The organism is Saccharopolyspora sp. SCSIO 74807, assembly GCF_037023755.1.
In the GTDB taxonomy this organism is placed as follows: domain Bacteria; phylum Actinomycetota; class Actinomycetes; order Mycobacteriales; family Pseudonocardiaceae; genus Saccharopolyspora_C; species Saccharopolyspora_C galaxeae.
This window is the reverse complement of record NZ_CP146100.1, coordinates 1,076,991-1,132,976: the sequence shown is the minus strand read 5'-3', so window position 1 is coordinate 1,132,976 and position 55,986 is coordinate 1,076,991. Positions and strand designations below refer to the sequence as shown.

Here is a 55,986-nt window from a genome sequence, read left to right as displayed (position 1 = left end):
GAACAGCGCGTCGGCGGCCACGTTGTCGCTGATCGCCATGCTCAGGTAGAGCAGGTCGTCGATCGCGATCCGCGCGGGGTGGCGGAACCTGGTCAGCCCGGTCGGGCCCGGGGTGCTGATCCGGCCCGGCTGCACCCGCAGTTCTTGCGCGCCGTCGAGTTCGCCGAGCCGGATGCGTTCCAGGGTGGCGGCGGCCAGCGGCACTTTGATCAGTGAGGCGACCGGGTAGGCGAGGTCGGGCTCGATGCCGATCTCGTGCCCGGAGTGCAGGTCGCGCACCAGGAACGAGCCGCGCAGCCCGCCTTCTTCGAGTTCGGCGACGAGTTCGCTGATCAGCTTTTCGGCGTGCATCCCTGCTCCTGCTCGTCCGCCCCGAGGCAGCGCGCGACGCCCGACCACAGCAGCGTCCGCAGTTTTTCCGCGTCGTCACCGACTTCTGCGGCGATCTCGAAGCCGCGCGCGAGCTGCACCTCGGCGATCGGCCGCCACCGCAGCCCGAATTCCGCGGCTTGGGCCGCCGAGCACAGCAGCAGGTCCGCCGACCCGAAGACTTCTGCGACGGCCGAGGTCAGCGACTCGGCGACGGTCACTTGCGCGGGTCGCAACCCCACGGAGTTGCGGACCCGAAACAGCCGGTCCCGGATGTGCGGCACGTCGTCCTCCGGCTGGATCCACACCCGGCGCCGCGGCGTCCGCCCGGAACGCCCGACGCGCAGCGTCTCCAGGTGCACGGCTCCGGACGGCAGGTCGACCGCGCTGCCCACCCCGAGCAATACCGTCCAGCTCGCCTCGTCGGGCGGTACTGCGGTGAGCGCGGCGCGCACGTCCTGCGTGCGCAGCAGGTCGACTCGCTCACCGGGGGCGGCGAGCCGGAATTCGAGGAACAGCTCGCTGGCGCGGGCTTCCGCGTCGAGTTCGGCGAGTTCCCGGTTTCCGCAGGTCGCGGGCATCGCCACCGGAAGTTCGCGGAGCCGCGCACGTTCCGCGGCCTGTTCCATCGCGTCGGCGAGCCGCATCAGCCGCCGCGCCCACGGCAGCATGTCGCGGCCGAACGGGGTGAGGTGTGCGCGCCGGGAGCTGCGGTCGAAAAGCCGCTCGCCGAGGTGTCGTTCCAGCGCGGCGACCCGGCGGCTGGCCACCGGCTGCGGGATGCCGGCCGCGGCGGATCCGCGGGTGAAGCTGCCGAGTTCGCTCACGCTCACGAACGCTTTGCAGCCGCCGACCAGGTCCACTGCAGCAGTCTATGCCGGTTCCGCATGGAAGTGTTCATTCCCGTCTTGGACGGCATGAGCGGGTGCGCAGCAGACTGGCCGCATGAAAGGAATTTCCGTGCACATACGACACTTCCGGCAGTCCGCGGTCGCCTTGTCGGCGCTGTTCGCGCTCGTCGGCTGCGCGGGCGTCGAGGCTCCGGCGCCGGGAACGGGGGCGCCGGGAACGGGGGCGCCGAACGTCGGGGCTCCGAACGCGGCGGCCCAGAACGCGGGAGCCCAGAACGCTCCTGCGGCCCGCCCGGACACTTCCACCGATGAGGATTTCGCGCGGCTGGAGCAGCAGTTCGGCGCCCGCCTCGGCGTGTACGCGGTGGACACGGCCACCGGCGAGGAGATCGCCCACCGCGCCGACGACCGCTTCGCCTACGCCTCCACGCACAAGGCGTTCTCCGGCGCAGCGGTGTTGCAGCGCAACGAGGTCGGCGAGCTGAACCGGCGGATCACCTACTCCGAGGCCGACTTGCTGCCGCATTCCCCGGTCACGGAAAAGCACGTCGGCACCGGCTTGCCGCTGCGCGAGGTGATCGGCGCCGCGATCCGCCACAGCGACAACACAGCCGCGAACCTGCTGTTCCGCGAGCTCGGCGGTCCGCCCGAGTTGCAGCGGGCGATGCGCGCCATCGGCGACGCGACCATCCACGTCGATCGGACGGAGCCGGACCTGAACCGGACCAGCCCGGGCGACATCCGCGACACGAGCACTCCGCGCGCCATGGCCGAAACGCTGCGCAAGCTCACCGTCGGCAACGTCCTGCCGCAGGACAAGCGCGGCATCCTCAACGAGATGCTGCGCACCGCCCAGCTCACCGACGACCTGATCCGCGCGGGCGTGCCCGCGGACTGGGAGGTCGGCGACAAATCCGGCGCCGCCGACTACGCGACGCGCAACGACATCGCCGTGATCCGCCCGCCCGGCCGCGCGCCGATCATGCTCGCGGTCATGTCGGACAAGGCGGACAAGGATGCGGACTACGACAACGCCCTGATCGCCCAGGCGGCCCGCGTGGTCGCCGACGACCTGCGTTGATTCAGGCTGCGGGGTCGATGCCGGACCAGGAGATGAGCCGGTCCGCGACTTCCGCGACGCTCGGCCTCGCCGTCGGATCGGCGAGGAGGCAGGCGTCCACGGTGCGCGACAGTCGCGCGGGCAGGCGACGCTTGGTCCGCAGCGGCGGCGGGGCCTCGTCCAGCTGCGGGTAGTACCGCGAGCCGTCCGCGCGGTGTTGCCGGTGCGGCACGTCCGACCACGGCGGAGCTCCGGAAAGCGCCTCGTGCAGGGTGATTCCGAGTCCCCAGACGTCGGTGGCCGCGGTCATCTCGCCGCCGCGGGCCTGCTCGGGCGAGAGGTAGTCGAAGGTGCCCGCGGTGCTGCGCTCGCCGATCCGGCAGGCCAGGCTCAGGTCCAGCAGCACCGCGCGGCCGCCCGCGGAGACCACATTGGACGGTTTGACGTCGAGGTGCGCCCAGCCCTGCCGGTGCAAGTAACCCAGCACCGAGCAGAGCTGGACGCCGAGGATCGCCGCGTCCACCGGCCGCAGCCGTCCGTGCTGCTCGACGAGGTAGCTCAGCGTCGCGCCCGGCAGCGTTTCGCTGATCACCACGGGCCGCACCGGTTCGTTGCTGAGCACGGTTTCGTAGCCGCGCACCAGGTGCGGATGCGCGAGCGAGGTCAGCAGCATTCCCTCGTTGCGCAGCCACCCGGCCGCCGTGTCGTCCTCGGCGCGTTCCGGGCGGAGAGTTTTGCCGACGCACCGGCACTGCCGCTGCTCGCTCCACAGGTCGTAGACGTCGAGCCGATTTCCCCGCCGCAGCAGGGAAATCACCCGATACCCGGGCGCCGGTGCATCGCCGGGTTCCAGCGGAGGACCGGGAGGTCCCCAATCGTCGTCTTCGCCGTAGTAGGAGCTGACCGCGCTCACCGCGCGCCGCCTGCTGTCACGCCGGATCCGCTCAGCTGCGGCTGCGGCGCCTGCCGGAGCCGCTGTGGGAGCGGTGCCGACGGCGGTGGTCGGAGCCGCTGCCGGAGCGGTGGCGCCGCCGGTGGTCCGAGCCGGAGCCGCTGCCGGAGCGGCGCCGCCGGTGCCCGTCGCTGCCGTGCGACTTGTGGCTGTGCTTGGCTGGCGAGAGCGAGTGGAACAGCTTGCCCAGGTCCATCGTCTTCTCCTCCTCGACGGGTCGGCCGCCGAGTCTGCCACGGCGCGCACGCCCGAGATCATCTACCGCCCGCCAGACTACGCGAAAGATCGGACATACCGGACGGTTTCTTCGTTCGAACCTCCGGGGTGAAGGACTCGTTCGCCCGGCCTGTCGGGGCGAAGGTGCCCATCACTCCAAGATCGACGCTTGGTTGACGGTCGTCTGCGCGCGCGTCAGGCTGCCGCTCGCACGGGCTGGAGGCGCCGGTCGCGTACGCAATCGATGGGCAGTGGAGTCATGGCTGAGCTGGGCGGACTGCTGGGCCTCGCGTTCGGATTGCTGTTGTTGTCCGGGATGGTCCACTACGTGAGCCATGCGGCGGCCACCGGCGCGATCGGCCGGAACGCGATGATCGGGATCAGGACGAGGCACACGCGGGCTTCGGATCGCGCCTGGCTGGTGGCGCACCGGGCGGCTGCTCCGTGCCTCGCGACCGGCGCGTGGATCGGCTACTCCGCTGCCGCATTGATCGTGCTCGTAGGCGGCTCGCTGCTGGCGACGGGGATCGGGCCTGTCGCGGGCCTGGCGATCGGATTCCTCGGATACGCCGGAGTGATCGTGCTCAGCGCGATCGGCGGCAGCAAAGCCAATAGGGCGGCCGAACAAGCCGAAAACAGCTGAACCGGCGGATCTCCGGCCTCGCCGGTCGAATGCTCATCGAAGCTCGCCGCGGCCATCCGGGTGATGGGTAGAACTACGCTCCACCTGGGCAAAAGCGTCCGATACCGTGCGGCCGACGTGGTCGACCAGGGGAGGACGATCGTGGCCGGGTACGAAGTGTCACCGGAGCTGCTCGAGCGGACGCGCGACACCCTTGATGGTGGCGTGAAAGGACTGGAAGGCATCGCCGACGCACCGGCACCCGGCATCGACGCCGGGGAATCCACGCCCACCGTCGTTGAAACGCTGGGTGCGCTGCTTGAGGCCAGTGCCGGGGTGCTGGCGGGTGTGCAGGAGATGGCAGGCGATGTGCAGGCCACCCGCGACCGGTACTTGAGCGATGACGATGCCGCGGCGGAGTTGTTCGGCCGCCCGGGGCAGTGAGGCGCTGATGACGGCGATCAACACGCAGATCCTCGCCGACGCTCCTTCGGCGCGGGAGGGCGCGAAGTATCTGAAGCGGTTGGCAGAGGCGAACCGGGATGCGGCGACCGCGGTCCGCCGCGGTCGTTCGGAATCCGAGGAATGGACGGGCAAAGCCGCCGACGCCTTCCGCGGCCTGGCTGAACGCACCGGTCGCGACACCGACGAACTGGCTCGCATCACCGACAAGGTCGCGCGTGCCTTGGACAGCTTCGCCGACAACATCGGCACCTGTGTGTCCAGAATGGACGATGCTCGGCAAGCGGCCGCGGAAGGCGGGTTGTCCGTGCGGGGCTGGTGGATCGAGAAGCCACCTGGCGATCCCGTGCAGTCGGCGCCGGAGGGAGCGGGCAGTCCATCCTTGCCCGGGCTGGACCCGGCCTATCACCGGCGGAAAGAGGCCGAGGCCAAGCTGGACGCATGGGAAGAGGTCGGCGGCCTGGTCAGCTGGGCGAGGCGCCTCGAACGAACCGCGCACGAGGAACTCAACTCCGCGTTGACCGACGCCAACGACCTGGTCAAGTCGCTGGTCAAGCTGTCGACGTTGTTCGCGAACGCCGTCGCGGGGGTGGGGGCGTTGCACGGTGCGGCGACGAAGCTGAAAGACATGGCCGTCGAGCGGCGGGCGTTCGTGGAGAATTTCAAGAAGTGGTCGGCGGATTCAACGTTGTCCGCGTCCGCCCGCCAAGCTCATCTCGACAACCTCTACAGGAGCATCGGGCTCACCGAGCGGCAGGCAGCCTCCAACGCCGAAGTGCTCGGCAACCTCGGCAACACCAGGGGCGGAAAGCTGATCTTCGACCCGCTGGCCAAGACCTTCGGTGGTTCGAAGCCGGGTGTCGCGCGAGGTATCGGCCGGATGGGTTCCGTGCCCGGCGCCATCCTGACCGGCGTCGAGGCGGGCAGGCAGATCATTTTCGAGGGCAAGCCTGTCGGGAAGACGCTGAGTGCGAATTTCCAGAGTTGGGGAGTAGGCGCTCTAGCCGGTGGTGGTATGGCCGCCGCCGCAAGCACAGCCGGTTTGGCGGGTGGCCCTGTAACGGTCGTCGGTGTTGGTTTCGGAGCGGCAGTGAGTTGGGCATACAGCTACTCGCAGAACAACACGTGGGCCGACTTCCAGCATGACTCGAAGGAAGCAGCCAAGGAAGGTTTGACCAAGCACGCCGAGGCGCAGAAGCAGATATACGAGATCGAACAGAAGAGCCCCGGGTCCATCCCGCTGTCGAAATGGTGAGTAATGCCCAAATGGTTGCGTTACCTGATCGTAGCGCTTTTTGGTGTGGTCGGTTTCGTCCTGCTTCTGGGGCCAGTTGGTCTCGCTGAGTCGTATGGGTTGGAGCGATCGACCGGGTCGAGTATCGGAGCTTTCAGTGCGATGGCTTGGTTCGGTGCGGGCTGGTGGATCAGCTCGCGGATCAACCGCCGTCAGGAGCGGCGGCGGCTGGAGCGCGAGTTCGGTCCGATCCTGGCGCAGTACCGGAACGACGACCGCAAGGACGAGGGATGAAGCAGCCCTCACGGGGCCGGAGCCTGCTGATCGGCTCGTTGGTGTTCATGCCGCTGATCCCGTTGGCGCTGGCTCCTCCGCTGGCTGCGGCGTTCGGCGCGGACCCGCACGCTGCGAAGATCGGCGGTGGCATTTTCACGTTGATGTTGTTCTTCGGGATGGTCTGCGTACTTTCCGAACTCATGCATCGTGTTGACGACGACGCCGATGGTTACGACGACGATCGTGACGACGCCGAGCGGCGCGGGGATTGAGTTGATGAGCGAACGCGACATTTTCGCCGCGGACGATGAAGGTGTGGCTCCTGCGGTCTTCGGCGTCGAGCAGTTGGACGAGGACGAGGACGAGCCGGTGGCGCCGACGCCGCCGGAGCCGGGGGAAGTCTTCGTCCTCCCCTCGGAACCGGTGACCGCGCCGCAGAGCGAGGTCACCGTGCAGTTGGGGCGAACCGAAGACGGTGAGCTGGTGCTGCTGGCGTTCAGCTCACCGGAGCGGCTGGCCTCTTGCCTCGGCGACGAGCAGCCGTGGGTGGCGGTCCCGAAGCCGGAACTCGAACAGGTCCGGCGAAACTGCGAAGCCGAAATCCTGGAGATCGACCCCGTGCGCCCCGCCGAAGTTTCCGAGTGAACGGACCGTTTGACCGATCTATTGGGACGAACGGTCCGTTCGCTCGGGGAGTGGTGGCCGGGCGCGGGGATTCGGGGAGGTGAGCGCCCGGCCACCGACCGGTCCGGCGTTGTCGGGGGAAATTGCCACCGGACCGGGGTTTGTCGGCGGTGCGGTCAGAAGTCCCAGGTGATCGAGAGATAAGCCTGGGCGGCGACGATTTCGGAGCACGGGGTGCAGCGGATCGCGATCGACTCGGAACGCGGCCTGCGCGGAGCCGGAGTGTCGAACGGGACGCGGATCCACGTGCCGCACAACGTGGGAGTCCACTCGCCTCCCGGCAGCGCACCGGGCCGTGATTCCGTCGCGTGCCGCAGATGCAGCGAGAGCCCCACGATCCAATAAGCGACCGGCGAAGTGCACCGGTATGGATGCGGCAACCCCATGATCGTCCTTCTTTCGGTTTAACCGCCGGATGAATTGCTGACGGGAAAGAAGGTAGATCGCTACCGTCGTGGTCAGCGAATTTGTGACAACCCAGGTCACGTGCTTGCCACAGCGGGCCGTGGCACAGCTTCTGCCCCTGTCTGGCGAGGAAAGAAGGAGGTCACCGAAATGCGGCAGTCCGAGGCGCTGCATCAATTGGGTCTGGGCGTGCACCTGCGTTCGTTGCGGGAGAAATCAGGAATGACCACCCGATCGGTGGCATCCTCGTTAGGAGTTTCCCGGTCGTCGGTCAGCCGGACCGAACGCGGGCTGCGAGCGCCCGATCGCGAGGAGGTGAGCGCGCTGTGTGCGTTGTTCGGCGTTGTCGGGGACGAGCGGGAGGAGTTGCTGAACAGGGTCGGCGACAATGCGGACGCATCCGCATGGCTGGCACTGGCTGACATGTCGGACCAGTTGGCCAGCATCCTGGTGCTGGAACGTGAGTCTGCCGTGATCACGAATGTCGAGCTAGCGCTGATCCCGGGACTCTTGCAGACCGCCGACTACTCGCGCCTGGTCATGGCAGCGTCCGTGCGGCCTGTTCCGGACCTGGAGAAGCGGGTCGCCAATCGGCTGGGGCGGCAAGCGATCTTGTCGCGGCCTAACGCAGCGATGGTCCGTTGCTTCGTCGACGAGGCGGCGTTGCGGAGGACCCTGGGTGACTCCGCGGTAATGCACGAACAGCTCCTTCACTTGCTGACAGTGCAGCGCCGATCGAACGTCGTGCTCCGGGTTCTTCCGCTGAGCGCCCAGGCGAACACTTCCCTCGACGGTTCGTTCGCGCTGTACGAGTTGCCCGGAGGCCAGCCGTACGTCTACGTGGAGGCACAGAACTTCGGAGTCTTGCTCACTGAAGCTGTTGACGTGCATCCGTTTGTGGAAACGTGCAGCCAGCTTGGGGATCATGCGTTGCAGGAGCGCGAGTCAGCTGAGTTGATCAACCAGATCGCGGAAGGGCTTGTCCATGAACGAGCGGGTATGGCGCAAGAGCAGTAGGAGCGGCACGTCGGTCAACTGTGTGGAGGTCGCGTTATCGCCGGACACGGCAGGCGTCCGCGACTCGAAGAACCGCGCGGCCGGGCACTTAACCGTCCCCGCCGCGACGTGGAGTTTCTTCTTGCAGGGCTTGAAGTCCGGCCGCTTCGACCGGTCCCGCTGATGGAGGGATCGGCCGTAGGGACTCCAGGCGAAGGCGTGCACAACAGCGCGTCGGACGGCCAAAACGTCGTCCAGGCGCAGCACATCCATGGCGACGTGCACATCCACGGTTCGGCGGCGCGCGAAGGCGCCTCGGCGGCGCCACCTCGTCAGCTTCCGGCGACGGCGCGGCATTTCATCAACCGCACGGTCGAACAGGACGCGTTGACCACGCTGCTCAACGGTTCCGGTGCGCAACACACCCTGCTGGTCTCGACGATCTCTGGGCTGGCCGGGGTCGGGAAGTCGACGCTGGTGGTGGAGTGGGCGCACAAGGTGCGCGACCAGTTCCCCGACGGCGAGTTGTACGTGAACCTGCGCGGGTTCGATCCGGCAGCCGAGCCGGTGATTGCCGCGGAGGCATTGGCGGGTTTCCTGACGGCGCTCGGGATGGAACCGGATGCGATCCCGGCGTCCGAGCAAGCGCGGGCGGCGCAGTACCGCACTCTGGCGCATGGGCGGCGAATGCTGCTGGTGCTGGATAACGCCAGAGATGCCGAGCAGGTGCTGCCGTTGTTGCCCGGGGCGGCAGGATGTCTGGTGGTGGTCACCAGCCGCCAGCGGCTGGACGGACTGGTGACGCACCACGGGGCGCAGCGACTCGCCCTCGACACCCTCACTCCCGAAGAAGGGCACCAACTGCTCGCGCGGCACCTCGGCGGCGAGCGGCTGGACGCGGAGCCGGACGCGGCCGCGACTCTGCTGGAGTTCTGCGCCGGGTTACCACTGGCGTTAACGCTGGTCTCGGTACAGGCCGCGGCCGAACCGGATGTGCCGCTGGGCGATCTGGTCGCCGATCTCGCCAACGAGCACGATCGGCTCGACGCCCTCGATGCGGGCGGCATAACCGGAATCCGGGCGGTGTTCTCCTGGTCCTACCGCACGCTCTCACCTCCGGCCGCGCGGTTGTTCCGGCTGCTGGGGCTGCCGATTTCGCCGGACGTCAGCCTCGCCGCTGCTGCCGCGCTCGCGGGCGTCGATCACCGGTCGGCGCGGAAACTCCTCGGTGAGCTGGGCCGGGCGCATCTGGTGACTCGCCGGGCGGGCGACCGCTACGTCTTCCACGACCTGCTGCGCGCCTACGCGCGCGAACGCGCGCACGCCGACGACACCGAATCCGACCGCACGGCAACATTGCAGCGGCTGCTCGACCACCACCTCTACGCCACCTACGCCGCGAACCGGCAGTTGGCGCCCGCTCGTGACCTGGTCGAGCTCGAATACGTCGACGAGCAGCTGAACTGCTCGTTCGCGGACTACGACGAGGCATTGGCGTGGTGGGACGCCGAACACGCGGGTGTTCTCGCCACCATCCGGCAAACGACCGCACTCGGAATGCCGCGAGCCGGGTGGCTCGCGAACGCCGCCACCTATCCGATGCGGCTTCGCGGACTGATCAGCGAACTGAAGACCAGCAGCACCGCCGGAATCGAAGCGGCCCGGCAGAACGACGATCGGCCCGCACTGGCCCGGTTGCACGCCGACCTCAGCGAAGCCTGCTGGCGCCTGCGGGAACTGGACCGGGCGAGCGAGAACGCGCGGATCGCCGCCGGCCTGTTCGAAGCGCTGGGCGAGCGGATGTGGACCGCGATCACCAGCTGCGGATCGGCGCTGATGTGCCTCGATGCGCAGCAATACGCGGACGCGGTGACTTCCGCGCGCCACGCGAAAAGAATCTTGGACGAGCTGGGCGGCACCGGCGAAGCAGTTCCGGAATCGCTCGCGACCCAGCAGCTCACGACCGACTCGCTGCTGGGCGTGGCATTGGCGCACTGCGGCGAATTCGACGAAGCGTTCCCGCTGCTGCGTCGTGCCCTCGAACTCGACTGGGACGAATTCGGCCGCGGCTACGTCCTGCACCGGCTCGCGACCGCGCACCTGCTCGCCGGAAACATCGCCGACGCCGTCGAAACCTGCGGCCGAGCCGTCGAGCACCGGCGGCGCATCGGCCACTCGGCGGGCGAAGCCGAAAGCCTCACCGAACTCGGAAAAGCCCAGCGCGCCAACGGCGATACGGAAGCCGCCCGGCACACCTGGCAACAAGCACTCGCCATCCTCGACCCGCTCGGCCACCACAACGCCGAAGTGATCCGCGGCCACCTCAACGCGCTCGCCGGGCAGTAGTCCGGAAAGTCGGCCATGGCAACAGAATTCGGCGACCGGTCCGGCCGATGTGGATCTTGCTCGCTATTGCATACACGTGGACGGTCTACGTGGCGCGAGCCAACGCGCGACCTGATCCCGGTGGAGCACGGCGTGCGGGCGGCGAACCAGCGGGCGGACCGGAACTGCTGAAGGACAGTCTCCGGGCACAAAAAACCGGTGGGCGGTCCACCCGGCGCGTGGACCGACCACCGGTCTACTCAGAACAACGACCTCACGGAGCCGCGGTTGCGGCCGCCGCGTCCACGATCCCGTGGCCGTACTGCAGGTCGAACTTCCCGGTCTCGTTGCTACCGGGGGCGTGCGCGGTGTCCATTAGCGCCTTCTCGACCTGGTCGGCCGAACGGCCCTGCGCGGTCAGCAACGCCGCCAGCCCGGACACGTGCGGCGCGGCCATCGAAGTGCCCGCCAGCGCGTCGTAATCCGGCTGCCCGCACTTCGGCGTGCCCATGCCGCGCGGCACCGTGGCGATGATGTCGTCCGCGCAGACCTTGTTGCCCGCGCCGCCCGGAGCGGTCACGGCCTTCATGTCCAGCTTCAAGCCGAAGTTGGAGTAGTTCGCCCGCTGCTCACCGCGGTCGCTGGCCGCGACGCACATCGCGCCCTGCTCCCAAGACGGGGTGTCGCACAGCGGCGCGGTCTCGTTGCCCGCGGAAGCGACCACGACGACGCCCTTCTCGCGGGCGTAGGCCACCGCGTCCTTCGCGTCGGCGTTGAGGCCGAGCAGCGTCAGCAGCTGCGAGCCGGGCGGCGCGCCCAAGCTCAGGTTGATCACGTTGGCGCCGTTGTCGGCGGCGTAGCGGATGCCCGCACCGATGTCGGCGAACGAGCCGGAACCGTTCTCCAGCACCTTCACCGGCATGATCTTCGCGTCGGGGGCGACGCCCGCACCGCCGACACCGTTGTTCGCCGCCGCGGCCGCGATGCCGGAGACGTGCGTGCCGTGGATATCGGTCTCCTGACCGACACCGTCCGGCCCGCGCCAGTCGCCGTTGCCGCACGGCGCGGGCCCGCCGCCGCAGGCGAACGTCGCGCCCGGCACCAGCTGCGACTGCAGGTCCGGGTGTCCCATGTCGACACCGGTGTCGACCACGGCGATCGTCTGGCCCGCGCCGGTGCTGTTGTTCCAGGCATCCGCGGCGTGGATCTGGTCGAGTCCCCACTGCTGGCTTGCGAGGGGGTCGGTGGTGTCGGCGGCCGAGGCGGTCGGCGCTGCCAACGCGGTCACTCCGGCGACCGTTGCTACGAGGGCTCGCAAGCGCATGGGCTGCTCCCGAGATTGGTGAAACTTTTCAAGGCAACAACGACAGCCTGACTTCGATCGTTGCGTCCTGTCACCGTCCGATCGCAGAATGCGCTGACCAGCGCAGTCCTACTAGGACAAATGGAGCAGCGTGAACACGATAAAACGGACCCGGTGTCCGCTGTGGACGCCGGGTCCGCTCCCTCCCTTGCCCCATCCGGTTGCCTCGCAAGGAGATCGCGCGCCATCGGAGTGGGACTGATCGGAACTCTAGCCCGCGCCACCTTCGGATTGAACGGTTTGCGCAGGCCACGATCGGGTGTATTCCGCGCGCGGCCGCTCAGTGCGGGAGTCCGGTCGCGCGGGAGTCGGTCAAGTTCGGGAGTCGGTCAAGTTCGGGAGTCCGGGCTCAGCACCGGATTCAAGCCGTTCCACGAGAGCCCGCCCACGTGGAGCCCGCGATCGCCGGGCGGTGCGGGCAGATCACCGTGGAACGCGATTCGGTCGCCGTCGTCGAAAACGTCCTGGCCGCCGGGATTGCGGACCGAGCCGCCCAAGGCTTCCTTGCTCAGCAACGTGCCGGGAGCCTTGGTGAACGGGCCGGTCGGGCTCGGCGCGGTGGCGTAGTTGGTGAAGTAATCCCCGCTGTCGAAGGTGTTTCCGGAGTAGAACAGCACGTAACCCTCCGGGCGGCGCACCAGCGTCGGAGCCTCCACGACACCGTTCTCCTCCGGGCGGTCCGCGCTCAGCAACGACACGTCCGCGCCCGCGGGGGTGAGTCCGTCCGCGGCGACCGGTCGCAAGTGGATGGTCGACGGGCCGCTGCGCGCCCGCGCGCCACGGGAATCCTTGTAGAGCAGATACCGCTTTCCGTCGTCGTCGACGAAACTCGCCGGGTCGATCACGTCGCCCTGGCCCGGTGCGCAGATCAGCGGTTCCGGACTCGTCGGCTCGAACGGGCCGAGCGGGGAATCCGCGACCGCGGCACCGATGCATTGCCTGCCGGAAGGCGCGTGATTCGCGGTGTAGTAGAGCAGGTAGGTGCCGTCGTCGCGGGCGCTGACATCGGGCGCCCAGATGTTCAGGCTGCCCGACTCGGAAGGGCCGATCCACGGCGGGAGTTTCGGGAGCACGTCGGGGCGTTGCTGCCACGGACCGGCCGGATCCGACGCGGTCGCCAATTGCACGTGATATCCGCCGGTGTTGGTGGCGTAGGCGTAGTAGGTGTCGTCCTCGGTGAAGACGTCGGGATCGGGGAAATTGCGGTTGATGACCTGCTGTGCCAACTCGGGCCCCCTGGTCGGTTCGCGCGCTTGCGCGTTCGGCGACAAGATCAGCAGGAGAATGGCGGCGAGCAGGCTGACGCTGGAGCGCTTTCGCGGCACGGTCCCTCCTTCGGTGTCCGTGCCAGTTCAGTCGCGCCCCACCGACCTCGCCCGTCACGTTCACCTCACGAGTGACACCCGTCCGAGCGAGCGGACATGAGTGAACGGACCGCTCGACCGACCAGATCGGTCGAACGGTCCGTTCACTCGGAAAGATCGGGGGAGTGGATCACCTGATTGTGCGCAGAATGCGGGCGGAGATCACGGGGAGTGCGTCATTTCTCGGCTGCGGTGGCGTATTCGACCGCGTCCGCTTCGGGCGCGGATTCGCGCGTGGCGCGGGTGTGCGGCAGCGCGGAGTTCGACACCCCGGAGGCCAGCTCGTGCACGCTGCGGTCCTGCGGATTCCGCCGCACCACCACCGCGTACACCACGAGCCCGATGTGGATGAACACGACGGGCACCGCCAACACCAGGCAACGCACCAGCGTGCGGCCATCGAACGTGTCGAAGACCTGCTGCTGCACGTACGCCGGGTTCTGCTGGATCTGCGCGACGATCCCTCGCCACACGTCCGCTTCGGACACGAGGTTGACCAGCAGGACCAGCGCCCCTCCGCCGTACATCGCCATGGGCGGCACGACCGGAAGCGCCATCAGCAAGGCGCGCAACAGCAACTTCCCGGCCGTGGGCCGCTTTCCGTCCGCAGTGGTCAGTCGCAGCAGCAGGAGCCACTTGCCCGGTGTGGTCCCGGTCAGCCTCGGCAGTCCCACGAACCACGCCAGGAAGACCACCGCTGCCGCGCCCGACATCAGGCGAAAGTCGACGGACATCCAGTACGCGGGGAACGCCGCGACCACCGCGCACGCCAAGCAGCCCGTCCAGTCCAGCAGCAGTGCCACCACGCGCCGCCCGAAGGGGACGGGATGCCGCGCCAGCACCCGATCGTCGAAGTGCCGCGGGTGCGAAAGCCGCCGCACGATCGGACCGGCCAGCAGCCAGCCGATCACCGCACCGGAGGTGTTCACGATCAAATCGTCCACATCGGCCAGCCGGTACGGGCAGGGATAGATCCCGAACAACCCGGTGTACTGGGAGATCTCGAACAGCAGCGAAGTGCCCAGACCCGCCAGCGTCGTGGGTAGCAGGCCCCAGCGCAGCAGGTAGCGCAGGAACATGCCGAGCGGGACGATCAGCGCGATGTTGAAGACGGTCTTGTAGACCGCGGGATTGGTGAGGATCAGCGCGCTCAGCGTGAACTGGTGGTCCGCTTCCTTCCACACGTCGCCGAACGTGGAACCCGGGATCAGCTGCGGCTCGCGCATCTTCGCGTACTTGGTGCACACGTCCACCGACCCGCTCGGCAGCGGCATGATGACGAGGCAGCACGTCGCGATCCCGTAATACGCGAACGTGTAGAAGGACAATGCCGACCAGCGCATCACGCCGTGGCGGCGGTACAGCACGACCGCGACCGGGACGAGCATCACGAACGCCAGCGCCGGGAAGATCAATGCGGATGCGCGGATCGGCAGCAGATAGGTCTCGAGCACGGGCCGTCAGTATTCCGCACCGCCGCGGACGGTTCCGGGAACGATCCGGTGGGATTCCGCGAACCTTCGGGATAACCCTTGTCGGCTTTTTCGGGTTCGCGGACCGGTCCCTGCGCTAGGAGGCCTCGGCCGCTGCCTTTCTGCGGGAGAACAGCAGGTTCAGCACGAGAGCGGCGAGGCAGCCGGTGCTGATCCCGGAATCCAGGACCGTGCGAAGGGCGGCCGGGGCGTGCTCGTAGAACTCCGGCTGCACGACCGGGATCAGTCCGATGCCCAGCGATGCGGCCACGATCAGCTGCTGGAACGGATCGCCGAGGTCGGCGCGGCCCAGCGTGCGGATCCCGCTGGCCGCCACCGAACCGAACAGCACCAGCGCGGCGCCGCCCAGAACCGGTTGCGGCACGAGGGAAACCATCGCGCCCGCGATCGGGAACAACCCGAGCAGCACCAGAATCCCGCCCGCTGCTGCGACGACGAAGCGGCTGCGCACCCTGGTGAGCGCGACCAGCCCGATGTTCTGCGCGAACGCGCTGCAGGTGAAACCGCCGAACAGCGCGCTGACCGCGCTTCCCGCGCCATCGGCCCGCAACCCGGCCGCGATGGTGCTCTCATCGGCGGGGCGGTCCACGATCTCGCCGAGCGCGATCATGTCCGCGGTGCTCTCCATCATCGCCACCAGCATCACCACGCACATCGACAGCGTGGCGCTGACGCTGAACGACGGCGTGCCCAGCTCGAACGGCATCGGCAGGTGGAACACCGGTGCCTGCTCGAACGTCGAGGTGTCCACCAGCCCGAACGGCCACGCCAGCAAGGTGCCGATCAGCAGGCCGATCAGCAGCGCGATGCGGTTCCAGAAGCCCTTCAGGAACCGGTTGAGCAGCAGCACCAGCACCAGCGTCACCGCGCCCAGCACGATCCGCGCGGGTGAGCCGTAGTCCGGTGCGGACTGGTTCTGCCCGGCGATCCACTTGATGCCCACCGGCATCAGCGACAGCCCGATCAGCGTGATCACGGTGCCGTTCACGACCGGCGGGAAGAACCGCACCAGGCGCGAGAAGAACGGCGCGGCCAGGAACGCCAGCACCCCGGCGATCAGCACCGCGCCGTAGACGACCGACAGCGGGTTGCCGCTCACCGGTTGCGCCACGATCGCCAGAATCGGTGCCACTGAGCCGAAAGTGACGCCGTTGACGAACGGCAGCCGCGCCCCGATCCGCCAGATCCCCAGCGACTGCAGCAGAGTCGCCAGCCCGGCGGTGAACAGGCTCGCGCCGATCAGCAACGTCCGCTGCACCGCGGACAGCCCCAAGGACTCACCGATGATCAGCGGCGGCGCCACCACGCCCGCGTACATCGCGGCGACGTGCTGCAACCCGAACGCGGCCATCTTGGGCGGCGGGGGGATCTTGTCCACCGGATGCACGGCGGCTGCTTCTTCGAGGGCCATCGCGGACTCCTAGGCCGGGAGGGATTTCGGCTCGAGTGCTACCCGGGAGGAGCCCTCGCCGGGTTTTCCGTCGGATCAACGCTGATCGCCCGTTCCAGGGCGCGCGGAATCGCGAGTGGTGAAAAGTTGAGAAAACTGCCGGCGGAATTCGCCGGTTGCCTCAGAACTCCGGGAGGCTGTACCAGGCGGCCTTGGCGGGTTCGACGTCGTCGCGGGTCACGGTGCCCTCGATCAGGCCGTACGGGCGGTCCGCGGCGAAGAAGACCTCGTTCTCGTTGGAGAGCCCGAACGGGGTCATGTCGACCAGGAAGTTGTGCTTGTTCGGCAGCGACAACCGGACTTCGGCGACCTCCGGGTGCTTTTCCAGCACCGAGCGGCCCATTTCGTACAGCGTCTGCTGCAAGGCGTAGCTGTGCGTCGTGGCGAACGCCTCGAGCATGGTGGCGCGGATTTCGCCGAAGCTCTTGTCCCAATCCACGTCGGTGCCGAGGTAGCGCCAGCGCGCGGTCACCGCGGTGGACAAGATCCGGTCGGTGGTCTCCTGCAGCGTGGTGTACTCGTCCTTCGGGTAGCCCCAGAACTCCGAGCCGGTCGACTTCAGCACCACCAGGTTCTTCAGGCCCGCGACGACGTGCGACACCGAGCCGTCCAAGGTGACCGCGACCGTCCTGGCCTCGTCGCCGTCGCGGTGGAAGGCGTGGTCGTGGCCCTCGCCGCCGACCGGAATGCGCGCCCACGGGTGTTCCTCGACCAGCACGCGCGCGCCGTGCACGGGTTCTTGCGTGTCGATGAAGTGCCTGCCCAGCCGCAGGGCGAAGTCCTCGATCGCGCCGATCGGGGCCTGCTTGGCGAAGGCGTAGGCGGTGTTCTTCTGCGTGTCGGTCGGCAGCACGTTGGTGTTGTCGCCGGTGTAGTGCGCCTCGTCGAACTTCCCGCGCAGCGCGGTGCTCACGGTCAGATCGCGGAGGCCGTGCCTGCTGGTGGCGCGATCCACCGCCACCAAGCGGACTTCGGCCTTCCCGTACTGATTCGGTCCCATGACGATGCCCATTGAGGATCAGCTCCCTCGGTAGGTGGAGAACGCGAACGGGCTCAGCAGCAGCGGAACGTGGTAGTGCTGGGCGGGATCGGTGATCCGGAACGGGATCCGGACCCGCGGGTAGAAGGTTTCGGTGCCCTGGCGGGCGAAGTAGTCGCCGGTCTCGAAGATCACCTCGTAGTCGCCCGCTGCCAGCGAATCCGGGCCGAACTCCGGGATCCGGCCGTCGCCGTCGGTGACGCCTTCGGCCAACGTCGACTCCGCGCCGGCCAGGCGGACGGTGACGCCGGTCGCCGGGCGGCCCAGCGCGGCGTCCAGCACGTGCGTCGTCACAGCGCTCATTCGAGGACCTTCTCCAATCGCAGCAGCGCGATCTTGCGCAGTTCGTCGGCCACCACGCCCAGCTCGGTGCGCGGGTCGTTGTGCAGCCGGGAGCGCAGCACCTCCAGCAATTCGGCACCGCTGCGGCCGCTGGCGCAAACCAGGTAGACGTGGCCGAAGCGGTCCTCGTACTCCGCGTTCGCCGTCCGCAGCGCGCTCGCCAGCTCCGCGTCCCGGAAGTCCACACCGGACTGCTCCGATTTCGAGTGCGCGGCTTCCGCGCCCTGCCCCGAAGGGCGTTCACCGATCCGCGGGTGCGCGGACAGCGCGGCGTGCACTTCGTCGTCGGTGAGGTCGCGGGCGGCTTGGTCGGCCCGGTCGCGGAGCTCCCGCGACGAGTCGTACGGCCGGGCGTCGGCGACCACTGCGGCCCAGCGCGGCACGTCCAGGCACGCCCGCAGCTCGGCGAGCAGCGCGGGCCGATCCGCGGTGTTGAACCGGTCGGGTGCGGACATCGGGCTCCCCTCCATTTCGTTGGGAAAGGAAGCTACGACCACCGCCGAACGGTGTCAACACTTTGTTGAAGTTGCTGGTGGGGAGGGTTATTCGCGGTTGAGATAGTTGTAGACGGTGAATCGGCTGACGCCCAGCGCCTTGGCCACCGACTCCACCGACTTGCGCAACGTGAACGCGCCGCGCTCCTCCAGCAGCCGGACCGCCCGCTGCTTCTCGGCCCGTTCCAGCTCGGGCAGGCGCGCGCCCAGCTCCGCCTCCACCTCGGCGATCAGCCGGTCCAGCGCGCTCGTCAGCTCCGCGCCCGGCAGGCGCACCGCCAGCGCGGGCTCGCCTTCCCAGTACAGCAGCACGTCGCCGGCTTCCCGCTGCTCGACCGGAACTGCGGTGGCGTCGAGCCGCGTCAGCAGCGGCTCGATCGCGGAAGCCAACTCATGCACGCGAACAGCCTAATAAGGAGTGCGCCGCGGACGGAGCGCGCAGCGGGTGGGGCAGCGCCCGGCGCGGATCAGGGGCGTCGATCAGGGCTCGTCGGTGGTGATCTGCAGCGTGATCCGGTTCGCCCCGGCCGCCAACGCGGTGTCGAAGACGCCGGACAGCGCGCCGAGCACGGTCTCGCGCGGGCCGGTGACCGAGGTGCCGAGCGGGCCGAAGTCCGGCTCCAGCCCGGCCGCCCGCAGCCGGTCCCGCGCGGCCACCGCGTGCTGCGGCGGTTCCCCCTCGCCGCGGAACGGCTCGGTGGTGAACTCGGCCGTCACTGGTGATTGGGCCGTGACCTGCGATTCGGTCGGGTGCATGGGGCCTCCGTCGAGTGCGGGGCGGGCCGGATTCCGCCCAGCCTACGACGCCGGACGAGGGCGACCGGGCCGGTCCGGAGCTGCCGGTGAGCAGATCCACGAGCGAGCCGGCCTGCTCCGCAAGGTGAGAAGTGATCAAGCGGGCTTCCGCTGATCGGGCGAGTCGGGTGGAATGTGCGGGTAACCAGTCGTCAGTGAGGAGAGCACCGTGCCCGGTCCCGTCCTGATCGCGCCGGACAAGTTCAAGGGGTCGTTGACCGCCCCGGGTGTCGCGGACGCGCTGGCCGCAGGGATGCCCGGGATCGAGGTGCGGCGGACGCCGGTCGCCGACGGCGGCGACGGAACCGTGCAGGCCGCGCTCGCCGCCGGTTACAAATCGGTGCCGGTGCGGGTGACCGGGCCGGTCGGCACCCCGATCGGCACCGAGATCGCGGTGCAGGGGGACACCGCCGTGATCGAACTCGCCGGGGCCTCCGGTCTGGCGCTGCTGCCGCAGCGCGAGCTCGCGCCGATGACCGCCTCCAGCTTCGGCACCGGTGAGCTGGTCCGCGCGGCGCTGGACGCGGGCGCTCGCAAGATCGTGATCGGGGTCGGCGGCAGCGCCTGCACCGACGGCGGCGCGGGCATGATCGCCGCGCTCGGCGCCCGGCTGCTGGCCGACGCGGGCAAACCGCTGCCGCCCGGCGGCGGGGGACTGGTGGAACTGGCCTCGGTCGACCTCGGCGGGCTGGACCCGCGGGTGGCCGAAGCCGAGATCACCCTGGCGTCCGATGTGGACAATCCGCTGCTCGGGGAGCACGGTGCCGCGCACGTGTACGGGCCGCAGAAGGGTGCCGATCCCACCCAGGTCCGGCTGCTGGATTCCGCGCTGAAGAGCTGGTCGCGAGCGGTGACCCGCGCGGGCGGGGAAGACGTGGCCCAGCAGGAAGGCGCCGGTGCGGCAGGCGGCGTCGGCTACGCGGCGATGGCGGTGCTCGGTGCGCGGCAGCGTTCCGGCGCGGACCTGGTGCTCGAGCTCGTCGGATTCGACTCGGCGCTGCCGGGATCCGCGCTGGTCATCACGGGTGAGGGCGCGCTGGACGAGCAGACGCTGCACGGCAAGGCGCCGTCGGTGGTGGCAGGCCGGGCCGCCGCGGCAGGCGTGCCGGTGGTCGCGGTCGCGGGCCGGTGCGTGCTGACGCCGGAGCGGCTGCGTGAAGCCGGGTTCGCCGACGTGCACGCGCTCACCGACATCGAACCGGACCCGCAGCGCTGCATCCGCGACGCCGCATCGCTGCTGCCCGAACTGGCCCGCCGCATCGCCGCGAACTGGCTCGGCTGAGAATCCCGGTCGCGCTGGCCGCTGCGAAGAGATCGCGGACCGCGGCGAACGCCGGAGCGAGCACCCTAGGCTGGGGGCGATGGGGAGGAGTGCGCGGTGACCGAGGCGGCGAAGGTTCCGTTGCGGGACCAGGTCCGGCGGGCGTTGCAGGACCGGATCAGCGAAGGCGCGCTGCGGCCCGGCGACCGCCTCTACGAGCAGGAGATCGCCGCCGAGTTCGGCATTTCCCGGGTTCCGGTGCGCGAGGCCATTCGCATGTTGCAGAGCGAAGGGCTCGTCGAGGTGCAGCCGAACCGGCGCGGGGTGTTCGTGCGCAGCCTGGACCGCAGGCAGGTCGAGGAGCTGTTCGACGTGCGCGAGGCGCTGGAGGGGTTGGCGGCGCGGCTGGCCGCGAACCGCGCTTCGCAGGCCGAGGTGCAGCGGCTCGGCGAGCTGGCCGGGCGGTCGCGGCAGGCGTGGCAGGACTCCGACACCGATGCGATGTCGGCGGCGAACACCGAGTTCCACGACCGGCTGGTCGCGCTGTCCGGGAACGAACTGCTGGCCTCCATGTTGGAGCCGCTGCACGGCAGGCTCGCGTGGCTGTTCCGGCTGAACCTGGAGCCGCAGCGGGTGTGCGGGGAGCACGCCGAGCTGCACGCGGCGATCGCCGCCGGGGACGCCGATCGCGCCGCGGAGCTGGCGCTCGGCCATGTGCGCGCCAGCCGCGCCATGGTCCTGGAGCGAATGCTGTTCTGAACCGGCCGCCCGCGAGCCGGATGTAGGACCTCTTCGCCCCATCTGTCCGGTCGACGGACCCCTCGTGCTCTGCGCGGGACGGGTGTCGCGTCGGTGTGTCGGCGGTGCGCGGGGTTCGGGAGTGAAGGGGTCGTTCGTTCCATTCGGCCGAAGGGGACCTTCGCTCCGGACGGGCGGCGGTTGACCCGGAGGGAACGGCGCTCTAGCTTCGTATACCAAAACGTATACGTCGCGGCGCGGGCCGGCCGGAAGGGCCGCGCAAGCCGTCGCGGGCTTGACCAAGAGCAACACCTTGTTGCGACCATCCCGACGGTGAGGAGGCCGGTGTGACCGAGCAGTTCGACGTGGTCTTCCGGGCGCGGCGGATGATCGGCCCGCGTGGGGAAGCACCGGGCAGCCTCGCCGTTCGCGACGGCCGGATCGCCGCCGTCGAAGCCTTCGACGCGGCACTGCCCGCCGAGCGCACCGTGGAACTCGCTGAGGACGAAGCGCTGCTGCCCGGCCTCGTCGACACCCACGTGCACGTCAACGACCCCGGCCGCACCGAGTGGGAAGGCTTCGCCACCGCCACCCGGGCCGCCGCGGAAGGCGGCATCACCACGCTCGTCGACATGCCGCTGAACAGCCTCCCGCCCACCGTCGACACCGAATCCCTCGACGTGAAGCGGAAAACCGCCCGCGATCAGGTGCACATCGACGTCGGTTTCTGGGGCGGCGCGATCCCCGGCAACCGCGAGCGGCTGCACGGTCTGCACGAGGCCGGGGTGTTCGGCTTCAAGTGCTTCCTGCTGCATTCCGGGGTGGACGAGTTCCCGCCGCTGAACTCCGAAGAACTCGTCGAAGCGCTGACCGAGCTGGCCACCGACGACGCGCTGATGATCGTGCACGCGGAGAACTCCGAGGCCATCGACCACGCCCCGAGCGCGCACGGCGAGCACTACGGCGACTTCCTGGCCTCCCGGCCGCGCAGCGCGGAGAACGCCGCCATCGCGCAGGTCCTGGATCTCGCGCGGCGCATCGGCGGCCGGGTGCACATCCTGCACCTGTCCTCTTCGGACGCACTGCCGATGATCGCTTCGGCGAAGGCGGACGGAGTCCGGGTGACCGTCGAGACCTGCCCGCACTACCTGTGCTTCACCTCCGAGGAGATCCCGGACGGCGCGACCCAGTTCAAGTGCTGCCCGCCGATCCGCGAAGCGCAGAACCGGGAAGCGCTCTGGCGCGGGCTCGCCGACGGAACGATCGACTGCATCGTCAGCGACCACTCGCCGTGCACCCCGGAGCTGAAACGGCTCGACATCGGGGACTTCGGCGTCGCGTGGGGCGGGGTTTCCAGCCTCCAGCTCGGGCTCTCCGCGATCTGGACGCAGGCGCGGTTGCGCGGGCACGGGCTCAGCGACGTCGTGCGGTGGATGGCCGGTCGCACCTCGGAGATCGCCGGATTGAACCGGAAGGGCTCGCTGGCGGTCGGCGCGGACGCGGACCTGTGCGTGTTCGCGCCGGACGACGCCTTCGTGGTCGACGCCGCCGCGTTGCAGCACCGCAACCCGGTCTCCGCTTATCACGACCGCGCGCTCGCCGGACGGGTGCGCCAAACCTGGTTGCGCGGCAACCGGATCGACGTCACCGGACCGCCGCGGGGAACGCTGCTGAGCCGTGGAGAGGCGTGACCGGTGCGGCGGCGCTGTTCGGCACGGAACAGGCTGAGCAGCTGCTGGCTGCACGCCCGCTGGCCGGTGCGTTTTCCGCGGAGATCGAAGGTTTGCTGGACTGGCTTCGCGCGACGCGCGTCCGCTAGCGCAGCCGACCCACGACAGGGTGGCTCAATCGAGCGCTATCCAGTTGGCCGGTATTTCAGGGTAGGTACTGCACCGAACGGTTGAAAAAGATCTTGAGCCTCGTGACAGAAGCGGCGAAGGGGGTCAGTCTCGCTCGAACGGGCGCTGCCGAGGACGGCGTCGGTTTGGTGATCAAAGCGTTGGGGGCCGGCAATGGCGACGCAGCTCCAGATCCGCTGGATACGTATCCGGACCGAGCAGGGCTGGCAGGCCCCCTACGATCTCGATTCCCGCGTCGTGGCCATCGTCGGTGTGGCCGACACCGGCAAGTCATCGTTGCTGGAATGCATCTGCTTCGCTCTTGGTGGGGACATCAGGGAGTTCCGGGGCGCGGTGGACCGGCACCTGCTCGAGGTCGAGATCGGCATCCGGTTGCCCACCGGTTCCTACCAGCTCCGGCGTTCCCGCAAGGACATATCGCGGGTGTGCTTATCGGACGAGTCCGGCACGCCGGTACGGCCCCTCCCGGTCCGACCGAAGGGCTCGACGCCCACCATCTCGGAGTGGCTGTTGGAACAGTTGGGACTGCTCGAGAAGTTCAGCTCGGTGCGGGTGGAGCGCGTGGGTCCGCTGGACTTCCCCACTGATCTGCTCCCGTACCTGCACCTCAACCAGAGCGACATCGACCGGCACATCATCAGGTCCCAACGGCACGACCGTCCGCGGTTGGTCACGCTGAAATTGCTGCTCAACCTCACGACCTCCGAACACGAGCGGTTGACCGGCGAGATCGAGGAGATCGGCAAGGAGATCAGCAAACTGTTCGAACGGGCCGAAACGGTCCGCGAATTCCTGGCCGAATCGGCGAGCACCGACCGAGCGGCCGTTGAAGAAGAACTGGCCGCAGTGCGTGCTGCGCGGTGCCGCGCGCTCGACGAACTCGCAGCGGCGAAGGAGACGGCGCGAACCGCAACCGGTGATTCGGAACAGCTGCGCGCGCGTCGCCTGGCGGCGCAGCGGGAGGTCGCTGCGTCGGACCGCGAACTCGATGAGATCCACCGGGAGCACGCCGCGTGCGTGGCGGAGTTGGAGCGGGTCGAGGACGCGTTGGCCCACCTGGATGGACTTGCAGCGACTGATCCGCAGGACCGTGCGACGTTGCCGCTGATCGAGTCCAACTGTCCTGCGTGCCGTACGGATCTCACAGATCGAGTGCCCGACCCCGGTCGGTGCTACCTGTGCACCAGCCTGTTGCCGGGCGAGGAATATCCGGCGCAGCGGCGGCCCCTGATCAGGTCGCAGGAGCGCCTGCTGGCCAGGCGTGCCGAGTTGGAGAACTCCGCGGCGGAGGCCGAAACAGCGGCTGGGCGTGTGCGCGAGAACCTCCGTCAAGTGGACGAGACGCTCGAGTGGGAAGCCGCGAGCGGACTCGCGCCTTTCGTTGACCGGCTCGCCGCGCTATCGGCCGAGGCGGCGCGGTTGCAGGCGGCAGAGGAGGCGCTGAAGCGGACGTTGGCTGCGCACGACAGGCTTGCTGACCGCTACCGGAAGATCGAGGAGCAGCAGACGCTGCTGGGCAAGCGCAAACAACAGCGTGCCTTGGCCGGCGCCGATGTCGAGGATCCCGAACAGGTGCGCTCCGTGCTCACAGGGATCTTCCAGCACATCGTCCACTCCATCGGTCTGCCCAACGCGACCGGCCATGCGTGGATCGACAAGGACAAGTGGGGTCCCGTGGTCGACGGGCAGAAGTTCACCCAGCGCGGAAGCGGCGCGCGTGCCGCCGTCAGCATCGCGTATAGCTTGGCACTGCTGACCTACTCCTTGGAGAACGAGAACGTCGCCGCGCCAACGCTTCTCATGGTCGATTCCCCGCAGAAGAATTACGGGGCGAACACGCACGACAAGAAGCTCGCGTACCGGGTTTACGGGCGTTTCCTCGATCTCATGGACGATCGGCGCAGTTGGGGAAACGACCGTTTTGCCCGCCCCTACCAGGTGATCATCGTAGACAACGACATCGACCAAGGGGTTGCGGACCGGATCCTGGTGCACAGGTTCGACCGGGAACAAGGGTTCATCCGAGACCTGGCCGAGCCGCACGGGCCCGTAGTGGTGCCTGTACAAGGGGTGCTCGGCGAAGAGCAGGATGCTGCACTGGAGTAGTCGTGGGCCGTACTGGCCTTGTCTGACCGGCCTGGGGTCACAAGCCCCTTCCTGAAGCTTTAGGGAGTTGCTCGGTGAGCGCTTGAGCGCACCTGCCCGGCGGCCGCAGAGCGCACTGGAACAGCACGCGAAGATCCGCGTAGCTGTGCTGCGTGATGCGGCCTTGTGCCCCCGGGTACGCGCGCTTGAGAAGCGACAGAAGTACCCGGAGCTCCCCGCGGGCGGACTCGGCCAGCAGCTGATCCGCCCGCCGGAACACCAGCAACAACCGGTCGGCAAGGATGCCCGCTCGACCGCCGTAGTAGCTGCCCAGCCCGCCTTCGTCCAATATCAGCAGGTCGGAAACGCACTCATCGAACGCGTCCCAGTTGTGGCCGAAGTACTCGGGCAACTCCAAGACCTCGGCGCAGTGCCGGAATAACTCGGGTGCAGCACGGCAACGCGTTCCGTCGAGTACGGCGACGTGGATCGCCGGTGCTCCGCCGGTCGGTGCGGCCCAGCTGCTCAACGACTCACCGGTCGCATCGGTGAGATGCGCCCACCCGAGCCGTTCGCACTCGATCCCGTCGGCTGTATTGCTCGGGGACGCCGCGCTGAACAGATCTCGCGGTTCTGCGCAGACGAAACGTTCCGGCACGAGTAGCTCCCCTTCCGCCGACTGCCAGCATGCCGGGGCAGGGTCGGCCGCGTGGCCCCTGCTCGGCACCCGTCGACCGCCGGTGACCAGGCTTGACGTAATCTGCAGTGCTGTGCTCGTCATCGCGCTGGACACCTCGACGCCCGCGGTCACCGCGGGACTGGTCGCCCTGGACGGCGGCGGGCCGCGGCCCCTCGCGCAACGTGTGACGATCAACGCGCGGGCGCACGGTGAGCTGCTCACCCCGCACCTGATGGCCGCGGTCGCCGAAGCCGGCCACCAGCTCTCCGACGCCGACGCGGTCGTCGTCGGCTCCGGCCCCGGACCGTTCACCGGGCTGCGCGCGGGCATGGTCACCGCGGGTGCTCTCGGGCACGCCCTGGACGTGCCGGTGCATCCGGTGTGCAGCCTCGACGCGATCGCCGCCGCGGTACCCGGCGCGACCCCGGACGCGGGCGCGATCGCCGACATCGGCGAACCCGGGGCCGCCGTGGCGGGCGCGACCGGCGGGATGCGGCTGCTGGTCGCCACCGATGCGCGCCGCAAGGAGGTCTACTGGGCCGCCTACGGCAGCGACCGCTCCCGGCTGACCGGCCCGCACGTGCACCGCCCGCAGGACGTGCCCGCCGAGATCGACGGGCTCGACCTGGACCACGCGGCCGGGACGATGGCCGCCGAGCACCGCGACAGCTTCGGGCTCGACGTGCTGGAACCGCAGCATCCGACGCCGACCGGGCTGGTCGCGGCCGCCCGCGGTGAAGTGCTCTCCGGCGCCGAACCGCTCCCGCTGGTGCCGATGTACCTGCGGCGCCCGGACGCCGCAGCGCCCGCACCGCGCAAGCAGGTCAGCCCGGTGGATTCGGGAGGCACGCCGTGAGCGGGCCGTTCGTGGCGAAGCTGCGCCGCCGCGACCTGAAGCGCTGCGCCGAGCTGGAGCAGGTGCTGTTCCCCGGCGACGATCCGTGGTCGCTCGCCTCGTTCACCTCGGAACTCGACCGCGGCCACCTCTACTTCGGCGCCTACGACGGCGAGGTGCTGATCGGCTACGCGGGCCTGGCGCTGACCGGGCGCCCGCCGGAAGCCGAGGTGCACACCATCGGCGTCGACCCGGACCACCAGCGCCGCGGCGTCGGCCGGGCGCTGCTGCTGCGGCTGCTGTCCCGCGCCGATGAGCAGCGCGCCACAACGTTCCTCGAAGTGCGCACCGACAACGAACCGGCGATCGAGATGTACCGGGCGCACGGCTTCGAGATCGTCGGCCTGCGCAGGCGCTACTACCAGCCCTCCGGCGCCGACGCGCACACCATGCGCCGCCCGCCGCTGGGCGAACCGGAACACCAGGAGGGAGGTGGCCCGGAATGACCGCCACCGACCGGATCGTGCTCGGCATCGAGAGCTCCTGCGACGAAACCGGCGTCGGGCTGGTGCGCCTCGGCCCGGACGGTTCGGTGAGCCTGCTGGCGGACGCGGTCGCGTCCAGCGTCGACGAGCACGCCCGCTTCGGCGGGGTGGTGCCGGAGATCGCCAGCCGTGCGCACTTGGCCGCGATGGCGCCCACGATGCGCCGCGCGCTGGACGAATCCGGCCTCGGTCTGTCCGATGTGGACGCTATCGCGGTGACAGCCGGACCCGGCCTGGCCGGAGCGCTGATGGTCGGGGTCGCCGCGGCCAAGGCCTACTCGGCCGCGCTGGGCGTGCCGCTCTACGGCGTCAACCACCTCGCCGGGCACGTCGCCGTGGACACGCTGCAGCACGGGCCGCTGCCCAAGCGCTGCCTGGCGATGCTGGTCTCCGGCGGGCACACCCAGCTGCTGCTGGTGGAAGGCGTCGCCGAGAGCATCACGCAGATCGGCTCCACCATCGACGACGCGGCGGGGGAGGCGTACGACAAGGTCGCCCGCATCCTCGACCTGCCTTACCCGGGCGGGCCGCCGATCGACAAGATGGCGCGGGAGGGCTCCGCGGACGCGATCGAGTTCCCGCGCGGGCTGACCGGGCCGCGGGACTCGCGGCACGATTTCTCCTTCTCCGGGCTGAAAACGGCGGTGGCCCGGTGGGTCGAGCACGAGCAGCGGGCCGGGCGGGAAGTGCCGGTCGCCGACGTGTGCGCCTCGTTCCAGGAGGCGGTGGCCGACGTGCTCACCTCGAAGGCGGTGCGCGCGGCCGACGAGCTCGGCGTGGACACGGTGGTCATTTCCGGTGGCGTTGCGGCGAATTCGCGGCTGGCCGCGCTGGCCGCGGAGCGCTGCGCTGCCGCCGGGCTCGCGCTGCGCGTGCCGAAACCCCGGCTGTGCACCGACAACGGCGCGATGATCGCCGCGCTCGGCGCGCACGTGCTGGCCTCCGGCGCGCGACCGTCCCCGCTGGACATCTCCGCGAACCCCGGCCTGCCGGTCGACACCATCAACCTCCCCGCACACCACCAGGAGTGAACGGACCGCTCGTCCCACTAGATTGGTCGAACGGTCCGTTCGCTCAAATACATCGGCCCATGCCGACACGCCCGCGCGCCACTCGGCCAGGGCAACGGAGATCGGAGTGAACGGCCTGCTCGTCCCACTAGATTGGACCAACGGTCCGTTCGCTCGGCGGCGGTTCAGCTGATCGAGCGGCCCGCGTACTCGGGGGCGGGCTCGATGGCCGCGGTGATCCGGTCGGCGACGTCGTCCGGGAACGGGACCGCGCGGTCGGAGCCGACGTGCAGCGCAACGACCTCCTCGGTGGCGCGCAGCACGCCGTCCACGGTCATCTCGTGGCACAGCAAGAGCTTCTTCGCACCGCCGCCGACGATCCGGGACGTGACGACCATGTCCGCGTCCGGGCCGACTTCCCGCAGGTACCGCACGTGCGCTTCGACGGTGTAGAGCGAATGCCCGGTCGTGGCGCGGTATGCGGCGTCCAAACCGATCCGCTCCATCACCGCGTCCGTGGCGAATCCGAACACCAGCACGTAGTACGCCTCGCTGAGGTGCCCGTTGTAGTCGATCCACTCCGGACGGACGCGCTGTCGCAGCTCCCAGCTCACGAACCCTCCCGCACTTCCCGCACCGCCCGCAGCACCGCGATCACCGCGCGGTCCCGCTCGGCGACGAGTTCGGAGATGTCCCGGCCGTCCTCTTCGGCGCAGCCCTGAATCATCCGTTCCCGCAGGTCATCGGTGAGTTCCGGAGCTTCCAGCCGGGTCCACGGCGACTTCAGCGACGGCCCGAACTGGTCGAGCATGTGCGCCATCCCGCCTTCACCGCCAGCGAGGTGGAAGGTCAGGCACGGCCCGAAAAGCGGCCACCGCAACCCCGGGCCTTCGGTGATCGAGGCGTCGATCTGCGCGACCGTCGCCTCGCCCTCGGCCACCATGTGCAGCGCTTCCCGCCACAGCGCCTCTTGCAGCCGGTTGGCGATGAAACCCGGCACCTCGCGGTCCATCGTGATCACCGACTTGCCCGCCGCCTCGAAGAAGCGCGAAGCGTGCTCGACGGCCCACCGCTCGGTGCGCTCGCCGCCCACGACCTCGACCAGCGGGATCAGGTACGGCGGGTTGAACGGATGCCCGACCACCAGGCGTTCCGGGGTGGTGCAGCGCTGCTGCATCTCGGTCATGCCGTACCCGGAGGTGGACGAGGAGATCACCACGCCGGCGGGCGTCGCGGCGTCGATGCGGGCCAGCAGGTCCTGCTTGATCTCCAGGTCCTCCGGCGCGCTCTCCTGCACGAAGTCCGCCCCGGCCACCGCCTCGTCCAGAGTGGACGCGAAGGTGAGGTCGTCCCGCGTCGCGCCATCGGCCAGGCCCAGCTCGGTCAGCGCAGGCCACGCGGCATCAACCAGCCGCCGCAGCCGCGGCCCGAAGTCCGCGTCCGGATCCCACGCGGTCACGCGGTATCCCCGCGCCAGGAAGTGCGCGACCCAGCCGCCGCCGATGACTCCGGCGCCGATGCACGCGACGTGCGGTGCCATCAGGACCTCCGCTTCAGGCCGAGCTTGGCGCGCGCCTGGTCCGGAGTCGCCACCCGCGACCCCAAGCTCTCCACGATCGTCACCGCGCGCTCCACGAGCTGTGCGTTCGTGGCCTTCACGCCCTTGCTCAGGTACAGGTTGTCCTCCAGCCCGACCCGGACCTGCCCGCCCAGCAGCGCCGACTGCGCCACCCACGGGAACTGGTTGCGGCCGATCGAGAAGCTCGCCCAGTTCGCGCCTTCCGGCAGCATCCGCACCATCGATTGCAGCAGCCCGGGGTCGGGCGGCGCGCCGTACGGAATTCCCATGCACAGCTGGAAAAGCGGCGGAGCGTCCAGCAGCCCTTCCTCGATCATCTTGGTGGCGAACCACAGCTGGCCGGTGTCGAAGATCTCCAGCTCCGGCTTGACGCCGAGCTCCTGGATCCGCTTCGCGCCCGCGCGCAGCATGTCCGGGGTGCTGATGTAGAGCTGGCTGCCTTCGCCGAAGTTCAGCGAACCGCAGTCCATCGTGCAGATGTCCGGCAGCAGCTCCTCGACGTGCGGCAACCGGTCCAGGCCGTTGACCAGGTCGGTGCCGTCCACCGGCTTGAGCGGGTCGTCCTGGTCGATCACCAGGTCGCCGCCCATGCCCGCGGTCAGGTTGATCACGACGTCCACATCGGACTCGCGAATGCGGCGCACCACCTCGCGGTACAGCGGCACCTCGCGCGAACCCTGGCCGGTTTCCACGTCGCGCACGTGGATGTGCACCACGGCGGCGCCCGCGTTCGCGGCTTGCACCGCGGATTCGGCGATCTGCTCGGGACTCACCGGCACGTGCTCGCTCTTGCCCACCGTGTCGCCCGCGCCGGTCAGCGCGGCGGTGATGATCACTTCGTCGTTCATGGCCCGGCCCCTTCCTCCGATCGAAGCCGGACGCTAGCAGTGGCGTTGCGGTAATCGCAATGGTCGAGACCCGTGGAAGGCATATTCAGACAGCAGAGGGAAATGCCACCCGAAGTTCTGATTGACCTGGGAGTCAGCTCAGTGGCTGCGCCAGAACGCCTTGGTGGTCGCCAGGAATTCACGCCGCGCGCCGCGCGCGGACACCCGCCGCAGCCCGTCGGCGGCCGCGTCGTGACCGACGCCGCAAGCGTCGATGCCCGCGCGGCGGCACAGCGCCACCGCCCGGCGCAGGTGGAACCGGGTGGTGACCACGGTGACCGCGCGCAGCCCGAACACCTCCGCGGCACCGCGGCACGAGCACCACGTGTCCACACCGGACTCGTCCAGCAGCACCGCCGTGCGCGGAACTCCCCGCGACACGAGGAAATCCCGCATGACCACCGGTTCGCTGTACCCGCGCGACTCCGGGCTCCCGCTGACCAGCAGCTGCTCGACCAGCCCGGACCGGTACAGGGCGAGCGCGACGTCCAGCCGCCCGGCCAATATCCGGCTGGGCCGCCCGTCCCAGCGCACCCCGGCGCCGAGCACCAGCGCCACCTCGGCGGGCGGCACGTCGGCGAACGTGCGGATCCGGCCCGCGCTGCGCGCTCGGACCCAGACCGAGGGCAGGCCCGCCAGCCCGAGCGAGCCCGCCACCAGTAACCACCATCGCCAGCGCACGCACCAAGTGTGCCGCGCCCGGCGCTGATCGAAGTGGGCGGACCGCCGGCGATGGGGCGGCCCGCTCACCCGCCTTGCTTACTTGCTGTCTTTCTTTCTTCGTTGCTTCCGTGCTTACCGCTGCTCACGCCTCGTTCAAGGCGGGCTTGCCGTCCTCGACGACGAAGCTCTTCGCCGTGGAGACCTCGGCGTCCTTCTTCGACACGTACGGCAGCACCCGGTAGTCCGCCCGCAGCTCGCCCGCGGTGAACTTGGTCCGCACGTAGCCGCGCCGGTTCTTGTGGAACTTCACGTGCGGGTTCTCCGCGAGCACGTCCTGCTTGCCGTCGTCGCTGCCGTCGCCACCGCTGGTGATCGAGGTCGTGACGAACTCGGTGGCCACCACAGGGGAATCGGTGTTCTCGTGCTCGGTCTGCACCTCCGCGGCCCAGTGCCGGTGCACGTCACCGGTGAGCACCACGCCGTTGCGGACCTTGCTCTCGCCGAGCGCGTTGGCGACCCGGTCCCTGTTGGCCACGTACGCCGCCCACGAGTCGGTGCTGAACTCGACCCCGTCGTCGACGTCGTTGTCCAGCCGGGAGAAGAACACCTGCTGGCCCAGCACGTCCCAGCGCGCCGAGGAGTTCGCGAACCCGTCCAGCAGCCACCGCTCCTGCTCCGAGCCGGTGATCGTGCGGTCCGGGTTCAGCCTCTCCTTGCAGTCCACGTTGCCCTCGTCGCCGCACGGCTGGTCGTCCCGGTACTGCCGGGTGTCGAGCATGTGGAACGTGGTCAGGTCGCCCCACTGCAGCCGGCGGTAGAGCTGCATGTCGATGCCCTTGGGCTTGGCCGTGGAGCGCAGCGGCATGTTCTCGTAGTACGCCTGGAAGGCGGCCTTGCGGCGGTCCAGGAAGCCGGAGTCCGGTTTCTCCGGTGTCTCGTCCGCCCAGTTGTTCTCCGTCTCGTGGTCGTCCCACACCACGACCCACGGCGCGGTGGCGTGCGCGAGCTGCAGGTCCGGGTCGGTCTTGTACTGCGCGTGCCGCTGGCGGTAGTTCGCCAGCGTGCGCGTCTCCGGGCCGAGCACCTTGCGCACGTCGCCGTCCTCGGCGGCGTACTCGTACTGGTAGTCGCCGAGGTGCAGGATCAGCTGCGGCTCCTCCTCGGCCATCCGGCGGTAGGCGGTGAAGTAGCCCTCGCCGTAGTGCGCGCAGGAGGCGAAGCACATCGTCAGCTCACCCATCGTGCCCGGCGCGGGGGCGGTGCGGGTCAACGCGGCGGGCGAGACGCTGCCTTCGGCGCGGAACCGGTAGTAGTACTCCGCGCCGGGCCGCAGGCCCTCGAGTTCGACGTGCACGCTGTGCCCGAGTTCCGGGGCGGCCTGGGCTTCGCCGCGCTGCACGATGCGGCTGAAGTTCTCGTCCTCGGCGAGTTCCCACTGCACCGGCACGACGCGCTCGGGCATGCCGCCCTTGCCGTCGTCGGCGGTGGGGTCGGGCGCGAGCCGGGTCCAGAGCACGACGCCGTCGGCGACCGGGTCGCCGGAGGCGACGCCGAGCGTGAACGGGTCGGCCAGCGGCCGCCCGCTGCCCGCGCCGGGCAGTGCGAAGGCGTTCGCCAGCGCAGAACCGCCGACGGCGGTGGTGCCGAGCGCGGCGGCGCCGCCGAGCAGCACGGCGCGGCGGGAAACGGATCGAGGCGTGGTGGGGTCGGGCATGTCGGGTCCTCCCAGTTCGTCGGTGTCCGGCACGGGTGCGCGGCCACCGGCGAACCAGGCGTGGCGACCGCCCCGGCTTTAACTCGAACGAGTGGCAAGTTACCGACGCCCGATGGGGCGCTGGTTAATTTTCAGCGAAGAGGAGCTGTTGATCTCGGCGGTGATTCCGAGTTCCTGTCCCGGGACCGATGCTCGGCTCGGGTGTTTTCAAGCGGCGTCGGCCGCTTCCGCCACCCGAGCGCCTGAACGAGCTCGAAGACGGGAACCGAGTTCAGCGCGGGCGCCAGCCGGACCGGGTTGGTGGTCGGGACGGCCCTGGCGGACGGGACGGGCGAGGGCGGCGTTCCCACGGTCGGTTCGTGGGCTTCGTCGGAGCCATGGGGCAGAACCTAAGCCACGGCGGCGGGCTGTTGTGAACCTGCTTCGGGTTCCGGTGACATTTCCCGCAAGCCGATCTACCTGCGAAGATCGTCAACGAGATCGGGTTCGAGGCCGCGGCGGCGGGTGTGGCTGCGCCCGGCGCGATCCGCGCGCTGATCGTCGGTCGAGATCGGTTCCGGTGGAACCGTCCCGCGCGATCTCGTCGCGGCGCCCGCATCGCCCGGCACCGCGAGCGGCCGGACCCGTCCGCGCCGGTTCCCGCCTTCGGATTACGCGGGTAAGCGGTCCCCGTTGTTGAGGCTTGGCACTCGCCTCGGTAGAGTGCCAACCAGCACGGCGCCGGAGCGCCCCGGCACCCGCGACGGCGGGGAGTCACGGAGCCGTCACCAAACCAGCCAACGCTTACGCAGGCCCCAGAAGGTGGAGGTCACACCGTGGCGAGCATCAAGCCGCTTGAGGACAAGATCGTTGTCCAGGCGAGCGAGGCCGAGACGACCACTGCGTCCGGCATCGTCATCCCGGACACCGCCAAGGAGAAGCCCCAGGAGGGCAAAGTCCTGGCAGTCGGCCCGGGTCGCGTCGACGAAAAGGGCAACCGGGTTCCGGTGGACGTCAAGGAGGGTGACGTGGTCATCTACTCCAAGTACGGCGGGACCGAGGTCAAGTACAACGGCGAGGAGTACCTGATCCTCTCCGCCCGCGACGTGCTGGCCGTCGTCAACTGACGACCCGCACCATGCGCATCCCACCGCCCCGGTGGTCCCGCCTCCGGGACCCCGGGGCGGTGGTCTCTCCAACGCCGGGCACGCTCCGCACGCCGCGCGGCGGCGCTGCGGCGAGCCGGACCGGGCGGCGCTGAGCGCGCGGTCCCCGGACGAATCCGGGGCCGACCGCGCGGACCGCCGGGCGGGGCTCGCGCCGGAGCGGGCGCGGACCGGCATCGAACATCCCCATGCTGAAGGGCTGTTGAACCATGGCTAAGCAGATCACCTTCGACGAGGAAGCCCGCCGCTCGCTGGAACGCGGCGTCAACCAGCTCGCCGACACGGTGAAGGTGACCCTCGGCCCGCGCGGCAGGCACGTCGTGCTGGACAAGTCGTTCGGCGGGCCGCAGGTCACCAACGACGGCGTCACGATCGCCCGCGAGGTCGAGCTCGACGACCCGTACGAGAACCTGGGCGCGCAGCTGGCCAAGAACGTCGCCACCAAGACCAACGACGTCGCGGGCGACGGCACCACCACGGCCACCGTGCTGGCGCAGGCGCTGGTCAGCGAGGGCCTGCGCAACCTCGCCGCCGGTGCGAACCCGGCCTACCTGGGCAACGGCATCCAGGCCGCCGCCGACGCGGTCGAGGAGCAGCTCAAGGCGAAGGCCACCCCGGTCAAGGGCCGGGACAACATCGCCCAGATCGCCACCGTCTCGTCCCGCGACGAGAACATCGGCTCGCTGGTCGGCGAGGCGATGGAGAAGGTCGGCGACGACGGCGTGATCAGCATCGAGGAGTCCTCGACGCTGGCCACCGAGCTGGAGGTCACCGAGGGCGTCCAGTTCGACAAGGGCTTCGTCTCGCCCTACTTCGTCACCGACTCCGAGCGGCAGGAAGCGGTCCTGGAGGACCCGCAGATCCTGCTGCACCGGGAGAAGATCTCGAACATCCAGGAGCTGCTGCCGCTGCTGGAGAAGATCGCGCAGAACGGCAAGCCGCTGCTGCTGGTCGCCGAGGACGTCGAGGGCGAGGCGCTGTCCACCCTGGTCGTCAACGCGATCCGCAAGACCTTCAAGGTCGTGGCGGTCAAGGCCCCGTACTTCGGCGACCGCCGCAAGGCGTTCATGGACGACCTCGCCGCCGTCACCGGCGCGCAGGTCATCGCCCCCGAGGTCGGGCTCAAGCTCTCCGAGGTCGGTGAAGAGGTGCTGGGCAGCGCCCGGCGCGTCACCGTCACCAAGGACAACACCACGCTGGTCGACGGCCGCGGCAACAAGGACGACGTGCAGGCCCGCGTCGAGCAGATCCGCAAGGAGATCGAGGCCAGCGACTCCGACTGGGACCGCGAGAAGCTGCAGGAGCGGCTGGCCAAGCTGGCCGGCGGCGTCGCGGTGATCAAGGTCGGTGCGGCCACCGAGACCGAGCTCAAGGAGCGCAAGTCCCGGATCGAGGACGCCGTCGCCGCGTCCAAGGCCGCCGCCGAGGAGGGCTCGGTGCCCGGCGGCGGGTCCAGCCTGATCCACGCGGCCAAGGTGCTCGAGGACGGCCTCGGCCGCACCGGTGACGAGGCCACCGGTGTCCGGCTGGTGCGCAAGGCGCTGGAGGCCCCGCTGTACTGGATCGCGCACAACGCGGGCGAGGAAGGCGCCGTCGTGGTCTCCAAGGTCCGCGACCTGGACTGGGGCTCCGGCTACAACGCCGCGACGCTGTCCTACGGCGACCTGATCGGGCCGGGCGTCGTCGACCCGCTGAAGGTGACCCGTTCCGCGGTCGCCAACGCGGCCTCCATCGCGCGCATGGTGCTGACCACCGAGAGCGCCGTGGTGGACAAGCCGGAGGAGGAAGAGGAGTCGGCCGGGCAGGGCCACGGCCACTCGCACTGACTCGGCGCTCCAGCCGCCGGCGTTGTCGCAGCGCCGCGGTTACCGCCGGAAACGCGATCAGGGGCGGCACCCACGGGTGCCGCCCCTGATCTTTTTCGCGCCTGCCTCGGGTGCGAAGCGGATGACGCCCCTCGTTGTCATCCGGTTCGCCGTTCCCGGGTGGCGCCGCCACTGCCGCGCGCGGCCACCACGCCCGAGCCCGGAGCCGGGCCCTAGCCGTGCGACGGGCCCATCAACCGGCCAGTGCCGCGACCCGGCGCTTGCGGGTCTTGATGATGATCTCCCGCTCGGATTCGGAGAGCCCGCCCCAGATCCCGTAGGGCTCCTGCACTGCCAATGCGTGCCTGCGGCACTGCTCGAGCACCGGGCAGTGCTGGCACACCTCTTTCGCCTTCGCCTCGCGCCGCGCCCGGGCCGGGCCGCGCTCGCCGTCGGGATGGAAGAAGTACGCGCTGTCCATGCCGCGACACGAACCCTTGATCTGCCAGTCCCAGATGTCGGCGTTCGGGCCTGGAAGACGCCGAGTGTCCGCCATTGCGAAAACCACCTCCCACCGGTGGAGTCCCCTCCCTGCCGCGACGGGTTCGCCACGGCCTCGCATGATCCAAGGTAGAACCGCGCCAATACTTGTTCAACCCCTTTCGCGCCGAAAGCTGTTCACTGTCGAGTGATCTCTGACCGGTGGCATCCCGTCGGACGTGCTTGCCACCGGCCGCCGCGATCCGGAACATGGCCGGGTGACCATGCGCCAGGAACCCCTGATCGGGCGGCACGACGCCGTCCAGGAGGCCGATCCCGGACTTGCCGACCGCTCGGACGGCCCGGGAGGGCGCGGCGAGGGGTCCGATCAGCTCGAAGATCACGATCGTCGGCCCGCGGAGATCATCGGCGAGCAGTGCGACGGCGCCGGGTGGCGTGAGATCGTTTCGCGTGCCTCCGGCGAACCGGGAGACGATCAACCAGTGGCGGAGCGGAACCAGCCGCGGCACCGCGCGGCCGACGAAGAACTCTGGCGCGAAGCGATCTCGGGCGCCGGGGTGGACGACCGGATGAGCGCAGGCGCCGACCCGGATGCAGCTGACCCCGATGCGGCTGCCGACGGGATCGAAGCGGGCAGCGCCGAATCGGTCGGCGCCGAAGTGATCAGCCTGGAAGCCGACGAGCCCCGGCTGACCGTCGCGGCCGTCGCGCGCAGGCTCGGCGTCGCTCCCGCGACCCTGCGGACCTGGGACCGCCGGTACGGATTAGGCCCCAGCGAGCACAGCTCCGGCAAGCACCGCCGCTACGGCCCGGAGGACGTGGCCCGGCTCGAACAGATGCAGCGCGCACTGCTGCGCGGCGCCGCCCCGGCCGAAGCGGCCCGGTACGCCCGCACGGTCGCGCCGCCTCCGCCGCGCGACTCGGCTGAACCCGCCACCGCTTCCCCCGGGTCCGCCGAGCCCGATCTCGTATCCGGCGTGCTGGATTCGCCCGCGGAGCTCGAAGTCGAGACCGCGTCGAACCCCGGCGGCCGCGGCCTGCGGCTCACCGGTGCCGGTCCTCGCGCGCGAGGTCTCGGCCGAGCCGTGCTGGCGTTGGACTCCTGGCATCTGCTGCGCCTGCTGCAGGAGTCGATCGAGGCGCAGGGAGTGCTGGCCACCTGGCGCGAAGTGCTCGCGCCCGTGCAGCGTGCGGTCGCCGAGCGCTGGCAGTCGACCGGGAACGGGGTGGAGGCGCTGCGGTTGCTCACCGACTCCGCCTCGACCGCACTCCGGTCGGTCCTCGCCACCGCCCCGGAGCCGCGGAACCCGCGTCCGGTCGTGCTCGCGCCGGTGCCCGGTGAGCAGCAGGAGCTCGAACTCGTCGCGCTGGCCGCCGAACTGGGGTCCCGGGGAGTCGGCCATCGGTTGTTCGCCGCGGGGCTGCCGCCGGAGGGGCTGGAAGCCGCGGTGCGGCGCGCGGCTCCTTCGGTGGTCGTGCTGTGGGCGGAGCAGCCGCATTACGCGGATCCCGGCTTGCTCGCCGGAGTGCCGAACACGCGGCAGCGCTCCCGGGTGCTCGCGGCCGGCTCGGGCTGGGCGCGAGGCGGGTTGCCGGGGCATGCCGAGTCGGTGGGGTCGCTGGAGGAGGCGGCGGAGCGCGTCGTCGACACCGTGCTCGGCTGATGTGACGTAAATCACACTCCTCTCGCTCCCGTCGAGTGACGGGTGTCGCGAGATCGTGTGGCTCGGTCTTCCGGGAACCCTCGACTGGGTGAATATCGCAGGTATGCGCCTTGAGCCCCGGGTGACGACGCTGCTCGAGCGGGGGTCTGCTCCGTTCCAGTGAACATCACTATCGAGTGGCCCGACCCGATCTCTGGACGGATTCAGCACTAGATCGTGTCAAGGTCCGCGCCACTGCGTCCGATAGGGGAAGTGGAACGTCACTCGCCTGCAGGAAGGAGTTCCCGTGACGACGGTCCTGATCTGCGATGACCGACGCAGCGTCCGGGAAGGGCTCACCCGCGTGATGTCTGCTGTCCCGGGAGTGAGCCGGATCGACTGCGTCGCCCACGGCGACGAGCTGCTTGCCCGCTTCGCGCGGCAGGCCGTGGACGTCGTGCTGGTCGGCACCCAGCGTGCGGTGCCGAACGGTGTCGAGGCCACCCGGCGCCTCGTCTCCGCCCACCCGCAAGCCAACGTGATCGTCTTCGGCGCACCGGACGATGCGGGCAGCATCGCCGCGGCCATCGCCGGTGGCGCACGCGGCTACCTGCGGTGGGACGCCTCGCGGCCGGAACTGGTCGCCGCGCTGGCGCACACCCTCGCGAGCACCTCGGTGCCCGCGCCGCGGCAGCCCTCCGACCCGGGGTGCAGCTCACCGAGCGCGAACTCCAGGTGCTGCGCGGCATGAGCCAGGGCAAGAGCAACGGCCAGATCGGCCGCGAGCTGTACCTGTCCGAGGACACCGTCAAGACCCACGCCCGCCGGCTGTTCCGCAAGCTCGGCGTGCGGGACCGGGCGCAGGCGGTCGCGCACGGGTTCCGGCGCGGACTGGTCGCCTGAGCAAAACGGAGCTTCGCGGATGACCACCTCGCGCCCGGACCCGGTCCAGCGCCCGGCCCAGCCACCCACCGGACTCGTCGCGGCGAGCAGTTCCGCCGACGGTCGTCGGTGCGCGGTCGGATCCGGCCGCAGGCGTTGCGATCGCACCGGCTCGGTGCGAGTTCGGCGCAGGTTCCGCACCCGCTCCTTCCTGCTGTGTGACGCCCCTCACCGGGAAGCGGCCGTCGGCCGCCTACCGGTTCACCGCGGCGCCGCCGACCGGGTCCGGCGGCGCCCGCAGGAGAACGGTGCCCCTCGCCACCTGCCGGTGACCGAACCGGCCGGCCGTGGCCGGGGGCACGTCTCGTGATCGCGTCCGCTGCGCACCGCGGCCGCTGGGCCGCCGCCGCGCGGACCCTTAACATTCGCCGATCCGCGGCACTTCCGGACTGGGCGAACCATGCCAGGGTGGATATCTGGTAGTTATGGTTGTGTGACAACGACCCCCGATGTCCCCCACTCCCTGTTCAGGGATCTGCCCTCGCCCGGTACGGTGACTCCGGCGCAACGTGCGGTGCACGTGATGTACGCCGGACAAATCCGAGTCGCTTGAACGCGTAACACCAGGGCTGCTGTCTGCGATGAGCAACGTGGGGGACGGGCTGGACGCTCTTGTAAGCGCCGCCGTCGACGGCGATCGTCAGTCGATCGAGCGCTTGCTGGCCGAAATCCGTCCTTTGGTGGTGCGGTACTGCCGCGCCAGGGTGGGACGAAACGAGCGGTCGTTCGCTTCTGCGGACGACGTGGCCCAGGAAGTCTGCCTCGCCGTGCTGACGGCGTTGCCCAGCTACCGGGATCAGGGTCGCCCCTTCTTGGCGTTCGTGTACGGCATCGCCGCGCACAAGGTGGCTGATGCGCATCGTGCGTCGGCCCGCAACCGCTCCGAACCGGTGGCGGACGTTCCGGACACCCCGGAATCCGAAGCCGGCCCGGAGCAGCGGGCGATGCAGGGTGAGCTTTCGGGCAGGATGGCGCAGCTGTTGCGCGTCCTCCCGGCCAAGCAGCGGGAGATCCTGCTGCTCCGGGTGGTCGTCGGGTTGTCCGCGGAGGAAACCGCCGAAGCGGTCGGTTCGACGCCGGGAGCGGTGCGAGTGGCGCAGCATCGTGCATTGGCCCGGCTGCGAAAGACGCTGTCCGCGGAGGAGGTGGTCTGAATGGTCGAGCGGGAAGAACCCGAGCGTGCCCCGGGGCGGGAGCACGCCGCGGAGCACCCCGTCGAATCCGGCCGGCCGGACGACCGTGCGGGTGGGTCGGGTGAACCGGAGGCAGCTTCGGCCCCGCCCGCCGCTGGCGAGGGAGCCGAGCTGATCGACAACCGAGAGTCCGACTCCGCCGCCGCCGTGGCCGCCGGGTCGAACACCGCCGAGACGCCCGACGAGCCGGGAGTCGCCGCAGCCGCGGATAGCACCGGCGCGGGCGAACAGAACGAGTCCGAACAGGACACCGAAAAGCTCGATACCGCCCAGCAGAGCGGCGATTCCGACGCCGCCGAGCTCCCGGATCAGTCCACTTCGGAGGAAACTCCGTCCACTTCGGACGGTTCGACGGACGCCACCGTGCTGGACTTCCGGCAGCGGCCGAGCGTGACCGACGCGGACACCGAGCAGGCCACCGCGGAAGGGCTGATCGACGCGGACGAGGTCGGCACCGAGCCGCTGAACCTCTCCGAGATCCAGTCCGACGACGCGCTGCTGGACGCCCTCGGCGGCACCAACCCGAGCGTGCCCGGGGAATCCGAAGAAGCCGGTCCTGCACTGGAATCGCTGCTGGTGGCGTGGCGGCGGGAAGTCGACGCCGCGCCCATCGGCGAGCTGGTCGAGCTCGACGAGGCGGCGGGCGCGATCGCCGCAGGCCGCCGCCCGCGGCGCCGGTCGCGGCGCAGGCACCTGGTTCCGGTGGCCTCCGCGGCCGCGGTGCTGATGATCGGGTTCACCGGCGTCGGGCTGGCGGCCCGGGACGCGATGCCGGGCGACATGCTGTGGGGCGTGGCGACGGTGCTCTACGCCGATCACTCGCGCTCGAGCCTGGCCGTCGACGCAGCGCAGCAGGATCTCAACGTCGCCGACAGCGCGCTTCAGGAGAACCGCACCGGAGACGCGAAGCAGGCGCTGGAGCGCGCGCTGGAGCACATGAAGGCGGTCGAGGACGGGCAACGACTCGACCAGCTGCGAAGCACCCATCGGGAGCTGCTGCGGCGCTACGAGGGGGGCACTTCCCCGTCGGAACCCTCGACCTCGGAGACCTCCACCAGCACGCACCAGCCCACGAGCATGACGCCGAGCCCGCCGCCGTCGCAGCTGCCGCTGCCGCCGCCGGAACCGTCGGTGCCGCCGACGACCCCGAGCACGCCCAGCTCCTCGCAGGTGCCGACGACATCGCCGAGCGCGCCGAGCGAGACCAGCGGCACCTCGGACCGGCCATCCAGCGGGATCGGCACGACCGGCGGGATGACCTCGGACTCGAACAGCTTCTTCCCGAACTGAGCCGCCGCGCGGTTCGGCCGGAGCGGCGCAAGCGCCGCCAGGATCCGGTCGAACCGTCCGGAGGCGGGAGGCGGACCGTCCGGCGGCAGGGTCTTCCGGACGCGGTCTCAGGCACCACGTGTACTCAGGCACCGCTGCAGCGGTACGGGTGCTGCGCGCGGACGCGCGGAGCGGAATCGGCGACGGCGACCGGCGTCAGCGGGTGTTCTCGTTCTCCGTCTCGGTGACGCCGTCGGCGAACCCGCGGCAGTACTCCCAGCTCACGTAATGGCTCGGGTCCGGGGAGTAGGCGGGTTCGTGCGGGCGCATCCGCCCGTCGTGCAGCAGCTGCTCCAAGCTGGAGCGCAGCAGTTCCCAGTCGTGGTAGTGCGGCTCGCCGCAGTCGGTGCAGTCCACGACGATCCCGCGGACCCCGCGCGGCTCCAGCAGCGCTTGGTAGACGGCGAGGTCGGTGAGGTCGGACAGCAGCTCGGCGCGTTCGTCCTCACCCAGCGGCGGGCCCTGTTCCGGGTCCTGGTCGTCGAGCGTTCTGCTCGGATCGTCCGGGTCGCCCGCGAACGGGTCTGGGGGCAGCGGATCGTGCGGCACGGACCGCACGGTACCGCCCACCTCGCAACCCGGAACCGCTCGGGGCGGCTGCCGCCGCGCGCGTGCGTGCCACCACACCGGGGACCGCTTGTGACCAGCGGGTCTATATCATGGGGAAATCGCACCTGCCGCTCGTGCCGGGGACGTCGACCGCCGCCTCCGGTGCGCGGTATCGCCCGATGAGCCCCCGCCCGGATCCTTCGGTGCCACCACCGTTGCTTGCAGGAAGGCACACCGCCTCGCCATGACCAGCGAACTGACCGCTCCCGGATTCCCCGCCAAGTTCGCCACGCTCGGGTTGACCTTCGACGACGTCCTGCTGTTGCCCGACGAGTCGGACGTGATCCCCAGCAGCGTCGATACCGGAACTCAGCTGTCCCGCAACGTGCAGCTGCGGGTGCCGCTGCTGTCCGCGGCGATGGACACGGTCACCGAGGCGCGGATGGCCATCGCGATGGCGCGCCAGGGCGGTGTCGGCATCCTGCAGCGGAACCTGCCGGTGGAGGAGCAGGCCGCGCAGGCCGAGGTGGTCAAGCGTTCCGAAGCCGGCATGGTGACCGACCCGGTGACCTGCTCGCCGGAGGACACCATGGCCGAGGTCGACGCGCTGTGCGCGCGCTACCGGATCTCCGGTGTGCCGGTGACCGATCCGGATGGCACGCTGGCGGGCATCATCACCAACCGGGACATGCGGTTCGAGGCCGACCACACCCGCCGGGTGCGCGAGATCATGACTCCCGCGCCGCTGGTGACCGCGCAGGTCGGGGTCACCGCGGACGCCGCGCTGGGCCTGCTGCGCAGGAACAAGGTCGAGAAGCTGCCGATCGTGGACAACGCGGGCAAGCTGCGCGGGCTGATCACCGTCAAGGACTTCGTCAAGACCGAGCAGTACCCGAACGCCACCAAGGACCCGGACGGCCGGTTGCTGTGCGGCGCGGCGGTCGGCGTCGGCGCCGACTCGCACGAGCGCGCGATGGCGCTGGTCGACGCCGGGGTGGACGTGCTGATCGTGGACACCGCGCACGGGCACTCCCGCGCGGTGGTGGACACCGTGGCGACGTTGAAGAAGGAGCTGGGCCACTCGGTCGACGTGATCGGCGGAAACGTGGCCAGCCGGGCCGGGGCGCAGGCGCTGGTGGACGCCGGTGCGGACGCGGTGAAGGTCGGCGTCGGACCGGGCTCCATCTGCACCACGCGGGTCGTGGCCGGGGTCGGCGTGCCGCAGATCAGCGCGATCTACGAGGCCGACCAGGCGTGCCGCCCGGCAGGCGTGCCGATCATCGGCGACGGCGGCATCCAGTACTCCGGCGACATCCCGAAGGCGATCGCCTCCGGCGCCAGCAGCGTGATGCTGGGCAGCCTGCTGGCGGGCACCGCGGAGTCGCCGGGCGAGCTGATCCTGGTCAACGGCAAGCAGTTCAAGGTCTACCGCGGGATGGGTTCGCTGGGTGCGATGCAGACCCGCGGGCAGGCCAAGTCGTACTCGAAGGACCGCTACTTCCAGGACGACGTGCTCTCCGAGGACAAGCTGGTGCCGGAGGGCATCGAAGGCCGGGTGCCGTACCGCGGCCCGCTGTCCCAGGTCGTCGACCAGCTCGTCGGGGGGCTGCGTTCCGGCATGGGCTACACCGGCTCGACGACGATCCCGCAGCTGCAGCGGGCGAATCTGGTGCGGATCACCGCGGCGGGTCTCAAGGAGAGCCACCCGCACGACATCACGATGACCGTCGAGGCCCCGAACTACACCACGCGCTGAACGGTCGGCGCAGGTCGCGGGGGCTGTTGATGCGCCTGCGCGGCCCGCTCGCCCAGCAGCTCGAACAGCCCGGCAGGCGGCCCGCCTGCGGGTCGCCTGCAAGCAGCAGCGAGAATGTCCGGCCGCAGTTGCGGTGCCGCGAGGGAGGAACAAGGTGCGGGATCTGGTGGAGATCGGCATGGGCCGGACGGCCATGCGCGGCTACGACCTGGACGACATCGAGATCGTGCCGTCGCGGCGGACCCGTTCGTCGAAGGACGTGTCGCTGTCCTGGCAGATCGACGCCTACCGGTTCGACATCCCGTTGGTGACGCACCCGACGGACGCGGTGGTCTCGCCGGCGACCGCGATCCGCATCGGTGAGCTCGGCGGGCTCGGCGTGCTCAACGCCGAGGGGCTCTGGGCGCGGCACGCCAACGTCGAAGAACGGCTGGCCGAGGTGGTGCGCGCCGCCGAGGAGAGCAGCGACCCGGATGCGGCGATGAAGCTGCTGCAGCGGCTGCACGCCGAACCGGTGCGCCGCGACCTGCTGACCCAGGCGGTCAAGCAGATCAAGGACTCCGGCGTGACCGTGGCCGCCCGGGTGATCCCGCAGCACGCCGAGGAACTCACCCCCGACCTGCTGGCCGCCGGGGTCGAGGTGCTGATGGTGCAGGGCACCATCGTCTCGGCCGAGCACGTGGCCAGGGACGGCGAGCCGCTGAACCTGAAGCGGTTCATCGCCGACCTGGACGTGCCGGTGATCGCGGGCGGTGTCGGCGACTACCGCACCGCGATGCACCTGATGCGCACCGGCGCCGCGGGCGTGATCGTCGGCTTCGGCCGGTCCCGGTCGGCCACGACGACGCAGGTGCTGGGCATCGGGGTGCCGATGGCCACCGCGATCGCCGATGCCGCGGCGGCGCGCCGGGACTACCTGGACGAGACCGGCGGCCGGTACGTGCACGTGCTGGCCGACGGCGCGCTTTCCTACTCGGGCGAGATCGCCAAGGCGATCGCCTGCGGCGCGGACGCGGTGATGCTCGGCGAGGCGTTGACCGAGGCGTCCGAAGCCCCCGGGCAGGGTTACTACTGGACCGCGGCCGCGGCGCACCCGAGCCTGCCGCGCAGCGAGATCGTCGGGTTCACCGGTTCCGGCGCCGACCTGGAGACGGTGCTGTACGGGCCGAGCAGCGACCCGTACGGCACGATCAACCTGTTCGGCGGGCTGCGCCGGTCGATGGCGAAGACCGGATACTCGGAGCTGAAGGAGTTCCAGAAGGTCGGTCTGACGCTGCAGCGGTGAGCGGCGCCCGGGAAAGAACCGCGGTTTTTCCCGCCACCGGTACGGATCCCGCCAACGGCTTGGCGGCAACCTCTGGCTACCGGTGAGTAATGGCGTCTAACGTGAGGCGCATGGCTTCCAGCAACGGTGCTCTTGGTCACCAAGATCGGCAGAACCACTACGACGTCGTCGTGATCGGCTCCGGTTTCGGCGGGAGCGTCGCCGCGCTGCGGCTGACCGAGAAGGGCTACCGCGTTGCCGTGCTGGAGGCGGGGCGCCGGTTCGCCGACGACGAGTTCGCCGAGACCTCGTGGGACCTGCGCCGGTTCCTGTGGGCGCCGCAGTTCGGCTGCTACGGGATCCAGCGCATCCACCTGCTGCGGGACTGCCTGATCCTGGCCGGCTCCGGGGTCGGCGGTGGGTCGCTGGTGTACGCGAACACGCTGTACCGGCCGCTGCGGCCGTTCTACGAGGACTCGCAGTGGGCGCACATCACCGACTGGGAGGGCGAGCTCGCGCCGCACTACGACCAGGCCAGCCGGATGCTCGGGGTGGTGACCAACCCGAGCACCACGCCGTCGGACGAGGTGATGAAGCAGGTCGCCGCGGACATGGGCGTCGGCGGCAGCTACCACTCGACCCCGGTGGGGGTGCACTTCGGTTCGCCGGGCGAGACCGCCGAAGACCCGTACTTCGGCGGGGCCGGGCCGCAGCGCACCGGGTGCACCGAGTGCGGCGCGTGCATGACCGGCTGCCGCGTCGGCGCGAAGAACACGCTGGTGAAGAACTACCTCTACCTCGCCGAGGCCGGAGGTGCGGAGGTGTTCCCGATGACCACGGTGCACCGCCTGGCCGAAGGCTCCGGCGGGGGCTGGCGCATCGGCACCCGGCGCACCGGCGCGAAGATGTCGCTGGGCAGCAAGGTCTTCACCGCCGATCAAGTCGTGCTGGCGGCCGGTACCTGGGGCACCCAGAACCTGCTGCACCGCTCGCGGGACCGCGGGGACCTGCCGCGGATGTCGGCCAAGCTCGGCGAGTTGACCCGCACCAACTCCGAGGCGATCATCGGTGCGCAGGTGCCGGACGTGGGGGAGCGGAACTTCTCCGAGGGCGTCGCGATCACCTCGTCGTTCCACCCGGACGACGACACGCACATCGAACCCGTCCGCTACGGCAAGGGCAGCAACGCGATGGGGCTGCTGCAGACCTTCCCGACTCGCGGTGACGACCCGTCGCCGCGCTGGCGGCAGTGGTTGCGGTTCGTGCGCAAGAACCCGGTGGAGGCCGTGAAGATGGCCGTGGTGCGCCGGTGGAGCGAGCGCACGATCATCCTGCTGGTGATGCAGAGCCTGGACAATTCGCTGATCACGCGGGTCAAGCGCGGGCTGTTCGGTTCGCGGCTGACCTCGCGGCAGGGCCACGGCGCGCCGAACCCGGCCTACATCCCGGCCGGTGAGGAGGCCAACCGCCGCACCGCGGAGAAGATCGGCGGCATCGCGGGCGGTACCTGGGGCGAGCTGATGGACATCCCGATGACCGCGCACTTCATCGGCGGTTGCCCGATCGGGGAGGACGCCGAGCACGGTGTGATCGACCCGTACCACCGGGCCTACGGGCACCCGACGCTGTCGGTGGTGGACGGCTCGGCGATCACCGCGAACCTCGGGGTGAACCCGTCGCTGACGATCACCGCGCAGGCCGAGCGGGCGTTCTCGATGTGGCCGAACAAGGGCGAGCAGGATCCGAGGGCCGAGCAGTCCGAGGGCTATCGGCGGCTGGATCCGGTCGCGCCGAAGTCGCCCGCGGTGCCTTCCGAGGCTCCCGCAGCGCTGCGCCTCCCGCTGGTCTAGCCGAGCGCCCGGCCGACACGCGCCACCGCCACCCGACCCGGTCGGAATTTTCGGAGCGAACGGACTCATCGCCCGATCTGTTCGGACCGGCGGTCCGTGCACTCGGATCTGTCTGCCCGGGTGGGGTGGTGTTCGGGCGCGTCGGCGGAATGTAGGAGCGGGTCTGGCGAGTCGGCGGTCGCGAGGGCGGAGGTGCTGCCCTGGTGGCCTCGGCTAGCTGGGATGATGGCGGTAGCGCCCGCATCCCTGGAGGTTTCGACGACGTGTCCGGTACCGCAAGCAGCCCCGACCAGCCCCCGCGCGACGGCAAGGGGCCCGTGCTGGTCGTCGACTACGGCGCGCAGTACGCGCAGCTGATCGCGCGCCGGGTGCGCGAGACGCAGATCTACTCCGAGGTCGTCCCGCACGACACGCCGGTCGATGAGCTGGTGCGCCGCGACCCGGCCGCGCTGGTGCTCTCCGGCGGCCCGGCCAGCGTCTACGCCGAAGACGCGCCGCAGGTCGACCCGGCGATCTTCGACGCGGGCGTGCCCGTGTTCGGCATCTGCTACGGGTTCCAGGCGATGACCAAGGCGCTCGGCGGCAGCGTCGAACACACCGGCACCAGCGAGTACGGCCGAACCGACCTCGAGGTCTCCGGTGACGGCGGCACGCTGCACGAGGACCTGCCCGCGCACCACCCGGTGTGGATGAGCCACGGCGACTCGGTCAGCAAAGCACCGGAGGGCTTCGCCGTCACCGCGGGCAGCAAGGACACCCCGGTCGCGGCCTTCGAGGACCGGGAACGGCGGCTGGCCGGGGTGCAGTACCACCCCGAGGTGGCGCACTCGCCGCACGGCCAGGAGGTGCTGCGCCGGTTCCTGCAGGACATCGCAGGTGTGCGGCCGCAGTGGACGACCGCTTCGATCGTGGACGACACGGTCGCCGCGATCCGCGAGCAGGTGGGTGACCGGCGGGCGATCTGCGCGCTGTCCGGCGGAGTGGACTCCGCGGTCGCCGGTGCGCTCGTGCAGCGCGCCATCGGTGATCAGCTCACCTGCGTGTTCGTCGACCACGGCCTGCTGCGCGCGGGCGAGCGGGCGCAGGTGGAACGCGACTTCGTGGCGGCCACCGGCGTCAAGCTGGTGACGGTGGACGCGGTGGACCAGTTCGTCGGTGCGCTGGCCGGGGTGGCCGACCCGGAGGAGAAGCGCAAGATCATCGGACGGGAGTTCATCCGCTCCTTCGAGAGCACCGCCCGCGAGCTGGTCGCCGATTCCGGCGGTGACGTGGACTTCCTGGTGCAGGGCACGCTGTACCCGGACGTGGTGGAGTCCGGCGGCGGAACCGGCGCGGCGAACATCAAGAGCCACCACAACGTGGGCGGCCTGCCGGAAGACCTGCAGTTCCAGCTGGTGGAGCCGCTGCGCGCGCTGTTCAAGGACGAGGTGCGCCGGGTCGGGCTGGAACTGGGCCTGCCGGAGACGATCGTGCACCGCCAGCCGTTCCCCGGACCGGGCCTGGCGATCCGCATCATCGGCGAGGTCACCGCGGACCGGCTGCACACCTTGCGCGCCGCGGACGCGATCGCGCGGGAGGAGCTGACCGCGGCCGGGCTCGACCGGGACATCTGGCAGTGCCCCGTGGTGCTGCTGGCGGACGTGCGCTCGGTGGGCGTGCAGGGCGACGGGCGGACCTACGGGCATCCGGTGGTGCTGCGGCCGGTTTCCAGCGAGGACGCGATGACCGCGGACTGGACCCGGCTGCCCTACGACGTGCTGGAGCGGATCTCCACGCGGATCACCAACGAGGTCTCCGAGGTCAACCGGGTCACGCTGGACGTCACGTCGAAGCCGCCGGGCACCATCGAGTGGGAGTGATCCGCGGCCGGGCGTGAGCGAGCGGGCCGTTCGTCCGGACAGGCCGGGCGAACGGTCCGCTCACTCATTCCTCGCGGTCGCGTGCGTCGAAGGCGCGGGTCACGACGCGCGCGATCGGGGAGACCGGGCGCTGCTGAGCGCTCAGCCCTGCTCGACCTTGACCCAGTCGACCAGGTAGCGGGCGCTTCCCGCGGCCACCTTGTCAACGGATTCCTGCGGCAGTCCGAAATAGGGTTCGGTGACGCCGTTGACGCCGTTCGGGAACTGCCCGCCGAGCGCGAAGTTCAGAATCATGAACTGCGGGTCGTCGTAGACCCAGCTCCAGCCGTTCTGCTCCATTTCGGCCTTGGTGATCTGGTAGAACTGCTTGCCGTCGACGGAGAAGGTGAACCCTTCCGGCGTCCAGTCCACCTTGTAGTCGTGCCAGTCGGCCGGGTCCATTCCGTCGAATTGCTGCTTGCCGGTGATCGGGGTGTCGCCGTTGTACTCGGGGCCGTGCAGCGCGGAGCTGGTCCACGGTTCGCCGACGTTTTCCATGACGTCGACTTCACCGCACTGCGGCCAGGACACCTCGTCGATGTTCGAGCCCAGCGACCACCAGGCGGGCCACAGGCCCGGGCTGCTGCCGCCCTCGGGCAGCTTCAGCCGCGCCGAATAGCTGCCGTAGGTGAACTCGTACTTGTCCTGCGTGCTGAGCCTGCCGGACTGGAAGTCGTAGGTGTTCCCGTCCGGGGCCTGGAAACCGGGGTTGTACCGGGGGTGCAGGGCCAGCGCGCCGTTCTGCGCGCCGGTGGCGGCGTCGTCCTGGTCCAGGTAGATCGTCTCGGGGGAGTCGACGTAGGCCTGCTGCTCCTGGTTGACGGTGTCGAAGTTCTCCCCGGTGACCTCCACCTGCCACTTGGACCGGTCGAGCTCGGAGCCGGAGAAGTCGTCGAAGAACACTTGCTTTTTCGGTGCGGCCGGCTGCGGGGCCGGATTCGCAGCCGCGGTGGCGAACGGGAGCAAGCACAGCGCGGCGAGCGCGGTGCCTGCCGCCTTGAATCCGGTGCGGGACACGGAAAGTCTCCTTCGGCAGGATCGAACGGTGCGCGCCACCGGTATGGGCTGCGCACCGGAAACGGTTCGGTGCAGGCTATATCGATGCAGCCCGCGCGGAATTCCGCCGATCGGCTGCAACGCGGAGTCGCACCAACTCCACCGGTCCCGTTTTTGCCACTTTCCGCGGCCGAATTCCACGGGATTCGCGGAATTCCCGGCCGGACTCGGGATGCGCCGCCGCACCGGTCGCACGCCGCGGCCGGGCGCGATGGATGCGCGGGCGAGCAGTGCCTGCGTGCGTTCGGTGCGCGGCGCGGTATCAGCGGCGGCGCATCGAGACCACCAGCAGGATCAGCCCGACGAACACCGCGATGCCCGCCAGCGACCACTCCATCCAGAAGTCCTCCGTACCGCCGAGCAGCAACGAACCGGCGAGCAGCAGCGCCAGCGCACCCGCGACCAGCAGCACGGTGTCCGGTTTCGTGTGGTCGTCGCCGTTCGCGCGAGAATCGTCGTCAGCCACGGAGCACCTCCACGCGCCCGTTCGCAGTGGTCAAGTCGAGCTCGACGTGCCCGCCACCGGGTCCGTCCGGGCCGTTGTCGGTGACGCTGATCCGGCTGTTGCTGCCGTTCGCCTGCGAGCCCAGGCATTCGGCGGACCCGCCGTCGGCGCCGCATTCCGCGGTGACGTCCACGTTTGGCGGCAGCAGCACGCGGATCAGACCGTTGGTCGTTTCCGCGCTGGTCGCGACGCTCTCGCCGGCCGGTATGCGCAGCGGCCGGAGGTCGAGCGAGATCAAGCGCGAGCCGCCCTGGTAGGAACTTTCCAGGTCGGCCGGGCTGGCGGCGACGACGATCCGGTCCGCGTTGACCTGCGGCGGCCGGTAGTTCACCTCCCGGTGCTCCTCGTTCATGCCGAGCAGCAGCGCCAGCGCTCCGACCGGCAGCGCGAACGCGATCAGCCCGCGGCCGCCGTGCAGGAACGCGCCGACCAGCATCCCGACGCCGAGCACGCCCAGCGCTACCGCGAGCGCTCGTTCGTCGCCGCCTTCGTAGAGCGCGGCCGCCCCGGCCAACACGGCGAGCAGCACCGTCCCCCAGGTGATCCAGTGCCGCTTGCGCGGCGGCTCAGCCTGCGCTTCCGGCGGCTCGGGGAGGTCCCAGGCGAACGGGGCGGCACCGAGCGGGTCCCACGCCGGTGGCTGCTGCGCCGACGACCCGCTACGGGCCTCGGCCGCGGAGTCCGCGTAGACCCACACGTTGTCCTGCTGCGGCCGTTCCGGCGCCGAACCGCGAATCGCCCGGTCCTGGTAATTGCGGTGCAGCAAGAACAGCGCCGCGAGCCCCGCGGCGAACGCGACGAGTCCCACCGAGTGCAGGGACGCGAACGCGATCGGCGCCCCGAACAGCACCACGAGCACGACTCCCAGCACCGACAGGGCCTGCCGCGTGCCGCTGGTGACCCGCGACTGCTCCGGCGGCAGCACGAGCCATCCCAGCAGGTACAGCGCGATCCCGGCGCCACCGGTCAGCAGTGCCACGATGAACACCACCCGCACCAGCACCGGATCGATGCCGTAGCGCTGTCCGATGGCCGCCGACACCCCGGCGATCTTGCGGCCGTGGCGCGGCCGGGCCGGTCGGCTCTCCCACATCTCGCGCAGTGTGTCGCGGACGCTCCCAGTCATGCCGCCGACTATCCGCGAGCGCCGCGGCCCGGCACATCGGGGAAATCCCTGACCGCGACGGGTGCTGCCCTGGAGATTCCCCGATGACCGCGCTCGCGTGCGCGTGGAACCATCGAGTTCGTGAGCATCCGGTCCCGGAAACGAACCGACGCGGCGTCCGAACGCAGTGCGGCGCCCGACCGCAGCGGAGCGCACCGCGTCCTCGCCCATCCGAAGCTGTACCGGCGGCGCGGCGGGCGACTGATCGCCGGGGTGTGCGGCGGGATCGCCGACCACCTGGACGTTTCGGTGCTGTGGGTGCGCGCGGTGTTCGCCGTGCTCGCCGCGTTCGGCGGGGCCGGCGTGCTGGCCTACGGGATCCTGTGGGTCTTCGTGCCGCAGAGCAGCGGTGCGGAGCGGCCGCTGTCGGACCGGGAGCGCCAGCAGGGGCTCGGGCTGATCATCCTCGGAATCGGGCTGGTGGCCGCCGTCGCTCTGCTGGGCATCCTGCCCGGCTGGCTGACCGGGCCGCTCGGGGTCGCGCTGGTCGGTGCCGCCGTGGTGTGGCGGGAAGCCGACGAGTCGCAGCGCAGGCGCTGGCGGGAAGGCGCCCGGTCCGGCATGGCGGGCGCGGTGCTCGGCGGTGGCGGTCGCTCGGCCGTGGTGCGGATCGTCTCGGGCGCAGCGCTGGTGGTGATCGGCGCCGTGGTGTTCCTGGGCGGGTCCGCCAGCGTGAGCGATCTGCGGTTCGCGCTGCTGTCCACGATGACCGCGCTGGTCGGCGCGGCGGTGCTGACCGTGCCGTGGTGGATGCGGCTGGTGCGGGATCTGAACGTGGAGCGCGCGGGCCGGGTCCGCTCGCAGGAGCGCGCCGAGATCGCCGCGCACCTGCACGACTCGGTGCTGCAGACGCTCGCGCTGATCCAGAAGCAGGCGGGTTCGGAGCGCGAGGTGCGCAGGCTCGCCCGCGGGCAGGAGCGGGAGCTGCGGAACTGGCTCTACGGCCCGGACGGGTACGGGCGCGGCGGTTCCGGGCAGGGGTCCGGCCAGGTCGAGCCGGCCGGGCAGGAGCAGGCCGCGACGCTCTCGGCGCAGCTGACCGAAGCGTGCGGGGAGATCGAGGACGCCTTCGCGATCGAGGTGCAGCACGTCGTGGTCGGCGACTGCGAGCTCGACGAGCGGCTCACGGCGCTGCTGGCCGCCGCGCGCGAGGCCGTGGTGAACTCCGCCAAGCATTCGGGCACCGGTGAGGTCAGCGTCTACGCGGAAGTCGAACCCGAGCAGGTCTCGATCTTCGTGCGGGACCGCGGCACGGGATTCGACCCGGAGGCGGTGCCCGCCGACCGGCATGGCTTGGCCGACTCGATCCGGGGCAGGATGGGGCGCAACGGCGGCGCCGTGCGGCTCAAGACCGCGCCCGGCTCTGGCACCGAAGTGCAACTGGACATGCCCCGGCAGGCGCACCGGCGAGCCGAGGGCGGGCCGACCAAGGAGGACCAGTCGTGACAGCAGCAGATCAGCCCGGCCCGGTGCGGGTGTTCCTCGTCGACGACCACGCGTTGTTCCGCTCCGGGGTGCGCGCCGAACTGGCCGGTGCCGCGGATCGGGTCGAAGTGGTCGGGGAGGCCGGTTCGGTCGCAGAGGCCGTCGCGGGCATCGGGCACTACCTCCCGCAGGTCGTGCTGCTCGACGTGCACATGCCCGACGGAGGCGGCGCGGAGGTGCTGCGCCGTACGCGCACCGAGTACCCCGACGTGGTCTTCCTGGCGCTGTCGGTCTCCGATGCCGCCGAGGACGTCATCGCGGTGATCCGCGGCGGAGCGCGCGGCTACGTCACCAAGACGATCTCCGGGCGGGAACTGGCGGACGCGGTGTGCCAGGTGGCCGGTGGTGATCCGGTGTTCTCCCCGAGGTTGGCGGGGTTCGTGCTGGACGCCTTCGCGCAGGGGCCGGACTCGGCTCCGGTGAGCGATCCGGAGCTGGACCAGCTCACCCCGCGGGAGCGGGACGTGCTGCGGTTGCTGGCGCGCGGGTACGCCTACAAGGAGATCGCTTCGGAGCTGTTCATCTCGGTGAAGACGGTCGAGACGCACGTGTCCAGCGTGCTGCGCAAGACGCAGCTGTCGAACCGCTACGAGCTCTCCCGCTGGGCCAGCGACCGCAGGCTGGTCTGAGTCCTCACTTCATCGGATTGTTGGTGGCGAGGTCCGCGTAGAGCTGCGAGCCGGCCCGCAGCACCGACCTCACTCGCTGCACCCGCGCGCGTGCCGCGCCGGGCCGTCCCTGCCGGGACAGCGCTACCCCGAGCAGCACCAGCGCGATGCCGCCCACCACGCGCCCGCCGATCTGCTCGCCGAGCACGAGCCAGCCGAGCAGCACCGAAACCACCGGCATCACGTAGGTGACGGTGGAGGCGGCCGTCGGCCCCTCGTCCGCGATCAGCCGGTAGTTCAGCGCGAAGCCGACGCCGGTGCCGAACACGCCGAGCACCGCGACGGCCAGCAGCGCGGCGGGCTCGAAGCGCACCGCCGGGAAACCTTCGACGGGCAGCGCCAGCACCGCGATCCCCGCGGCCGCGGTCAGCTGCATCCCCGCCATCGCCAGTGGCGCCGGAGCATCGCCCGAGTTCCCGGTCAAGTGCCGTCCGATGTAGACGTACCCGATGCCGTAGCTGGCGGCGGCGGCCAGGCACGCGAGCACTCCCGGGCCCGCGCTGACGGCCTGCCACGGCGCGAGGATCAGCAGCACGCCCGCGAAACCCAGCGCCAGGCCGCCGAGCTTGCGCGGCGCGAGCGCGCGCTGCTGCCCGAACAGGAAGCCGAACAGCAGCGTCCACAGCGGAGTGGTGGCGTTCAGGACTCCGGTCAGCCCGGAGTCCACGGAACGCTCGGCGATCCCGTAGAGCATCCACGGCAGGGCGCTGGCGAACAGCCCGGCCACCGCGACGTGCCGCCACAACCGGCGGTCCGAGCTGAGCCGGATGCCGCGCAGCGCGCACAGCACGACCAGCACCAGCGCACCGAGCACGATCCGGGTGAACGCGATCTGCACCGGCGACATCGCGGTGAGCGCGATCTTGATCAGCAGGAAGCTCGCGCCCCACAACACCGCCAGCGCGCCGAGTCGCAGGTAGCTGGCCGAAGAAGTCATGATTCCCCCTGGTTCCGTCCGCAACCTGCGGACGCCCGTGCCGCGGTTCGCGTGAGTTCCGCGCCGATGACTCCAGCTTCGCCACCGAGGACTCGTTAGCACAATCGAAATATTCTGAACGGATCTTTCAGCAGTGCTGTACGGTCGAGTCGTGCTCGACGCCCGCCGGATGCAGGTGCTGCGAGCCGTCGTCACCGGCGGCTCGATCAGCTCCGCCGCGAGCAACCTCGGCTACACGCCGTCCGCGATCAGCCAGCAGATCAGCGCGCTGGAACGGGAAGCGGGCACCGCGCTGCTGGAGAAGGTGGGCCGCGGAGTGCGCCCGACCGCCGCAGGCAGCCTGCTGGCCGAACGCGCCGCCGGGCTGGCCGACCTGCTCGCCGATGCCGAAGCCGACCTCGCCGACCTGCGCGCAGGGCGCACCGGCAGGCTCCGGGTGAGCTACTTCCACACCGCGGGCGTGGGGCTGATCCCGCCTGCCGCGGCGAAGTTCCGCGCGCAACTGCCGGGGGTGCGGCTCGACCTCAAGATGATCGACGAAGGCACCCTCGGCGAAGTCACCACCGGCGAAGCCGACGTCGCCGTGATCGTGGTCGGCCGCGAAATCCCCGAATCGCGCGGAATCCGGGTGCAGCACCTGGTCGACGAGCCGTACCGGGTGGTGCTGCCGCGCGGGCACCCGCTGTCCGACGAGGAACCGATCGACCTGGCTCGGCTGGCCGACGAGTCCTGGGTGCTCGGCGGCGTCGGCCCGGGAGGGCCCTGCGAGGAGTCGCTGCGGGACGCGTTCGGCAGCGCCGGTTTCGCGCCGCGGATCGCGCTGGAAACGGAGAACGACTACGCCACGCAGGGATTCGTCGCGGCCGGAATGGGCATCGCGCTGCAGCCGCGGCTGGCGCTGGGGATCGTGCATCCCGGTGTCGTGATCCGCGACGTCTGCCGCCCGGTGCCGGTGCGGCGGATCTACACCGCCGTGCGCGAAGCGGTGGCCGACCAGTCGGCTACCCGGACGCTGCTGTCGACGCTGGCCGAGATCGCGGCGGCCTGAGCGGCGAGTGCGTTGCCCGCGCCGCCGGCTAGCCGATCCGGGAGTCGCTGTTGATCAGCGGCTCACCATCGCGGGCGACCATGCCGAGCAGGTGCCTTTCGCGGCTCTTCTTCCCGTTCTTCTCGAACTCCAGCTGCACCAGCACCTTGGAACCCGCCGACTTCGGCTTGCCGAGCACCTTCACGTCGTCGACGGACTCCCAGAACGACTCGTAGCTGTCCTTGCCCATGGTCTGCATGTTCGGCCCGAGCAGCGACCACGACTTGTCCAGGTCGTCGGGAACCAGCGAGTAGTAGGTCTTGACGGTGTTCTCGACGTCGTTGTTGGTCGGCTGCTTGTCCTTGTCCTTCGAGCTGGTCGAGCTCGGCGGCGCACTGCTGGTGGTCGGCGCGGCCGAGGACGTCGGCGGGGCCGTCGTCGCGGGCGCCGAAGTCGTCGCCACCGGCTGCGCGGGCGGCGGCGGGGGAGCGGCCTGCGGCGGGTTCGGGCCGTCGGCCCGCTTGCCGCCACCGCCCCACGCGTTCGCGGCCAGCACTCCCACGAGTACGGCTACCACCAGCGCCAATGCCCACAGCAGCACAGCCCTGCGAGTTCCGCTGC

57 protein-coding genes and 1 pseudogene (2 of these 58 running past the window's edge) are annotated in these 55,986 nt (G+C 70.1%); 31 read left to right on the top strand and 27 right to left on the bottom strand.

What is annotated here, in order from left to right; genetic code table 11:
* Both V1457_RS05010 and V1457_RS05005 read right to left on the bottom strand, forming a co-directional pair.
* Positions 1-351: the 5' portion of a serine hydrolase gene (locus tag V1457_RS05010; protein ID WP_338600833.1), read on the bottom strand. Its footprint begins 549 nt before the window's first position; the window shows 351 of its 900 coding nt (coding positions 1-351); its start codon is at positions 349-351; its stop codon lies off the left edge, out of view.
* Positions 333-1,232 (bottom strand): LysR family transcriptional regulator, encoded by a 900-nt coding sequence (locus V1457_RS05005; RefSeq protein ID WP_295145662.1) that lies wholly within the window; start codon positions 1,230-1,232, stop codon positions 333-335. The genes V1457_RS05010 and V1457_RS05005 overlap by 19 nt, the downstream gene beginning before the upstream one ends.
* 97 nt (positions 1,233-1,329) lie before the next feature.
* Between V1457_RS05005 and bla the strand changes: the two genes are divergently transcribed.
* On the top strand, positions 1,330-2,301 hold the full coding sequence (gene bla, locus V1457_RS05000) for a class A beta-lactamase (RefSeq protein ID WP_338600830.1): 972 nt from the start codon (positions 1,330-1,332) through the stop codon (positions 2,299-2,301).
* A 1-nt stretch (position 2,302) separates the two neighbouring features.
* On the opposite strand, the gene V1457_RS04995 is transcribed toward bla, so the two are convergent.
* Positions 2,303-3,193 (bottom strand): serine/threonine-protein kinase, encoded by an 891-nt coding sequence (locus tag V1457_RS04995; RefSeq protein WP_338600827.1) that lies wholly within the window; start codon positions 3,191-3,193, stop codon positions 2,303-2,305.
* Between the two features lie 31 nt (positions 3,194-3,224).
* Positions 3,225-3,428, bottom strand: coding sequence for a hypothetical protein (locus tag V1457_RS04990; RefSeq protein WP_295145668.1), 204 nt, complete (start codon positions 3,426-3,428; stop codon positions 3,225-3,227).
* Between the two features lie 279 nt (positions 3,429-3,707).
* Here V1457_RS04990 and V1457_RS04985 point away from each other — a divergent pair, with 279 nt between their 5' ends.
* The 6 genes from V1457_RS04985 (at position 3,708) to V1457_RS04960 (ending at position 6,687) form a co-directional block, all read left to right on the top strand.
* A complete protein-coding gene (locus tag V1457_RS04985; protein WP_338600823.1) occupies positions 3,708-4,091 on the top strand; it encodes an SdpI family protein in 384 nt (127 codons plus the stop codon).
* 141 nt (positions 4,092-4,232) lie between these two features.
* The gene (locus V1457_RS04980) at positions 4,233-4,514 is read left to right on the top strand and encodes a hypothetical protein (protein WP_338600820.1); all 282 of its coding nucleotides are present in this window, start codon (positions 4,233-4,235) and stop codon (positions 4,512-4,514) included.
* 7 nt (positions 4,515-4,521) lie between these two features.
* Positions 4,522-5,787 (top strand): hypothetical protein, encoded by a 1,266-nt coding sequence (locus V1457_RS04975; protein ID WP_338600817.1) that lies wholly within the window; start codon positions 4,522-4,524, stop codon positions 5,785-5,787.
* Between the two features lie 141 nt (positions 5,788-5,928).
* Positions 5,929-6,060: a hypothetical protein gene (locus tag V1457_RS04970; protein ID WP_338600814.1), complete on the top strand. Its 132-nt coding sequence runs from the start codon at positions 5,929-5,931 to the stop codon at positions 6,058-6,060.
* On the top strand, positions 6,057-6,314 hold the full coding sequence (locus tag V1457_RS04965; protein WP_338600811.1) for a hypothetical protein: 258 nt from the start codon (positions 6,057-6,059) through the stop codon (positions 6,312-6,314). The genes V1457_RS04970 and V1457_RS04965 overlap by 4 nt, the downstream gene beginning before the upstream one ends.
* 4 nt (positions 6,315-6,318) lie before the next feature.
* Positions 6,319-6,687, top strand: coding sequence for an SAV_915 family protein (locus V1457_RS04960; RefSeq protein WP_338600808.1), 369 nt, complete (start codon positions 6,319-6,321; stop codon positions 6,685-6,687).
* Between the two features lie 155 nt (positions 6,688-6,842).
* Here V1457_RS04960 and V1457_RS04955 read toward each other — a convergent pair whose 3' ends face one another.
* The gene (locus V1457_RS04955; RefSeq protein WP_338600805.1) at positions 6,843-7,112 is read right to left on the bottom strand and encodes a hypothetical protein; all 270 of its coding nucleotides are present in this window, start codon (positions 7,110-7,112) and stop codon (positions 6,843-6,845) included.
* Positions 7,113-7,281: 169 nt separating this feature from the next.
* Between V1457_RS04955 and V1457_RS04950 the strand changes: the two genes are divergently transcribed.
* From V1457_RS04950 to V1457_RS04940, 3 genes are read left to right on the top strand one after another with little or no spacing between them, the layout of a single operon-like run.
* Positions 7,282-8,148, top strand: coding sequence for a helix-turn-helix transcriptional regulator (locus V1457_RS04950; protein ID WP_338600802.1), 867 nt, complete (start codon positions 7,282-7,284; stop codon positions 8,146-8,148).
* The gene (locus V1457_RS04945; protein ID WP_338600800.1) at positions 8,117-8,311 is read left to right on the top strand and encodes a DUF397 domain-containing protein; all 195 of its coding nucleotides are present in this window, start codon (positions 8,117-8,119) and stop codon (positions 8,309-8,311) included. Before V1457_RS04950 ends, V1457_RS04945 begins: the two co-directional genes overlap by 32 nt.
* 35 nt (positions 8,312-8,346) lie before the next feature.
* Positions 8,347-10,473, top strand: a complete 2,127-nt coding sequence (locus tag V1457_RS04940) for a tetratricopeptide repeat protein (RefSeq protein WP_338600797.1) — start codon at positions 8,347-8,349, stop codon at positions 10,471-10,473.
* A 253-nt stretch (positions 10,474-10,726) separates the two neighbouring features.
* Here the strand turns inward: V1457_RS04940 and V1457_RS04935 are convergent, their stop codons facing one another.
* The 9 genes from V1457_RS04935 to V1457_RS04895 all read right to left on the bottom strand — a co-directional run bounded on the left by V1457_RS04935 (position 10,727) and on the right by V1457_RS04895 (position 18,753).
* Positions 10,727-11,776 (bottom strand): S8 family serine peptidase, encoded by a 1,050-nt coding sequence (locus V1457_RS04935; RefSeq protein ID WP_338600794.1) that lies wholly within the window; start codon positions 11,774-11,776, stop codon positions 10,727-10,729.
* Between the two features lie 368 nt (positions 11,777-12,144).
* Positions 12,145-13,140, bottom strand: a complete 996-nt coding sequence (locus V1457_RS04930; protein WP_338600791.1) for a glycoside hydrolase family 43 protein — start codon at positions 13,138-13,140, stop codon at positions 12,145-12,147.
* A gap of 215 nt (positions 13,141-13,355) precedes the next feature.
* Positions 13,356-14,633 carry a VanZ family protein gene (locus V1457_RS04925; RefSeq protein ID WP_338600788.1) on the bottom strand — a complete coding sequence of 426 codons (1,278 nt, stop codon included), beginning with the start codon at positions 14,631-14,633 and terminating at the stop codon, positions 13,356-13,358.
* Between the two features lie 115 nt (positions 14,634-14,748).
* Positions 14,749-16,083 (bottom strand): nucleobase:cation symporter-2 family protein, encoded by a 1,335-nt coding sequence (locus V1457_RS04920; RefSeq protein WP_338600785.1) that lies wholly within the window; start codon positions 16,081-16,083, stop codon positions 14,749-14,751.
* Between the two features lie 160 nt (positions 16,084-16,243).
* The gene (gene pucL / locus V1457_RS04915) at positions 16,244-17,134 is read right to left on the bottom strand and encodes a factor-independent urate hydroxylase (RefSeq protein WP_338600782.1); all 891 of its coding nucleotides are present in this window, start codon (positions 17,132-17,134) and stop codon (positions 16,244-16,246) included.
* A 6-nt stretch (positions 17,135-17,140) separates the two neighbouring features.
* Positions 17,141-17,464 (bottom strand): hydroxyisourate hydrolase, encoded by a 324-nt coding sequence (gene uraH / locus V1457_RS04910; RefSeq protein WP_200068467.1) that lies wholly within the window; start codon positions 17,462-17,464, stop codon positions 17,141-17,143.
* Positions 17,461-17,958, bottom strand: a complete 498-nt coding sequence (uraD, locus tag V1457_RS04905; RefSeq protein ID WP_200068468.1) for a 2-oxo-4-hydroxy-4-carboxy-5-ureidoimidazoline decarboxylase — start codon at positions 17,956-17,958, stop codon at positions 17,461-17,463. The genes uraH and uraD overlap by 4 nt, the downstream gene beginning before the upstream one ends.
* An 87-nt stretch (positions 17,959-18,045) precedes the next feature.
* Positions 18,046-18,396, bottom strand: coding sequence for a helix-turn-helix domain-containing protein (locus V1457_RS04900; RefSeq protein ID WP_200068469.1), 351 nt, complete (start codon positions 18,394-18,396; stop codon positions 18,046-18,048).
* 81 nt (positions 18,397-18,477) lie between these two features.
* The gene (locus V1457_RS04895) at positions 18,478-18,753 is read right to left on the bottom strand and encodes a hypothetical protein (RefSeq protein WP_200068470.1); all 276 of its coding nucleotides are present in this window, start codon (positions 18,751-18,753) and stop codon (positions 18,478-18,480) included.
* A 208-nt stretch (positions 18,754-18,961) separates the two neighbouring features.
* Between V1457_RS04895 and V1457_RS04890 the strand changes: the two genes are divergently transcribed.
* From V1457_RS04890 to V1457_RS04870, 5 genes are all read left to right on the top strand, one after another.
* Positions 18,962-20,074, top strand: a complete 1,113-nt coding sequence (locus V1457_RS04890) for a glycerate kinase (protein ID WP_200068471.1) — start codon at positions 18,962-18,964, stop codon at positions 20,072-20,074.
* A 96-nt stretch (positions 20,075-20,170) separates the two neighbouring features.
* Positions 20,171-20,812 (top strand): GntR family transcriptional regulator, encoded by a 642-nt coding sequence (locus V1457_RS04885; RefSeq protein WP_200068472.1) that lies wholly within the window; start codon positions 20,171-20,173, stop codon positions 20,810-20,812.
* A gap of 326 nt (positions 20,813-21,138) precedes the next feature.
* Positions 21,139-22,482, top strand: a complete 1,344-nt coding sequence (gene allB, locus V1457_RS04880; RefSeq protein WP_338600775.1) for an allantoinase AllB — start codon at positions 21,139-21,141, stop codon at positions 22,480-22,482.
* Complete coding sequence (locus V1457_RS04875; protein WP_338600772.1) at positions 22,479-22,610, top strand: hypothetical protein; 132 nt, start codon at positions 22,479-22,481, stop codon at positions 22,608-22,610. Before allB ends, V1457_RS04875 begins: the two co-directional genes overlap by 4 nt.
* A 193-nt stretch (positions 22,611-22,803) precedes the next feature.
* Positions 22,804-24,756, top strand: a complete 1,953-nt coding sequence (locus V1457_RS04870) for an AAA family ATPase (protein ID WP_338600769.1) — start codon at positions 22,804-22,806, stop codon at positions 24,754-24,756.
* Between the two features lie 37 nt (positions 24,757-24,793).
* Here the strand turns inward: V1457_RS04870 and V1457_RS04865 are convergent, their stop codons facing one another.
* Positions 24,794-25,516, bottom strand: a complete 723-nt coding sequence (locus V1457_RS04865) for a barstar family protein (protein ID WP_338604820.1) — start codon at positions 25,514-25,516, stop codon at positions 24,794-24,796.
* Here V1457_RS04865 and tsaB point away from each other — a divergent pair.
* The 3 genes from tsaB to tsaD are packed head-to-tail and all read left to right on the top strand — an operon-like array spanning position 25,506 to position 27,825.
* The gene (tsaB, locus tag V1457_RS04860; protein WP_200068473.1) at positions 25,506-26,270 is read left to right on the top strand and encodes a tRNA (adenosine(37)-N6)-threonylcarbamoyltransferase complex dimerization subunit type 1 TsaB; all 765 of its coding nucleotides are present in this window, start codon (positions 25,506-25,508) and stop codon (positions 26,268-26,270) included. The genes V1457_RS04865 and tsaB overlap by 11 nt on opposite strands.
* Positions 26,267-26,755 (top strand): ribosomal protein S18-alanine N-acetyltransferase, encoded by a 489-nt coding sequence (rimI, locus tag V1457_RS04855; RefSeq protein WP_200068474.1) that lies wholly within the window; start codon positions 26,267-26,269, stop codon positions 26,753-26,755. The genes tsaB and rimI overlap by 4 nt, the downstream gene beginning before the upstream one ends.
* Complete coding sequence (tsaD, locus tag V1457_RS04850) at positions 26,752-27,825, top strand: tRNA (adenosine(37)-N6)-threonylcarbamoyltransferase complex transferase subunit TsaD (RefSeq protein ID WP_200068475.1); 1,074 nt, start codon at positions 26,752-26,754, stop codon at positions 27,823-27,825. The genes rimI and tsaD overlap by 4 nt, the downstream gene beginning before the upstream one ends.
* A 164-nt stretch (positions 27,826-27,989) precedes the next feature.
* Here tsaD and V1457_RS04845 read toward each other — a convergent pair whose 3' ends face one another.
* From V1457_RS04845 to V1457_RS04825, 5 genes are all read right to left on the bottom strand, one after another.
* Positions 27,990-28,418 (bottom strand): thioesterase family protein, encoded by a 429-nt coding sequence (locus V1457_RS04845; protein ID WP_295150067.1) that lies wholly within the window; start codon positions 28,416-28,418, stop codon positions 27,990-27,992.
* The gene (locus V1457_RS04840) at positions 28,415-29,344 is read right to left on the bottom strand and encodes a 3-hydroxyacyl-CoA dehydrogenase NAD-binding domain-containing protein (RefSeq protein ID WP_338600758.1); all 930 of its coding nucleotides are present in this window, start codon (positions 29,342-29,344) and stop codon (positions 28,415-28,417) included. Before V1457_RS04840 ends, V1457_RS04845 begins: the two co-directional genes overlap by 4 nt.
* Positions 29,344-30,231, bottom strand: a complete 888-nt coding sequence (locus V1457_RS04835) for a 3-keto-5-aminohexanoate cleavage protein (protein ID WP_338600755.1) — start codon at positions 30,229-30,231, stop codon at positions 29,344-29,346. The genes V1457_RS04840 and V1457_RS04835 overlap by 1 nt, the downstream gene beginning before the upstream one ends.
* 138 nt (positions 30,232-30,369) lie before the next feature.
* The gene (locus V1457_RS04830; protein ID WP_338600752.1) at positions 30,370-30,927 is read right to left on the bottom strand and encodes an ElyC/SanA/YdcF family protein; all 558 of its coding nucleotides are present in this window, start codon (positions 30,925-30,927) and stop codon (positions 30,370-30,372) included.
* Positions 30,928-31,075: 148 nt separating this feature from the next.
* Positions 31,076-32,647, bottom strand: coding sequence for an alkaline phosphatase D family protein (locus tag V1457_RS04825; RefSeq protein ID WP_338600749.1), 1,572 nt, complete (start codon positions 32,645-32,647; stop codon positions 31,076-31,078).
* A gap of 815 nt (positions 32,648-33,462) precedes the next feature.
* Here V1457_RS04825 and groES point away from each other — a divergent pair.
* Positions 33,463-33,753: a co-chaperone GroES gene (gene groES, locus V1457_RS04820; RefSeq protein WP_200068480.1), complete on the top strand. Its 291-nt coding sequence runs from the start codon at positions 33,463-33,465 to the stop codon at positions 33,751-33,753.
* Positions 33,754-34,001: 248 nt separating this feature from the next.
* Complete coding sequence (groL, locus tag V1457_RS04815) at positions 34,002-35,618, top strand: chaperonin GroEL (RefSeq protein WP_200068481.1); 1,617 nt, start codon at positions 34,002-34,004, stop codon at positions 35,616-35,618.
* 232 nt (positions 35,619-35,850) lie between these two features.
* On the opposite strand, the gene V1457_RS04810 is transcribed toward groL, so the two are convergent.
* The gene (locus V1457_RS04810; RefSeq protein WP_200068482.1) at positions 35,851-36,153 is read right to left on the bottom strand and encodes a WhiB family transcriptional regulator; all 303 of its coding nucleotides are present in this window, start codon (positions 36,151-36,153) and stop codon (positions 35,851-35,853) included.
* A 208-nt stretch (positions 36,154-36,361) separates the two neighbouring features.
* On the opposite strand from V1457_RS04810, the gene V1457_RS04805 reads away from it, so the two are divergent.
* The 4 genes and pseudogenes from V1457_RS04805 (at position 36,362) to V1457_RS04790 (ending at position 41,166) form a co-directional block, all read left to right on the top strand.
* Positions 36,362-37,762 (top strand): MerR family transcriptional regulator, encoded by a 1,401-nt coding sequence (locus tag V1457_RS04805; RefSeq protein ID WP_233626812.1) that lies wholly within the window; start codon positions 36,362-36,364, stop codon positions 37,760-37,762.
* A gap of 286 nt (positions 37,763-38,048) precedes the next feature.
* Positions 38,049-38,644: pseudogene (locus V1457_RS04800) on the top strand (response regulator transcription factor).
* Between the two features lie 620 nt (positions 38,645-39,264).
* Positions 39,265-39,837 carry a sigma-70 family RNA polymerase sigma factor gene (locus V1457_RS04795; protein ID WP_200068483.1) on the top strand — a complete coding sequence of 191 codons (573 nt, stop codon included), beginning with the start codon at positions 39,265-39,267 and terminating at the stop codon, positions 39,835-39,837.
* Entirely contained in the window at positions 39,838-41,166 is a 1,329-nt protein-coding gene (locus V1457_RS04790) for an anti-sigma-D factor RsdA (RefSeq protein ID WP_200068484.1), read from the top strand.
* A gap of 195 nt (positions 41,167-41,361) precedes the next feature.
* Here the strand turns inward: V1457_RS04790 and V1457_RS04785 are convergent, their stop codons facing one another.
* Positions 41,362-41,763, bottom strand: coding sequence for a DUF5319 domain-containing protein (locus V1457_RS04785; RefSeq protein WP_200068485.1), 402 nt, complete (start codon positions 41,761-41,763; stop codon positions 41,362-41,364).
* Positions 41,764-41,998: 235 nt separating this feature from the next.
* Here V1457_RS04785 and guaB point away from each other — a divergent pair, with 235 nt between their 5' ends.
* From guaB to guaA, 4 genes are all read left to right on the top strand, one after another.
* Positions 41,999-43,510 carry an IMP dehydrogenase gene (guaB, locus tag V1457_RS04780; protein WP_200068486.1) on the top strand — a complete coding sequence of 504 codons (1,512 nt, stop codon included), beginning with the start codon at positions 41,999-42,001 and terminating at the stop codon, positions 43,508-43,510.
* 154 nt (positions 43,511-43,664) lie between these two features.
* A complete protein-coding gene (locus V1457_RS04775; protein ID WP_338600733.1) occupies positions 43,665-44,795 on the top strand; it encodes a GuaB3 family IMP dehydrogenase-related protein in 1,131 nt (376 codons plus the stop codon).
* A 110-nt stretch (positions 44,796-44,905) separates the two neighbouring features.
* Positions 44,906-46,624: an FAD-dependent oxidoreductase gene (locus V1457_RS04770; protein WP_295148190.1), complete on the top strand. Its 1,719-nt coding sequence runs from the start codon at positions 44,906-44,908 to the stop codon at positions 46,622-46,624.
* A gap of 263 nt (positions 46,625-46,887) precedes the next feature.
* Positions 46,888-48,483: a glutamine-hydrolyzing GMP synthase gene (guaA, locus tag V1457_RS04765; protein WP_295148194.1), complete on the top strand. Its 1,596-nt coding sequence runs from the start codon at positions 46,888-46,890 to the stop codon at positions 48,481-48,483.
* A gap of 141 nt (positions 48,484-48,624) precedes the next feature.
* Here guaA and V1457_RS04760 read toward each other — a convergent pair whose 3' ends face one another.
* From V1457_RS04760 to V1457_RS04750, 3 genes are all read right to left on the bottom strand, one after another.
* Complete coding sequence (locus V1457_RS04760) at positions 48,625-49,539, bottom strand: glycoside hydrolase family 16 protein (protein WP_295148197.1); 915 nt, start codon at positions 49,537-49,539, stop codon at positions 48,625-48,627.
* Positions 49,540-49,840: 301 nt separating this feature from the next.
* Positions 49,841-50,044, bottom strand: coding sequence for a hypothetical protein (locus V1457_RS04755; RefSeq protein ID WP_200068489.1), 204 nt, complete (start codon positions 50,042-50,044; stop codon positions 49,841-49,843).
* Positions 50,037-51,209, bottom strand: coding sequence for a PspC domain-containing protein (locus V1457_RS04750; RefSeq protein ID WP_338600725.1), 1,173 nt, complete (start codon positions 51,207-51,209; stop codon positions 50,037-50,039). Before V1457_RS04750 ends, V1457_RS04755 begins: the two co-directional genes overlap by 8 nt.
* A 120-nt stretch (positions 51,210-51,329) precedes the next feature.
* On the opposite strand from V1457_RS04750, the gene V1457_RS04745 reads away from it, so the two are divergent.
* Together V1457_RS04745 and V1457_RS04740 are read left to right on the top strand one after the other, a co-directional pair.
* Positions 51,330-52,694: a PspC domain-containing protein gene (locus V1457_RS04745; protein ID WP_338600722.1), complete on the top strand. Its 1,365-nt coding sequence runs from the start codon at positions 51,330-51,332 to the stop codon at positions 52,692-52,694.
* Positions 52,691-53,362, top strand: a complete 672-nt coding sequence (locus V1457_RS04740) for a response regulator transcription factor (protein ID WP_295140590.1) — start codon at positions 52,691-52,693, stop codon at positions 53,360-53,362. The genes V1457_RS04745 and V1457_RS04740 overlap by 4 nt, the downstream gene beginning before the upstream one ends.
* Before the next feature lie 4 nt (positions 53,363-53,366).
* Here the strand turns inward: V1457_RS04740 and V1457_RS04735 are convergent, their stop codons facing one another.
* On the bottom strand, positions 53,367-54,338 hold the full coding sequence (locus V1457_RS04735) for an EamA family transporter (protein WP_338600717.1): 972 nt from the start codon (positions 54,336-54,338) through the stop codon (positions 53,367-53,369).
* 151 nt (positions 54,339-54,489) lie between these two features.
* On the opposite strand from V1457_RS04735, the gene V1457_RS04730 reads away from it, so the two are divergent.
* Complete coding sequence (locus V1457_RS04730; RefSeq protein ID WP_295140586.1) at positions 54,490-55,386, top strand: LysR family transcriptional regulator; 897 nt, start codon at positions 54,490-54,492, stop codon at positions 55,384-55,386.
* Between the two features lie 28 nt (positions 55,387-55,414).
* Here the strand turns inward: V1457_RS04730 and V1457_RS04725 are convergent, their stop codons facing one another.
* Positions 55,415-55,986: the 3' portion of a serine/threonine-protein kinase gene (locus V1457_RS04725; RefSeq protein ID WP_200068494.1), read on the bottom strand. 1,000 nt of this gene lie beyond the right edge of the window; 572 of the gene's 1,572 nt are visible here — the last part of the coding sequence; its start codon lies off the right edge, out of view — the gene reads right to left on this strand; the stop codon is at positions 55,415-55,417.

Coding starts and splice junctions, on each gene's coding strand:
- uraH (WP_200068467.1), bottom strand. CDS start 17,464: ATGAGCGCTGTGACGACGCACGTGCTGGACGCCGCGCTGGGCCGCCCG.
- V1457_RS04840 (WP_338600758.1), bottom strand. CDS start 29,344: ATGGCACCGCACGTCGCGTGCATCGGCGCCGGAGTCATCGGCGGCGGC.
- V1457_RS04810 (WP_200068482.1), bottom strand. CDS start 36,153: ATGGCGGACACTCGGCGTCTTCCAGGCCCGAACGCCGACATCTGGGAC.
- V1457_RS04945 (WP_338600800.1), top strand. CDS start 8,117: ATGAACGAGCGGGTATGGCGCAAGAGCAGTAGGAGCGGCACGTCGGTC.
- V1457_RS04895 (WP_200068470.1), bottom strand. CDS start 18,753: ATGCACCCGACCGAATCGCAGGTCACGGCCCAATCACCAGTGACGGCC.
- V1457_RS04805 (WP_233626812.1), top strand. CDS start 36,362: ATGCGCCAGGAACCCCTGATCGGGCGGCACGACGCCGTCCAGGAGGCC.
- V1457_RS04955 (WP_338600805.1), bottom strand. CDS start 7,112: ATGGGGTTGCCGCATCCATACCGGTGCACTTCGCCGGTCGCTTATTGG.
- V1457_RS04990 (WP_295145668.1), bottom strand. CDS start 3,428: ATGGACCTGGGCAAGCTGTTCCACTCGCTCTCGCCAGCCAAGCACAGC.
- V1457_RS04835 (WP_338600755.1), bottom strand. CDS start 30,231: ATGAACGACGAAGTGATCATCACCGCCGCGCTGACCGGCGCGGGCGAC.
- tsaD (WP_200068475.1), top strand. CDS start 26,752: ATGACCGCCACCGACCGGATCGTGCTCGGCATCGAGAGCTCCTGCGAC.
- V1457_RS04735 (WP_338600717.1), bottom strand. CDS start 54,338: ATGACTTCTTCGGCCAGCTACCTGCGACTCGGCGCGCTGGCGGTGTTG.
- guaB (WP_200068486.1), top strand. CDS start 41,999: ATGACCAGCGAACTGACCGCTCCCGGATTCCCCGCCAAGTTCGCCACG.
- V1457_RS04965 (WP_338600811.1), top strand. CDS start 6,057: ATGAAGCAGCCCTCACGGGGCCGGAGCCTGCTGATCGGCTCGTTGGTG.
- V1457_RS04870 (WP_338600769.1), top strand. CDS start 22,804: ATGGCGACGCAGCTCCAGATCCGCTGGATACGTATCCGGACCGAGCAG.
- V1457_RS04935 (WP_338600794.1), bottom strand. CDS start 11,776: ATGCGCTTGCGAGCCCTCGTAGCAACGGTCGCCGGAGTGACCGCGTTG.
- V1457_RS04970 (WP_338600814.1), top strand. CDS start 5,929: ATGGCTTGGTTCGGTGCGGGCTGGTGGATCAGCTCGCGGATCAACCGC.
- V1457_RS04985 (WP_338600823.1), top strand. CDS start 3,708: ATGGCTGAGCTGGGCGGACTGCTGGGCCTCGCGTTCGGATTGCTGTTG.
- V1457_RS04920 (WP_338600785.1), bottom strand. CDS start 16,083: ATGGCCCTCGAAGAAGCAGCCGCCGTGCATCCGGTGGACAAGATCCCC.
- pucL (WP_338600782.1), bottom strand. CDS start 17,134: ATGGGCATCGTCATGGGACCGAATCAGTACGGGAAGGCCGAAGTCCGC.
- V1457_RS04770 (WP_295148190.1), top strand. CDS start 44,906: ATGGCTTCCAGCAACGGTGCTCTTGGTCACCAAGATCGGCAGAACCAC.
- V1457_RS04950 (WP_338600802.1), top strand. CDS start 7,282: ATGCGGCAGTCCGAGGCGCTGCATCAATTGGGTCTGGGCGTGCACCTG.
- V1457_RS04790 (WP_200068484.1), top strand. CDS start 39,838: ATGGTCGAGCGGGAAGAACCCGAGCGTGCCCCGGGGCGGGAGCACGCC.
- V1457_RS04795 (WP_200068483.1), top strand. CDS start 39,265: ATGAGCAACGTGGGGGACGGGCTGGACGCTCTTGTAAGCGCCGCCGTC.
- uraD (WP_200068468.1), bottom strand. CDS start 17,958: ATGTCCGCACCCGACCGGTTCAACACCGCGGATCGGCCCGCGCTGCTC.
- V1457_RS04750 (WP_338600725.1), bottom strand. CDS start 51,209: ATGACTGGGAGCGTCCGCGACACACTGCGCGAGATGTGGGAGAGCCGA.
- groL (WP_200068481.1), top strand. CDS start 34,002: ATGGCTAAGCAGATCACCTTCGACGAGGAAGCCCGCCGCTCGCTGGAA.
- V1457_RS04960 (WP_338600808.1), top strand. CDS start 6,319: ATGAGCGAACGCGACATTTTCGCCGCGGACGATGAAGGTGTGGCTCCT.
- V1457_RS04825 (WP_338600749.1), bottom strand. CDS start 32,647: ATGCCCGACCCCACCACGCCTCGATCCGTTTCCCGCCGCGCCGTGCTG.
- V1457_RS04975 (WP_338600817.1), top strand. CDS start 4,522: ATGACGGCGATCAACACGCAGATCCTCGCCGACGCTCCTTCGGCGCGG.
- V1457_RS04865 (WP_338604820.1), bottom strand. CDS start 25,516: ATGACGAGCACAGCACTGCAGATTACGTCAAGCCTGGTCACCGGCGGT.